The sequence below is a fragment of the Sphingosinicella sp. genome, assembly GCF_013911755.1.
GTDB lineage: Bacteria > Pseudomonadota > Alphaproteobacteria > Sphingomonadales > Sphingomonadaceae > Sphingosinicella.
Genome location: NZ_JACESP010000013.1, coordinates 57,672 through 106,021, shown reverse-complemented (window position 1 = coordinate 106,021; position 48,350 = coordinate 57,672). Strand labels below are relative to the sequence as shown.

Below are 48,350 nucleotides of genomic sequence, written 5' to 3'. Positions count from 1 at the left end.
GGATGTGCTGCGGACGGGGTGGGTAGCGGCTGTGACATCCGCGTTCACGCTCCTTTCCGCCGTGCCCTACGGTTTCTTCCCGGTTTTCGCGCTGCCGCAACCTGACGGACCGTTTCACGTCGGCGTCCGGACCGCCGATCTCCGCGATGATTCCCGACGCGGCGTGCTGTTTACGAAGCCCGATGCGCCGCGGGATATTCCGATCACCATCTGGTATCCCGCGTCCGCCGACGCGGCGGGGGATGTGCGGCCCTATCTGACACGGCGCGAAACGCTGGACGAGGCGGTGTCCCTGGCGAAGCTTTGGGGCTTTCCCGCCTACCGGTTTCTCTCCCTGCATTCGGTGGGAACGCACGCGATCGAGGATGCGCCCGTGGCCGAGGGGCAGGGGTTCCCTCTCGTGATTTTCAGTCACGGCTACTGGTCCATTCGCGCGCAGAACACGGCGCTGATGGAGCGGCTCGCGAGCCACGGCTACATCGTCGTCAGTGTGGCGCACCCGCGCGACAGCGCCGATGTGCGTTTGCAGGACGGGACGCTGATCCCGTTCGCGCCGCACATCGGTCCTGATGAAAGATGGGATGAAGCGACGGCCGCGTTCATGGGCGGGGAAAGCCACGAACGCCGCATCGCCGCCCTGCCGGAATACAAGGCGGCGGTTGCTGCTCATCGGCTTGGGCAGAGCCTTGCAGCATGGCGCGATGATGTTCTCTTCGTAAGCAAGGCGCTGCGCGACAATCCGGCAAACGTTGGCGGGATAATGGCTGCGGCCGATTTCTCGAGGATCGTCCATGCCGGCATGTCCTTCGGCGGGTCCACCGCCGTCAGCGCCTGCGATAGGGATCCGGACTGCGTGGCCGCCGTCGATCTCGACGGGGAGAATTTCGACGGCGACCAGTTCGACCGGCCGGTCCGTGCGCCGCTGCTCCTGATGCTGACCGATCAGCCGTTCAGCGCCCATCAGCGCGCGGACAGGGCCTTCAACCCCACCGACTATGCGTGGGAACGGTGGGACTGTATCGGCGATCGGGAGAACATCGTCCGGCTTCGCGCGCGCGGCATCCTGCATATGGGCCTCACCGATTTCGTGCTGAGCGCGCGGGGGCCATTCAAGTCGGAGCATTTCACCAGTCTCGATGGCGAGCGAGCGCTTGCCCTGGTCAACGATACGACGCTGTCCTTTCTGGACAAGCATGTTCGCGGCGCGCGCGCGGAAGCATTCGAGGCCACACTAGCGAGATATCCGGAACTCGCGCGGCTCGATACAAGCTCACTGCGCGCATACGCGCGGGGCCTGCCGGATCGCGCGGACTGCGTATCGGCCGGCGCCGGGTACAATCGGGGAAAGTGATGGAGGAAATATCATGAGGCATCTTTCTGCATTGGCGATTGCCATTGCCGCGTTCCACGTCGCTCCTGCCGCTGCGCAAGAAGATGCACCTAAGGCTGCCGCCGAGGCGGAAGCACCCTGGCCGGAAACATGGTTCGAGATTTTCAAGCTCGCACCGGGCAAGCAGGAAGCGTTCATTCGCTTCATCGCGCAGGGCGACGAGGTTCTGGCGGCGGGCGGCCAGCCGCCGGTTCAGCTGTTTTTTCACGAAAACGGCGCAGAATTCGACGTCATCCTGTTCAAGCCCGTAACGGCCCGCAAGCCGACCGCCGAGCAGGAGGCGGCCATGGCGAAGCGAAGCAGGGAACTTGGCCTGCCCACTGGACCCGCCTATTTCATACATATACGCGAGCTGATCGCGTCGCATAGCGACACCCGGACCACGGGTCCGGTTTCAGCAGCGCAGTGGCTGGCACGGCTCGATAAATGGCGTGCCGCGAATCCGTCGCGGCAGATTGGGCAAACTGATGCCGATGCGCGAAAGTGAAAAGAATGGGGAACTAGTGAAATGAATCATCAAATCACGCGACGCCAGCTGATCGCTTCCGGCGCCGCCGTCGCGCTCTGCGGCCCTGCATTCGCGGCGGAAGGCGCCGTCGATACGGCGCTTGTGAACGCCGTGGTCTGGACCGGCGACGGTGCCATGTCGGATGCGGTGGGCATCGCGGGAAACCGGATCGCGGCGCTCGGTGCCCGCGCGGTCCGCGCGGCGACCGGCAAGAAAACGCGCGTTGTCGATTGCGGCGGCGCATTCGTGATGCCCGCTTTCATCGATTGCCACACGCATTTCCTGCTGGGGTCGATCAACATCGCGCGCCCAGTGTTTATCGATGTGCGTTCGAAGGCGGAATTCATTGATCGGATCGGCGCGGCCGTGCGCGCGCTTCCGCCCGGCCAATGGCTGCTGGGCGGCCCGTGGGACGAACAGCGCTGGGGTGGCGAGCTGCCCCGAAAGGAATGGATCGATGCCGTGTCGGGCGACACGCCCATCGCCATTCCGCGAACCGATCTTCATTCGCTGTTCCTGAATTCGGCGGCGCTTCGCCTCGCCGGCATCGATCGGAATACGCCCGATGTGCCCGGCGGCGTGATCGAGCGCGATGAACGCGGCGAGCCCACGGGCGTCCTGAAAGACAATGCGACCCGCCGCGCGCAAGACGTCATCCCGCCGATGAGCGAGGCGTTCACGGATCAGATCGTTCGGCAAGGCATCGAATATGCGCTGAGCAAAGGTGTCGCGCAGGTGCACAATACCGAGGTGGACTGGAGCGTTCAGGACGCCGCGCGCCGCCTGCGTGCCAGCGGGGCGACCGGCATCCGCTTCAATTCCTTCGTTCCGCTGGCGGATTGGGAACGCATGGCGGCGCTCGTCAAAGCCGAAGGGCGTGGTGACGATTGGGTGCGTTGGGGAGGGCTCAAATGCGTGTCGGACGGTTCGCTCGGCGCCCGCACGGCACGCTTCCACGAACCCTATCTCGATGCGCCGGGGCAGCGCGGCGTGTGGACGACCGGGCTCGACGACATGCGCGAATGGATACCGGCGGCGGATGCCGCGGGCCTTGCGATCACCACCCATGCGATCGGGGACGAAGCCAACGACTTCGTGCTCGACATCTTCGCCGATGTCGAGCGGCGCAACGGCAAGCGGGACCGGCGCTTCCGCATCGAACATGCGCAGCACCTCAGCCCCGGTGCCTGGGAAAAAATGGCCCGGCAGAACGTCATTGCATCGGTTCAGCCCTATCATGCGGCCGATGACGGGCGCTGGGCGGTAAACCGGATCGGCGAGGAGCGCTTGAAGCGGACGTACGCGTTCCGCTCGCTCCTCGCTGCGGGCGTGCAGACCTGTTTCGGGTCGGATTGGCCCGTCGCCCCGCTCGATCCGATGACGGGCGCGGATGCAGCCGTCCGGCGGCAGACCATCGACGGTGCCAACCCCAATGGCTGGCACCCTGAGCAACGCGTGACGATCGCGGAAACGCTGACGGCCTACACGCGAACCGCTGCCTATGCGGGTTTCCAGGAGAACCGCCTCGGCCGGATCGCGCCCGGCTATCTCGCGGATATGACGGTTCTGGACCGCAATCTCCTCAGTGTCTCACCCGATCAATATCTGAAGACCGGCGTGCTGCGGACCTTCGTTGATGGGCAGGAGCGTTTCACGGCGTCATCGGCCTGAAGCCCGAGACTGAAATACGAAACAGGGGAAAATCGTGTCATCTGAAAACTCCGCACAGGATGAACCTGCGCCCCGGGACGTGCGCCGGGTCATCACGGCGTCGTCGCTCGGTACACTTTTCGAATGGTACGATTTTTTCATCTACGGCACGCTCGCCGCATCCGGCATCATCGGGCAGGTGTTTTTCCCCGCCGGTAACGGACAGTTGCAGACGCTTCTCGCCTGGGCTGGATTTGCTGTCGGCTTCTGCTTCCGGCCTTTGGGTGCGGTCGTCTTCGGCTATCTCGGCGATCGCTTCGGGCGCAAGCATACGTTCATCGTCACGATACTCCTGATGGGCGTAGCGACGGCGGGCGTGGGCCTGGTGCCGTCCCATGCGACGATCGGCTTCGGGGCCCCGGCGCTCATCATTCTGCTGCGCATCGTTCAGGGCCTTGCGCTCGGCGGCGAATACGGCGGCGCGGCGATCTATGTTGCGGAACATTCGCCGCCGGGGAAGCGCGGCTTCTTCACCAGTTTCATTCAGGCGAGCGTCGGCGCGGGCTTCTTTCTCAGCCTCGTCGTGGTGCTCGTTTGCAAATGGAGTATGCCGGCCGAAACCTGGGATGCGTGGGGTTGGCGCGTTCCGTTCCTGTTGTCGCTCGTGCTTCTGGCGATTTCGCTCTGGATGCGCGTCAAGCTTTCCGAAAGCCCTGTCTTCCAGGCGATGAAGGCGGCCGGAAAAACCGCTAAGAATCCGCTTCGCGAAAGCTTCACCTATCCGGGAAACGGCCGCCGTCTCGTCCTGGCGCTTTTCGGTATTGCTGCGGGCCTCACGGTGATCTGGTTCACGGCGATGTTCACGACGCTGGGCTTTCTACAGAACGCGATGCACGTCGAAGAGAGTGTCGCCCAGATCATTGTCGGGGCTGCGGCGGTGATGGGGCTCGGCTGGTTCGTGCTGTTCGGCTGGCTTTCGGATCGTGTGGGGCGAAAACGCCTGATCGTGACGGGCTATGCACTCACGCTGCTGCTGATATTCCCGCTCTACTGGGTCATGGGTTCTGCCGCGAATCCCGCGTTGACGCGCGCGTCGGAAGAGGCGCCCATTGTGGTCTCCGGGCCCGATTGTGGCTTCAATCCCTTCGTCAAAACGCAGGATGAAGCGTGCGGCCGCCTGCTCGATTATCTCTCCAAGCGCGGGCTTGCCTATGATCTCGATGCGGCGTCCTCCGTTGCCATCACGGTCGGCGGTAATGTCGTGAGCGGCCGCAGCGATGCGGAGCTTGATATTGCGCTGAAAGCGGCAGGCTATCCGCTCGGAACGGTGGTTCCCTCGGCACCGAGCATGGGGATCATCTTCCTCGTTGTGATGGCGCTCACGGCGCTGTCAGGGGCAACTTACGGTCCGGTCGCCGCGCTCCTCACCGAATTGTTTCCACCGCGCATCCGCTACAGCTCGATGTCGATTCCGTATCACTTCGGCACGGGCTATTTCGGCGGGGTTCTTCCTTTCATGGAGCAGTATATCGTGGCGCGTACCGGCGATCCTTATGCGGGTTTGTGGTACAGTTGGTGCGTCGTCGCCATGGCGTTGATCGTCACGATGCTGCTGCTGCGGGAGCGTGATCTCGTGAAGGATGAACGATATGCAGGTTGATGCGGATCGTCACGAAGCGATAACGCCCCGGCGCGACGGACCGCTCGCCGGCGTCGTCGTTCTCGATGTCACGCGCGTTGTTGCCGGGCCGTTTTGTGCGATGATGCTTGCGGATATGGGCGCGACCGTCATCAAGATCGAACATCCGCAGGATCCGGATTACACGCGCACCTTTCCGCCGATGGTGGGCAATGGCGATACGCAGGAGAGCGCCTTCTACGCGCAGTACAATCGCAACAAGCTTGGCGTCTCGCTCGATCTCAGAAGCGAGGAGGGAAAGGCGCTGTTCCGAAGGCTGGTGCGAAAAGCGGATATTCTTGTCGAAAATTTCCGCCCCGGCGTAATGGACAAGCTCGGCCTCGGCTACGACGCACTCAAGCTCGAAAATCCGCGTCTCGTCTATGCCGCGATCAGCGGTTTCGGCCGCTGCGGCCCGAATTCCCGGCGACCCGGCTATGACAATAGCGGGCAGGCGACTGGGGGGCTCTGGTCCATGAACGGCTATCCCGGTCAGCCGCCGGTGCGCGTAGGCACGATCATCGGCGATCTCTCGGCATCGCTCTATGCGGCGGTCGGCATTCTGGCGGCGCTGCGCGAAGCGGAGCGCAAGGGCGTCGGCCAGATCGTCGATGTCTCGCAGCAGGACGCCGTTTTCTCGCTCACCGAGAACGCGGTGGTTCGCTACACCGTGGACAAGGAAATCGCTACGCCGCTCGGCAATGACCATCCCTTCGTGCGCCCCTACGGTCAATATCCCTGTGCGGACGGCTACGTCTTCTTCGGTGGATATACGGACAAGTTCTGGGCGATCACGTGCGCGCTATTCGGGGAGCCGGAGTGGGCGACGGACCCGCGTATTGACACGATGGAGAAGCGGTTCGATCCGGAAACCGATGAAACCGTCGTCACGCCTCTGCTCAACCGCTGGTTCAGCCGCTACACCAAGGCGGAACTGGAGGCGATAGCGGGGGACGACGTGCCGCTCAGCGCGATCAAATCGATCGACGAGGTGATCGCCGACCCGCATATCCGGGCGCGGGGGATGATCGTCGATGTGCCCGTTGCGGGCCGCGATATCGAGATGCTTGGCCTTCCGATCAAACTCTCCGGTGCGACGGTCGGCGCGCACGACCCGGCGCCCGCGCTTGGCCAGCACAATGAACTGATCTTGAAACACATGCTCGGTCTCGATGATGCCGCGCTCGCGACGCTCCGCGGAAAAGGTGTGATCTAGTGGCGATCGAAGTGACCCGCGATGGCGCCGTCGCGACCGTGCGTTTCGCACGACCGGAAAAGCTGAACGCGTTGACGCTGGCCATGTACGACGATCTCGGGCGGGCCTTCGCGGAGATCGACCGCGACGATCGCATTCACTCCGTTGTGCTCGCCGGGGCCGGAGACCGCGCCTTCTGCGTCGGTGCCGATCTATCCGAATCCATTCCGGCGCTCGCGTCGGGCCGGTTCGATATCAGTGCTTGGGATCCCGCCCACCTGAAGACCGGCGGTTTCTACAAGCCCATCGTGTCGGCAGTTCGCGGTCTGTGCATGGGCGGCGGCTTCGAAATCATGCTCGCGACGGATATACGAATAGCATCCGAAGACGCGGTGTTTCAATTCCCCGAAGTGAACCACGGATTCGTCCCGGCGGGCGGCACACTCGTTCGACTGACGCGCCAGATCGCCTATGCGCACGCTATGGAGATTATGCTGACGGGCCGGCGCTTCACGGCGGCTGAACTGCTTTCGCGCGGGGTTCTCAATCAGGTTGTCCCCGATGATCGCGTGGAAACAACAGCCGCCGCACTTGCCGCTGAAATCGCGCAGAAAAGCCCACTTGCCGTCCAGACGATCAAGGAGGCCGCGCTGACACTCTACGATCTCTCGACCGCCGAAGCGTTCGCGCGCGAAGCCGCGCTCGGCCAGCGTACGTTCACCAGCGATCACGCCAAGCAGACGCTGAAGCGCTTTGCCGCGCCCAGTGAGAAAAAGGTCGCTGATTAGCGGTTTTCCAGCTTCTCGCGAAGCCAGGCGATGAAGGTCGGATCGGCACCGTAGGCGACGTTGACCCGCATAGCGGGCGCCGGATTTTCGCCAATCGAAAAATTGGCTGAAAGGGCGATGAAGATGCCCGCCTTTGCTGCGTCGTGAACGAGATGCTCGCCGTTCATGTGTTCGAGAAGCTCGACCCACAGGTAGAAGCCGCCGCCGATCGGGCGGCGGATGGTGAGGCCCAGGGCTTCCAGCGCATCCACGCTTGCCGTTGTCGCCGCGCTAGCGCGCGCGCGCAGACGCCGGAGGTGTTTCAGATAGTGGCCATGCTCCACAAGCTGGAAAATCAGGCGTTCGTCATGTGCCGACGTCGAAACGGCGGTCGCGATCTTGAGATCGTTGAGTTCGTTCGCCAGCCTTGGGGCAGCAGCCATGTAACCGGTACGGAAGCTGCCCGCGAGAGTCTTGGAAAACGTCCCAATGTAGATAACGCGCTCAAGCTGGTCGAGCGCCGCAAGGCGCGGCGCGGTATACGGCAGAATATCCGCGAAAGGATCGTCTTCGACTATGCGAATATCGAGATCGGTGGCGGTGCGCAGGACCGCATAGGCGGTGCCGATGGTAATGGATCCCCCGGTCGGATTGTGGGCAAGCGACTGGGTGAAGAAAAACTTCGCGCCGCTTCTCCTCGCCTTGTCCTCGAGGTCGGCAACGTCGGGGCCGTCATGCCGCCGCGACACGCCGATGGCGTTCGCACCGGCGAGGGCCAGCTTGGCGAGCAGCGGATAGTAACCGGGGTCATCGACAAGCACATTGTCGCCGGGCCTGATGTAGCGGCGGATCACAAGATCCATCGCATGGTTGGCGCCGTGCGTCATCAATAGTTGCCCCTCGCGGCACGCGATTCCCCGTTCGGCGAACGCGCCGCAAAGCCGTTCGCGCAGCGGGCCGTATCCCCAGCTTGAATTATACGAATCCGCTTCCTGAAAGCGCTGATACGACAGATAGCGGCGGAGTTCCGATGTCTCTAGCCACTCGCTCGGCGGGCGACCGTCACCGGGACGGATCGGCAGCCGCCGGTCCAGTTGCTCGGTGAGGAGGGACAGCCGATCGGTCGCCAACGCGGGGGGGCGCTCAGCTTTTGCGGCTGCTTGCGGGGTGCGCACAACATAATAGCCCGATCCCGGCTTCGCCTGCAAAACGCCCTGTCCAACAAGGCGAAGATACGCCTCTACCACGGTATTCTTGCCGATACCGAGCCGCTGGGCCTCGTCGCGGATCGACGGCAACCGCTGCCCCGGGCGCAGCGTTCCCGCGTCCAGCTGCATCAGGATGCTGTTGATGACGAAATCGATCTTCATTGGCGGCGACGGCATGCTGGTCGGCTCTCCGGTTGCACCACGTTCCTATCATATCGCCCTGAATTGTACCTGCCTCAAGTGGGGCGGACTCGTTATCGATGCGTCAGGCGTTCGGAGAAAGAACCGCGGTGACAGATCAAGCGATTTCACACACATCCCGAATACCGGGCTTTCACAAGCTGCCGGTTGCGCAGCGTATCGACCATGTCGCCGCGTTCGCGAACCTTGCCGATGAGCATCGCCGTCAACTCGCGCTGCCGTCGAATATCGATACAGTGCTTGCCGACCACATGATCGAGAACATGGTCACCACGATCGCCATTCCGGTTGGCATCGCGACCAACATGCGCGTCGACGGGCGCGATGTTCTGGTGCCCATGGCGACGGAAGAATCGTCGGTCGTTGCCGCCGTCGGCAATGCGGCCCGGCAGTGTTACGAAGCGGGCGGTTTCACGACCTCGATGTCGGGCACGGAAATGATCGCGCAGATCCAGTTGCTCGGGCTTCCCGATCCCGCCCGCGCGCGTCTCATCATCCTGGAACGCCGGCTGGAAATCGAGCGCATCTGCAACGCCTGCGATCCGACGCTGGTCAGCCTTGGCGGCGGCTTTCGGGATATCGAGGTCCGCCGCGTCGAAACGCCGTCAGGCGAAATGCTCATCACGCACATCATTGTCGATACGCGCGATGCGATGGGTGCGAACGCGGTCAACTCCATGGCGGAGCGGCTCGCGCCTGATCTCGCCGCGTGGACAGGCGGGCGGGCGCTTTTGCGAATCCTCTCCAACCTCGCAGATCGCCGTGTCGTGCGCGCGCGGGCCACGTGGCCTTCTGCGGCTATCGGCGGAGCGGAGGTTCGCGACGCGATGATCGCGGCATATCAATTTGCGGACAACGATCCGTACCGCGCCGCGACGCACAACAAAGGTATCATGAATGGCGTGTCCGCGGTCGTCCTCGCGACGGGCAACGACACGCGCGCGGTGGAATCGGGCGCCCATGCGTTCGCGGCCCGCACCGGTCGCTACCGGAGCCTGACGAGTTGGGAGATCACCGCCGCGGGCGATCTTGCGGGTACGATCGAACTGCCGCTCGCTGTCGGTCTGGTCGGCGGCGCGGTCAAAATTCATCCCACGGCGCGCGCGCTTCTCGCCATTCTGCAGGTGAAGACGGCGAGCGATCTGGCGCGGATCATCGCGGCCGTGGGGCTCGCACAGAATTTCGGTGCGATGAAGGCGCTTGCGACCGAGGGCATTCAGCGCGGGCACATGTCGCTTCACGCCCAGAATGTCGCATTTGCCGTCGGTGCTGTCGGTGATGAGGTCGCCGAAGTCGCAAGGTGCATCGTTGCGCGCAGCACCATCAACGAGGCGGCAGCAGCAGCGGCGCTCGCCGAATTACGCCGCGCTGCCCCGTGATCGTCGCCGGAACCACAACCACGTCCCTAGGATGATCGTAACGGTGAGCCAAACGCCCAGCGACATGGTCAGGATGCGGCCAAACGTGCCGAGGCTTTCCCCCGTGTGCAGCGGGTAGAAAGAAGCGATAATCGCGCGGGCGGGACCGGCCTGCGTCGCGGGCCAAGCGCCGCGAACGTCGCCTGTGTTGGCATCGACGATCACGAGACTGCCGCCGTATCCGCCGCGATAAAGCTCGCCGGGTGCACGCACCCACGCATAATAGCTGGCGTCTTGCGCTGACGGAAAGGTCGTTCCCACGAACCGGCTTCCGGGGATTGCCTCCACGGCGGCCTGCCGGGCGGCGGCGAAGCCGACGGTGGGGCCTGCGGGAGGGTTGGCGGGCAGGGTGATGTCGGGAACGCGGGCGAGATCGCGCAGTGGATGTTCGAACAGAATGAGCGTCCCCGTCCCCGCGATCACGATGGCGGGAACCGCCGCCCACAGCCCCACGGCGCGATGCCAGGAATAGAGGCCCGCCGTCTTCCCGGTCGAGCCGACCGGCTTCAGAACGCTGCGCCACTGCCCCCGCCGTGGCCAGGCCGCGACGATCCCGAAGATCAGGTTGGTGAAAAGCAGCAGGCCTGAAACGGCAAGAAGCCAGTGGCCGAGCGTCCCGGCCGCAAGCGTCAGATGGATCTCGCGCACGAGGGCGAGGAAGCTGTAGTCGTCGGCCGCTCGTTCGCGCAGGATGTCACCCGCACCGTCGATATAGGCTTTGCGCTGCGTTCCATCCGCGCCGGCAAACAGGATGATATAGCGATCCGGTAGGCCCGCGGTCGTCCATATCCAGGTGATCCCGGCCTCTGCGCCATCTGAAGCGAAACTGTCGATCCGTCGTTCGATCGCGGCTGGATCGGTCGGGCGGTGCCCCCCGCTGAGCGCCATGTCCTCCAGCTCGAAGTGAAAGCTGAGCAGCGTTCCGGTGATGGCCTGAACCAGCCAGAACAGCGCGGCGCCGAGGCCGAGCCAGCGGTGAAGCTTCACGATCCGGTTGCGAACGGATCGGCGGGGGGGCTGCGGGTTTGATGTCATAACGTTGCATGGTGCCGTTCCGAATCGCTGTCTGCAACGCGGCGAAAGGGTAAGCCTGATGTGCAACCGGGTAAGCAATCAAAGCCGAAAACGTGAGAACTGCGTCACTTGCATGGGCAAGAACCGCTACCCGGCAGATGTGCTTTTGGCTTACCCGTCTTTGCGTCTCATTACCCTCAAAAGCCGTTCGCCGTCTGCCGAGACTGTTGTTGAATGCGTGATGTAGGAGGCCGGGGATAACAGACAGCCGCACCCGGCAATACGCAGCCGCATGAAAAAGGGGGTAAGAATGAAGCTTGCAATCCAAAATTCCGGTCCGACGTCGAAGCTCTGGCTGACGCTACTTTCGACAAGCTGCGTGGCACTTCTGCCCACGGCCGCCTCAGCGCAGGCCGTCAGTGACGATGAAAGCATCATCGTAACGGCGGAGCGCGCAGTCGCCGCGACCAAAACCGATACGCCGCTCACCGAAGTGCCGCAGTCGATCAGCGTCGTCACCGCTCAGGAATTCCAGGACCGCACAGTCGTCGACTTCCAGGACGTCTACCGCTACAGCGCCGGTGTCGCCTCCAACAACAGCGTGGACTCGCGCGGCGACTTCGTGCTGACGCGCGGCTTCGATGCGGCGCAGTATCTCGACGGGCTGAAGCGTATGCCCGATTTCATCTACGGCGCTCGGCTCGAGCCGTTCACGCTCGAACGCGCCGAAGTGCTGCGCGGTCCGTCTTCGGTGCTTTACGGCGCGGGCGGCCCCGGCGGCGTTCTCAATGCGGTCAGCAAGCTGCCGCAGTTCGAATTCGGCGGCGAGGTCGGCATCATCGGCGGTACTGACGACCGCATCCAGGGCCAGATCGATGTGACAGGTCCGCTCACCGAGGGCGTTGCTGCGCGCTTCGTCGGCGTGCTGCGCGACGGCAAGACGCAGTGGGGTACGCCCGATGACCGCCTGCTCATCAACCCGTCGCTGCGTTTCCAGCCCGGCCCGAACACCGACATCACGTTGATCGGCCTCTATCAGAAGGACAAGCAGGGCTCGCTTGGCTACGCGCCGCTCTTCAAGTCGCTTCTCGCGCCGAGCAAGGCGGAGCGGGTGAAGTTCAACTTCTATCAGGGCGAACCCGGTTTCAACGGGATGGACACCGAATATGCGTCCGCCGCGCTGATCGTCTCGCACAGCTTCAGCGATGCGATCACCTTCCGCAGCGCCTCGCGCTACAGCCACATGGATACGGACTACAAGGAAGTCTACACAAACTACACGAGCGAACCTTGGGAAGACGAGGCGGAGACGATGCTTCGCCGCGAGTTCTACGTGAATTACGAGAAGAGCAAGGTCTTCAACAGCGACAACAATCTCTCGATCGATTTCGCGACCGGCCCGATCGAGCACAAGGTTCTGCTCGGCGTCGATTATACGTGGTTCAAGCAGAGCAAGGACGAGGGCTTCTCGTACCTCAACTTCTTCCCATTCCCGGCGCCACCGCCCATCAACATCTATAATCCGGAATATGGTGCGGATTTCGACTACGGCGCTTTCAACTTCCTCGATTACAAGAGCACGCAGCTCGGTTTCTATGTTCAGAACCAGATGAGCTACGCCGACCGCGTGCATGTCGTGCTCGGCCTGCGCCGCGACAAGGCGACTTCGAAGCGCAACGGCGTGTCTGAGCTTTCGCAGACGGCATGGTCGTTCCGCGGCGGTATCATCGCCGAGGTGGTGAAAGGCGTTTCGCCCTATTTCAACTACGCCGAATCCTTCCTGCCCGTGCCGGGCGGCGACTTCTTCGGAAATCCGTATGCGCCCCGCACCGCCCGCCAGTACGAGGGCGGCGTGAAGTGGGAGCCGATGCGCGGCGCCCTGCTCAGCGTGGCGTATTTCGACATCAAGGAATCGAACTATATTTCGCAGGATCCCGGCAACATCCAGAATTTCATTCAGGGTGGTTCCGTGGGCTCGACGGGCGTTGAGCTCGAAGCGATCATACGGATGCCTGAAAACTTCGAGTTCACCGCGTCCTATAGCTACATCGACGCGAAGGTGCTGACGTCAAGCTCGACGCTTACGGCCGGCGACCGTCTCTCGGCGCAGCCGCGGCAACTCGCTTCGATCTGGGGATCGAAGACGTTCATGGTGGGAGACGACTGGCAGGTCCGTGCCGGTGCCGGCGTGCGTCATATCGGTAACAAGATCGATGCGGGCCAGTCATTCCTGACGCCGTCGGTGACGCTGGTCGATGCGATGGTGTCGGCAACCCGGGGGCAGTGGGTCGCGTCCGTCAACGCGAGCAACCTGTTCAACAAGAAATACTACGACCTCTGTTCGCTGCTCGCGACGACACATGGCCTGTGTACGGCGGCGAAGGACCGCACGCTGCTTGCGTCGCTGACGCGCAAGTTCTGATTGTCCTCCAGGAGGAGCACGCCCAGGCGTGCTCCTCTTCAGGTTTTTCGCGTGAGAGTCCAATGATCCTGCCTTCCCGCAATTTTCTGCCGAAAGCCGCTGTCGCCCTCGGCGCAATGCTTCTCGCGTCCTGTGCGGGGCAGGCCGTGCAGTCGCCTGCGGAAACGGCCGATCTCATCCTCACCAACGCGCGCGTCTACACGGTGGAAACCGCGCAGCCGTGGGCGGAAGCCGTTGCGATCGACAACGGCAAGATCGTCGCCGTGGGTTCTGCGAAGGACATGCTGAGATATCGGGGAACCGATACCCGTACCGTCGATCTCGGCGGGCGCCTGCTCATGCCTGCGTTCGGCGACGCGCACGTGCATCCCGTGTTCGGTGGCATGGCCTATACGCGCTGCTCGCTCCACGACGGCAAGACCGTGGAGGATTACCAGAAGATCGTTGCCCGCTGCGTGGCTGCATCGCCTGGTGACGGGCCGATCTACGGCGTCGGCTGGCAGGACGCGCTGTTTCCGCCCAAGGGCGTGCCGCGCAAGGAACTGCTTGATGCCGTCACGACGAAGCGCGCGCTGATCTTCGAATCCGTCGGTGGCCACAGCTACTGGGTGAATTCGAAAGCGCTCCAGATCGCTGGGATCACCAAGGGCACACCCGATCCGGCCAACGGTCACATCGACCGTGATCCCGCGACAGGCGAGCCGGTGGGCGGCTTGCAGGAAGCCGCCATGACGCTGGTCGGCGATCTCATTCCAAAGCCCACGGCGGAAGAGGTGCAGAAGTCGATCGTTTATGTCGCGCACCACTTCAACAGCCTCGGCATCACGAACTGGCACGACGCCGGCATCGATCTCGCCGCCGACGGAACCAGTGAAACGCTTGCAGCCTATCACGCCGTCAAGGACCGCGGAGAGCTGAGCGCGCATGTTTCGCTCGCCTTCAAATGGGAGAATGAGCGGGGCCTGGAACAGATCCCGGCGATCCGGGTCGCTTCCGAACGTGCCGCCGCGTGGGGAATCAGCGCAAAATCGGTCAAATTCTATGCGGACGGTGTCATTCCGCAGCAGACGGCGGCCATGATCGCGCCCTACGAGCACGCGGGCGACCATCGCGGGCCTTTGCAGATCAAGCCCGAAACGCTGGCGCAGGCGATCACCACGCTTGGCAAGGATGGTTTTCAGCCGCACGTCCATGCGATCGGGGACCGTGCCGTGCGCGTCGCGCTCGATGCATTCGCTGCCGCAAAGAATAGCAACGGCACCGCGAACCGGCCGATGATCTCGCACCTCAACGTCGTCGATCCGGCCGATCAGCCGCGCTTCGGCGAGCTCGGCGTCATCGCGCAGTTCCAGCCGACGTGGTCGAGCAACTATCCGTATATGGACCTCACCAAACAGGCGATCGGTCCGGTGCGATCCGGCTACATCTATCCTTCGCATGGCATTCTCGCGCCGGGCGGCATGATCGCTTATGGTGCCGATTGGCCCGTGGCGACCGCGAACCCGCTGTTCGGCCTTCAGGTTGCAGTTACGCGCGTGAATTATGAAGAGCCTGCAACACCGCCGCTGCTTCCCAAGGAAGCGATTACGCTGGAGCAGGCGATCCGCGCGCATACGCTGAATGTCGCCTATGCGAACGGCATGGAAACGCTGACGGGATCGATAGCGCCCGGCAAGAGTGCGGATCTTGTCGTTCTCGACCGGAACATCTTCACGCTCGCCCCGCTCGAAATCGGCAAGGCGAAGGTGATGGTCACGCTGTTCGAAGGCAGGCCGGTGTTTGGAAACTGGTCGTCGTTGGGCGCGGCGAAGGCGCCTTAACGCGCGCGCGCCGCCGCGCGCAGGCTCGCGGTGACCGACCGGCTCGGTACAGAGATATGGGTTTCTTCATCCAGCATGATGAAGTCGCTGCGCAGACCCTGCGCGGAAAGCGTCGCCATGCGCTGCGCGAGCGCCTTCGTATCGCCCGGAATATTGCCTTCCTCTTCGCGTTCACCCGCCATCAGCAGCAAACTGGTCGCCTTGCCGGTATCGGGGGTCTTCAGGACCTGTGCCCTGAACGCAGCCTCTTCCGCCAGGATGGATTGGTTGTCCCACCAGATCGAAGGGCTGGTCGCGATGATCGTGCGGAACGCGCCGGGGCGGGAATAAAGCATATGGAGCGCGAACAGGCCGCCGAGCGAATGCCCGTAAAGCGATTGCCGGGTGGTGTTCAAGGAATAGCGCTTCTCGATTGCCGGGCGCAGCTCGTCGAGCAGGAACTTCGCGAACCGGTCGCGCCCGCCGCTTTGATATTGCGCGAAGGCCTGTTTCAGCGCCGGGGTTGCGATGGGCGCGGTGAAATCGAACATGCGCCGTGGATCGTAAATCTGTTCGCCCGGATGGCCGACGCCCACGACGATCATCTTGTCGATGCCGCTACTACCGAAGCCTTGGATGCGGCGCGCTTCGGCGAAGCCCGCGAACATTGCATTTCCGTCGAGCACGTAGAGGACCGGATAGCCGTCCGCCGGAGCCGGCGCCGAGGGACGCGAAACGAAGATGCGAAACACCTGCCCATCGGCCGAGGTCATGTCCCACGTCTCGGTTTCGGGCATCGCGTAGGGAACGGATACGGGTTCCGCCGCCGCCGCCGGAACGGCGAGTGCAAGGGCGACGGCAAGGCAAATGGGTCGCATCACATCAGGTCTCCTGTCGGCGGGCGACGGTCGGCCCAGGGCTGAGCCTCTTCCAGCGCGGCGCCGAGCGCGAGCAGCAGGTCGTCGCCGCCATGCCGCGTCCAGAACATGGCGCCCGCTGGAAGGCCGTCGGACGCCATGAACAGCGGCAGCGACAGGCCGGGATACCCCGCCATGTTCTGAACCTGCGTATAGTTCACATGCCGGAAGTGATCGCGCCACAGCGCTTCGAACTCCCGGTCGGGTGCCAGCACGCCGAGCGGTGGCGGTGTGCTGCTGGTGACTGGGCTCAGCACGACATCGTACTGCTGCCAGAACGCATCGAGGCTTCCGTCGATCTCCGCAATCGCGCCGAGCGCGGCGGCAAGATCGTCGGCCGTCATGCCGTCGCGCCGCCGCGCAAGCCCCAGCGTCCACGGTTCGAGCAGGGCATCCGCCTGCGCCGCCAGCCGCGCCCGGCAAAGATCAACGACATCCCCGCCGCCATAGCTCCACAGAACATCGAACGCACGGCTCAGCGCACCGCGATCGATCGGCGGCTCGCAGGGTTCCACACGCCACCCAAGTGTCTCGCACAGAGCCGCTGCCTTCCCGATCACTTCGGCAACGGCCGGATCAGGCTGCAACCCGTCCAGTCCTTTCAAACTCACTGCCACCCGCAGCGTATCGGTCGACTTCGTCTCACCCGACTGCGGCCGAAGAAACCGCGCGGCCCAGATCGTGTCGCGCATCGTGCGACCGTAAAGCCCGTCGGAGGTCAGCAGATCGTCTGCGAGGCTCGCCCCGCGCGCGCGGAGGTTCCATCCCCGGCTCGGCTTGAAACCGATGACGCCGCAATGCGAGGCTGGAATGCGGATCGAACCGCCGCCGTCGCTGCCCGTGGCGAAAGGCACCATGCCCGCCGCGACTGCCACCGCCGCACCGCTGCTCGAACCGCCGCTGCTGCGTGTCAGATCCCACGGGTTGCGAGTGGGGCCGTACAGCAGTGCCTCGCCCGTGCCGATCAGGCCGAACTCCGGCATGGTCGACATCCCGGCGGGAATGAGCCCCGCTGCATCCAACCGAGCGGTGAAGGGGTAACGGACCTTGCCCGTCGCGCCCGTCCGCGTCCGCGAGCCCGACAGCATCGGGAAACCGGGATATTCGAGCGAGGCCTTGAGCAGATACGGAACTCCCGCCATCGGCGCGGCTCTGTCCACCGAGCGTGCTGCTTCAAGCGCATGGTCGAAGGCGCGGTGGCTGACGGCGTTGACGACGGGATCGAGCTTTTCGATCCGCTCTATCGCGGCCTCGACGAGCATGGTCGGCGCAACCTCGCCGCTGCGGACGAGCGCGGCCTGCGCATGGGCGTCGAGCGTGGCGATCATCGCTGCCGCCACCACAGCAAAAGCCCGTAGCTGCCTGCGGCGAGCAGCGTGGCATCGAGCGCGGGAACGGTCGTGAGCGACAGACCCATGCGCATCGCGGGCAGGGTGATGGCGAGCGAACCCAGCCACACGCCGATCGCGTCCCAGCGGATTGCGGGCGGAGCCTCGCCGTCCGCTCCCCGAAAACGCGAGAAGCCGTCGATCACGTAGATGGCCGCGATCGGCGGAATGATTAGGCCAAGCGTCACCAGAAACGGAATGAAGGAATTGATGATGCCGAGCAGCGCGAAGATGCAGCCGATCGTCCCGCCGACGACGATGATGACCCATTGGCGGACACCGGGAAAGGTTGCGGCCATCGAGAGCCCGGCGGAATAGAGATTGAGCGCGTTGATCGTCCACACGGAGAGCAGCAGCATGGCGAGTGCCGGAATGCCGAAACCCATGGCGACGACGATCTGCATGATGTCCGTTTGCCCAGTCGCCAGCGCGATCAATGCCGAAATCAGCATGAGCACGGGCGCAGCGAGCGGAAAAGAAAGAAGCATCCCCCAGATCGCGCCGCGCTCGGTGCGGATGAAGCGCGACAGGTCCGGCATCGCGGCGACGGTAAGCATGTTGCCGCCGACGAGCGCGGAAAGAGCGATGCCGAAGCTCATCGGCGTCGGCGGGTTCGCGACGGGCGCGAGAGCGACCGGCTGGGCGCCGACGGCGGTGACGCACACGGCGACCAGAATGATGCCCGCCAGCGGCACGGCAACCATCGCCAGCCGGTCGAGTGTGCGAAAGCCGTAGATCGTCGAGGCCGTAATCAGCACGCTGCCCAGGATGACGAACGTGCCGAAATCGCCGGGTATCCCGTAACCCTGCTTCGACGCGGCAACCATTGCATCGCCGAAGAACGACACATTGACCCCGAACCAGCAGAAATGGACGATTGCGATCACGATGTTGACCAGCGCCGCGCCCTTCATGCCGAACGAGCGCTGGACGAGCAGATAGGTCGTCAGCCGTGTACGAACGCTGATGATCGCGGTGAGGCAGGCGGCAGCGCAAAGGATGAGCCCGGAGAGAAGGGCGGCGAGAACCGCCTTGTCGAGCCCGAGCGCGAGTCCGGTCTGTGCGCCGTTCAGGAAGCCCGGCAGCGAGAAGGTAAAGCTCGTGATGATGAGCGCCACGCGCCATCCCGCGACGGTCAGGTGTTCCGGCAGCGGTCCGCTGGCATGGGCATCGCTGTGCCCGCCGCTCATTTCGTCTCCGCGGTGTCGAGGTTTTCGAGCGCGATGAAATCGGTGCCGAGCCTGAAGGCGCGCGGCCCGACGAAACGCAGCGCCGACTCTTCGCGAAGCATCGCGGGCGCAGCGGCTGCGATCACCTTGACGCGCTGGCCGTATTTCAGACGCTCGGTGGTGATCGTGTCGGCGGTTTCCCGGTCCATGATGGTGATGAGATCGGGCACCATCGCGCGAATCCTGCCGTCCTGGCGGGCGATGAGGTTCTCGTTCTGAAATTCGATTTCCATGCGCCCTTGCCCCCCGAAACCGTCGATTATGACGTTTCCGACCGAAAAGCCACCGCGCGTCTCGCGCTCCAGATCGACGATCTTGCCATCGAAGAGCGTTTTGCAATGCGGGTAAAGGCCGGTTGCGCGGAGGGCATCCGCAAGGGCCTCAAACGGGTCCTGCCGGGCGGCACGCGCCTCGCGTATGGCGGCGCCCGTGGCGATTGCCGCGCTGACGCTGCCCGCAATCGCGTGCGCGCGCGCCTCGGCCCCGGTGAGAGGATATTCGACCATGTGCGCGATGCCGCCGAGCGCCACGGAAAGGCTTCGCGCGATGCGTTCGTGCGCGAGATTGTCGTCGGTCTCGATCACGGTCAGCGCGCCGCAGGAGGCGGTGACGACCGACGGGCAGGCGCTGAGGCCCCGGATGTTGAAGATCGCCATTTGCGATTCCGGGAAGGCGCGCCCCATGCCGTCGCAGTCGACGACCGGCACGCCCATGTCGGCTGCGGCTATGATCGGCGCGAGCCCGTTGCCGCCGCCGATCTCGATAGGCAGTACGGCATCGATGCGGCGGCCGAGGATCGTCTCCAGCCGCCGCAGTCCGGCGACCGCCTCGCTGCCGTTCGGCAGCTTTTCCACCGAAACGGTCGGTGCGCCGATCCAGCCGCAAGGAACCACGAGCGCGTCGTCGCCGAGTGACGCGAGCGTGATCAGTTCGACAGGACCACGCCGCTCGATCGCCGCTTCCGCGAGGAGCAGGCTGTAATAGGGATCGCCGCCGCCCCCGGAACCGAGAAAGGCCGCACCGCGCGCAAGATCGGCGAGCGTCTCGCGCTCAATGCGCATGGCGCGCGCCCGCGATTACGGTGCCGGCGGCCGGCGAAGACGGTTCCGCCAGATCGCCAACGGCTTTCATGCGCACCTGTGCGGAGCGCCCCGGCAAATAGCTCAGAAACACCTCTTCCATATCGACGATCTGGATACTCTCCCTCAGGCCCCCGTTCGCGGCGACGCGCGCGGAGACGGCCTCCCGCATACGCTCGAGGGCTGCGTGGCGCGGCACGGAATCGTAGTCCACGATCTGTTCGAGTTGCGCCCCGATCTGCGCGATGGCGGCCCCCACGGCGTTGGCGACCGAGGCATGGGCCGGCCTCAGCACCTGTGTTGCGCCCGGCAAGTCATCGTCGATCAGGAAATGCCCGCCGCCGACCGCGATGATCGGAACCTCGCCCTTCGCTGTCTTCATCCGATCGATGCCATCGGCGAACATGGCCTGTATACGGCGCCAGATGGCGGTTTGCACGGTGGCGCTGAGTGGCGGAATGCGGGCGGGGTCGCCAAAGCGGGTTCGTCCGGCCGCCACGGCGATATCGCTCGCCGTCAGCGTCCGGCCGCCAAACAGGAACGCATCCTGCAGGATGCGGTAGCCGACCGAATCCGGCCCGATCCGCAGATCGGTTTCAGCAAGCAGGTCCGCCATGTAGAGCTCGGGATCGAGGTGGATGCGCGTCCCGCCACCGAGGCCGAGGGCGAGAATGTCCGGCATTCGGAAGTTGGTGCGGACACCGCCGATGTCCACCGAAATCGAGGACTCGCGGGGGAAGCCCTTCGAAAGTACGCCGATGTCACAGGTGGTTCCGCCCACGTCCATGACGATCGCGTCGTTGATCCCGGTGAGGAAGGCGGCCCCGCGCATACTGTTCGTGGGGCCGGAGCCGATCGTCATCACCGGGTAGCGCGCGGCATCCTCCGCCGAGATCAGCGTCCCGTCGTTCTGCGAGATGAACAGGGGCGCTGCGAGCTTCAGGTCGCTGAGCGCGCGCTCGAGCGAAGCCACGACATGCCGGGCGAGGCTGGCGAGCGCTGCGTTGAGGATCACGCCGTTCTCGCGTTCGATCAGCCCCAGCCGTCCGATGGTATGCGAAAGGCTGATGCTGGCACCGGGATGTTCGGCACGGATTGCCTGCGCGGCGCGCTCTTCCATGGCCGAATTGATCGGGGCGAACGCGCTGCTGACGGCAATGCTGTCAATCCCGCTTTCCCGGCAACGCCGTGCTGCCTCGCGTACGCGCTCCTCGTCGAAGGCCGAGATCTCGCGGCCGTCGAATTCATAGCCGCCGGGCAGCAGAAAGATTTGGCCGCAAATCTGTTTCGCAAGGGGCGCGGGCCAGCCCGTGAACGGGGGCAGCGCCTCACCCGAAGGGCTCGCCAGCCGCATGATCGCAACCCGGTCCAGCCGGTTCGCCTCGACGAGCGCATTGGTGAAATGCGTCGTGCCGATCATCACCGCCGTGATCGCACCCGGCGCAACGTTTCCGTCCTCGAGCACGGCACGGATGGCGGCCGAAACGCCGCTGCTGACGTCCGGGGTCGTCGGCTGCTTGTTCGTTGCGATGATCCGGAGGCCATCGATCAGAACGGCGTCGGTGTTCGTTCCGCCGACATCGACACCAATACGCACCTGATCCTCCTCGAAGCGTCGCTCGCAAACTCTGGGGGATTTGAAGGGCCTGGCCCCTCGTACGCAACGCGAATTACGGGTGTGAGCGGGTGCGAACGGGTAATGCGCCTGCCCGATTCGGGTAAAACCCCGCGGCTACCGTGCACAAGCGTCCCGCCCGGTTGCCAGGCCCGCGCTCAACCCGTAACTTCGGCTCATTCGGTAGAATGAAATCACGCGCGCGAGGTCGGGGCCCCATGCTGGATGTGATTGCCGCCAAATTCGATCCGCCGATTTGGATGGGCGAGCAGATTCACCGCGGCCTTCTGCTGCGCCAGCTGAACCATGCGCTGTCCCATCGTCTCACGCTCGTCCACGCGCCCGCCGGTTATGGCAAGACCAGCCTGCTTGCGCAGTGGCGCGATAGTCTGCCGCCAGCTGCGGCGCAGGTGGCCTGGCTGACGCTGGAACGCGATGACCGGGATTTGAAGCGTCTGGTGCGCTACCTCTTGATCGCGATCCACGGCGACGCTCAGGACGGAGGCCAGAAAAGCTCCTCGCCGGATTTGCCGCCACGTGCCGCGCTCTCGGCGATCATCAACGGGCTCGCGGGTCGTTCGAACCCCTTCGTGCTGATCCTCGACGACCTTCACCACGCCGACAGCGAACCGGTGGCGGCGTTCCTGCAATCGCTGATCCGGCTTGCGCCCGCCAACTGTCACTTCGTTTTCGCATCGCGCGACTATCCCCGGCTCGGCCAGTCTGTGCTCGCGGCCGAAGAGCAGGTGCTCGAAATCACGGCGCACCAGCTGAAATTCTCGCTCGCCGAGACGGAAAGTCTGCTGGCGCGCACCGACGAGCCACTGAGATCTTCCGATATCGAAACCATTCTGGACCGGACCGAAGGCTGGCCGATCGCCGTGCAACTGGCATCGCTTTCGCTGAAGCGCGGCGCGGACGCAGGACGGGTGATCGATGAATATTGCGGGTCCAGCACCGATCTTGCGCGCTATCTTTCCGAGCAGGTGCTGATGACTCTGCCGCAGGACACGCGGGAGATCGTGATCCGCACCGCGCTGCTCGACCGTCTGACAGGCGGAATGGTCGATCTGCTGTGCGATCGCGAGGACGGCTGGCTGGTGCTGGAGCGGCTGGAGCAGCAGGGCGTCTTTCTGGCGCCGGTGACGTGGGAACGACGCGAGTATCGTTATCACCAGCTGTTCGCCGAATATCTGCGCGACCGCTTCGAGCGATCCGATCGCGCCGGCTATTCCGCCCTTCAGCGGCGGATCGCGCAGTGGTTCGCTGAGCGCGGCATGGTGGCCGACGCCGTGAACCACGCGATTCTCGCGTCGGATGATGTGCTGTTGGCCGGGATTATCGAGGAGGCCGGGGGATGGCGGTTGATACCGCAGGGCTTGCAGGGCGTCGTCGAGCGCGGCCTTTCGAAATTGCCGGCCGCGCTCATCCGCGCGCGTCCTGGCCTCGCGCTCGCGCAGGTGTATCTCCAGATCAAGCTGGGTGAACTGGGCGCGGCGCGCGCAGAGTATGACCGCCTCGCCGACGAAGCCGAAAAGGCCGAGCTTTCCGCCGCTATCCGCATCGAAATGCAGGTCGTGGGCGATACGCTCACCGACTACGAGAACCAGCCGATGGCGTTCGAGGATCTACTCGCGCGCGAGGCGCTTTTGCGCAAGTTCCCGGCGAACGATCATCTGGTCCTCGCCAACATCTCCGAAACACTGGGCGCCAAATATTTCGAGGGCGGCTGGTTGGAACGCGCGTTGCAGCCGACGCTCGCCGCGCGCGAACATTATCAGTCCTGCGGATCGCTCTACAGCGATCTCTTCACCCGCTTCCTCGAAGCGCGGATCAAGCGCGCGCAGGGACGATCGAAGGAGGCGGGAACGATCCTGCAGGCGGCTTGGCAGGCCATTGTAGAGAATTTCGGTAGCCGGTCCGACCTTGCCGCGAATTGCGCGGCGTTTCAGGCGGAACTGCTCTACGAGCAGGACCGCGTTGCCGAGGCGCGCGAACTGCTGTCGTGGGCGCTGCCGCACATGGAGCAGTCGGATGGCTGGGTCGATGTCTACGCGGTGGCCTATTTCACGGAAGCAGGCGCGCTGGCGGGCGAGGGCGCGTTCGACGAGGCATGCGATGTCGTGGCGCGGGCGCGGCGCGTGGCAGGGCGTCGGCGCCTGCTGCAACTCGAGCAGCTCGCGGACATTTGCGAAATCGATCTGAAGGTTTCTCAAGGGTTCCTGTCCGCGGCCGGGACGATCGATCTCGATCGCTATGCCGACATGATGACGGAGGAGTCTCCTCAGTACCGCCCCGTTGCCGTGGCGGCATCCCTCTGCAGGGTGCGGCTTCGCCTGCTCACCGGTGCGCACGAAGCTGCGCTGGAAGAACTCACGCGCTTGCGGGCTTGGGCGGATCAGCGCGGCGCGGGGCGGCTTCTGGTCGATGTCAACATCCTGGCCGCGGCGGCGATGCGCGGTCAGGGCGCGATCGATGATGCGCGCAACTGTTTCGACGAGGCGGTCAGTATTGCGATGTTTCAGGATATCGTCCGGCCGTTCGTGGACGCGCGGCAGTTTGTTGGGCCTTGCCTTGAAGATGCGATGCGCGCCGACACACAGGTGGATCGCTTCCGCGCCCAGTTCCTGAAAACGCTGGCAAAATCTCTCGCATCCTGCCGTAACACCGTGACGGGGCAGGGGCCGTTCACCGAGGCGGAGGCCGAGGTGCTGCTGTATCTGAGCCAGGGCCATTCGAACAAGGAGATCGCGCGGCTGATCGGCATGTCGCCCGATACCGTAAAATACCGGCTGAAATCGGTGTTTCGCAAAATCGGCGTTGCCAAGCGCCGTGATGCCGTTCGCATCGCCGCCGAGCGCGGCCTCGTTTCAGGGCAGCCTGCGCCCCCCAATTGAAGCCCTGCACTGCAGAGATTATTGGCTCCTCGCGAGCGGAAACGATGGAGCAATATTCAGTGTCGATATTCGAACAATTTGCTTGCGACGATGTGCGTGCGCTGATCGAGGCCTATCCGCTCGCGTGGGTCTGCAGCGGCGGGGCCGATATGGAGGCAAGTTTGTTGCCGCTTGTCGGTGTTTTCGGCGAGGATGGAAGCCTCGTTGAATTGATTGGTCACATGGGACGGGCCAATCCCCTTCATGCCGCATTGGCCGCTGATCCCCGCGCGACGATTTTGTTCAAGGGACCGGACGCTTATGTGAGCCCTGAACACGCTGGCCGCCGCAACTGGGGGCCGACGTGGAATTATGCACAGCTGAAAATCGGCGCTGAGATCACGTTCGACCCGACCTTCACGGCAGCCTCGCTGCAGATTCTGCTCGAAGCGGTGGAAACGGGTCGGCCGCAGCCGTGGAATGTCGATGCACTGGGGACGCGCTACGAGACCATGCTGGCCCAGATCATCGGCTTCCGGGCGCGCGTGACGTCGCTGTCGGGACGGTTCAAGCTCGGGCAGGACGAGGCGCCGGAAACGTTGCAATCCATTCTGGGGGCGCTTCCCGATGCAGCGACGACGGCGTGGATGCGCCGCTTCAATCCGGGACGCTATTGACGACGCCCATCGCGATCAGCGCATCGATGTCGCTTTCCCGCATTCCGGTTTCGCGTAGGATAGCCCGGCTATCTTCTCCAAGACCGTGCGGCGCCCTGTCGGGCTGGGGTTCGAAGCCGTGGAACAGCACGGCTTGTGGCAGGCTACGGACAATGCCTTCGGGATAACCATCAGGAACATCGAAAAAGCCGACCTGGGTGAGGTGCGGGTCGGTGAGCAGGTCTTCGAGGCTGTTCACTTCCGAGCACGGCACGTCGCACTCCGAAAGCGCGGCAATCCATTGGGCGGTCGTGCGCGCGGCCATGCTTTCGGCGACGAGCGCGTAGAGCTCGTCGATATGCGCGGGGCGCTGCTGGGGATCGCGGAACCAGCCTTCTTCCGCTACATCTCCGCGGCCGATCTCCGACAGGAACGCGCGCCACTGGCGGTCCGTGTAGGGCAGCACTGCGATCCAGCCGTCGGCGCTGCGGAACGGACGGCGATTGGGTGAGAGCACGCGGGGATAGCCCACGGCGCCCCCCGACTCAAACGTTGCAGCTGCCAGATGCTCGTTGAGAAGAAACGCGGCCAGCGCCTCGAACATTGGCACCTCGACCTTGATCGCCCCCTCGCGGCCGTTCGCGCGGGCGAGGAGCGCGGCAAGGATCCCATAGACCGCGTGAAGCGCGGCGATTTTGTCGGCGAGAATGGTGGGGACGAAGCGCGGGTCGCCGCCCGTTGCCGTGCCGAGGCCCGCGATGCCGCTTACCGCCTGTATGATGTCGTCGAAGGCCGGGCGATCACGATACGGGCCGCGCTGGCCGAAGCCGACGGCGGCGCAGTGGACGATGCGCGGATTGATCGCCGCCACGGCCTCGAAGCCAAGGCCGAGACGGTCGGCGGCGTCGATGCGCATGTTGTGGAAAAGAACGTCTGCGGTTTTCAGCAGCTCCGCGAAGGTCGCGCGGCCCTCGGCGGCCTTCAGGTCGATCGCTAGCATCCGCTTGTTGCGGTTGTTGTTCACGAAAAGCGCGCCGCCGCCTTCGCCGCGCGGATGGGCATGGCGGGCGATATCGCCTTCCATGGGCTCGACCTTGATGACGTCGGCGCCGAGGTCCGCGAGCAACTGACCCGCATAGGGGCCGAGCACCACGGCGCCCACCTCGATTACCCGTATTCCTTCCAGCAATGCCAGCATCGTTCGCGTCTCCGTCTTGACTTCTATTCCCAAAGAGAGACAAAAATGTCCACAAATAGAAATTATTTGAGGAGTCGCGATGTCGACCGGTTTCCGTTTCGATCGTCTTTTCATTGGCGGCGCGTGGGTCGCCCCGCTCGATGGGGGCGTGCGGCCGAGCATCGATCCGGCGACGGGCCAGCCGTGGGGTGACGTGGCTTACGGCGGCGCGCGCGACATCGATGCGGCGGTCGCGGCGGCGAAGGCGGCGTTCGAGGGGCCGTGGCGGAAGATGCCGCCGTGGGAGCGCGCGGCGCTCTTGCGCAAATTCGCGGACCTCTATGCAACGCGCGTCGGTGCGCTCGCCGAGGTCGAAACGCGCGACAACGGACGCGCCGTGCGCGAATCGCGCGGCGATATCGGGTTGCACGCGCAATATTATCATTGGTTCGCCTCGCTCGCCGACAAGCTCGGTGGGCGCACCATTCCGATGGACGACAGCGTTCACGCCTTCACCACGCGCCATCCCGTGGGCGTGGTCGGCGCGATCACGCCGTGGAACGTGCCGCTGATGGCGGCGGCGTGGAAACTCGGGCCAGCGCTCGCGGCGGGCTGCACGGTGGTGCTGAAGCCCGCCGAGCAAACTCCGGCCTCATCGCTGGCGCTGGCGCATCTGTTCGAAGAGGCAGGGTTTCCGCCCGGCGTCGTCAACGTTGTGCCGGGTGACGGCCCGGTCGCTGGTGCGCGTCTGGTGGAACATCCCGATGTCGCGAAGATCAGCTTCACGGGCGAGGGGACGACGGCGAAGACCATCCTGAAAGCGGGCGCGGACACGCTGACGCGCTGCACCTTCGAACTGGGCGGCAAGGCCCCCCATATCCTCTTTGCCGACGCTGATCTCGATCAGGCGCTAAACGCGGCGACCGGCTCGGCATGGGCGCTCTGCGGCCAGAGCTGCGCACTCGGCAGCCGCGTCCTCGTTGAGCGGCCTGTCTACGACAGGGTCGTCGAGGCGTTCCGCGAGCGCGCCGCGCGCGTGCGTGTCGGAATGCCGCTCGACCCCGCTACGCACATGGGCCCGCAGGCGCATCAGCAGCAGCTCGAAAAGACGCTCTCCTACGTCGCGATCGGCCGCGCGGAGGGCGCCGAACTGGTAACGGGCGGCGCGCGCATCGATCGCGACGGTCTCGCCGGCGGCTATTTCGTCGAGCCGAGCGTGTTCGCGGGGGTCTCGGCGGACATGCGGATCGCGCAGGAGGAAATCTTCGGGCCGGTGGCCGCGATCATCCCGTTCGACGGTGAGGAGGAGGCAGTCTCCATCGCCAATTCGACGCCCTACGGGCTCGCCGCAGGGCTGTGGACACGAGACACGGGCCGCGCGCACCGTGTCGCCGCGCGGATCGAGGCGGGCATGGTGTGGGTGAACACCTACCGCTACATCCGCTGGTCGACGCCCTACGGCGGCGTCAAGGCGAGCGGCTGGGGCCGCGAGAACGGTATCGAGGGACTCGATCCGTTCCTTGAAACCAAGACCACGATCGTTTCGACCACCGGCACCTTCGCCGATCCCTTCGCAAACTGAGGACAAGACCATGCGCCTTTCGGGCAAGCTCGCCATCGTCACCGCCGCAGCATCGGGCATGGGCCGCGCCGGCGTGGAGCGTTTCGTGCGCGAAGGCGCGCGCGTTGCCGCCATCGATATCAACCCGGATGCGCTTGCGGCGCTCGTTCACGAGTTCGGGGAGAGCCGGGTGACACCGGTCGCCGCCGATCTCTCCACGCCCGAAGGTGCGACCGACAGCATCGACCGCGCCGTCGCGGCGCTGGGCGGCGCGGATATTCTGTGGGCACATGCCGGAATGCCCGGGCCGGCATCGGTCGAAAACCTCGATCTTGCCGCCTATGACAAGGCGATCGCGCTCAACGTCACCGCAGCGGCCTTGGGTGCCGGACAAGTGGCGCCGCACATGCGCGCGCGCGGCGGCGGTGCGATCGTGTTCACATCCTCGATCTCCGGCCTCGTCGGATCGATGATGAGCCCGATCTATTCCGCCGCGAAGTGGGGCGTCGTCGGGCTCGGCAAAAGCCTCGCGCTCGCCTTCGCGCCCGACAATATCCGCGTCAACGTCGTTTGCCCCGGCCTTGCCGATACGCCGATGAAGGTCGGCTTCACGGGCCGCAGCGGCGATCCGGCGGAAGCTGCGGCGAATGAGGCGAAGATCGTCTCGGCGGTGCCGATGGGCAGGCTCGTTAAGCCGGGCGAGGTGGCAGACGCGGTGCTCTGGATGGTCTCCGACGAGGCGAGCTTCGTCACCGGCGTCGCCTTGCCGGTCGACGGCGGCTTCACGGCACGGTGACGCGAGGTGCTTGCAGCTTTTCCGGGCGCGCCGCTTCGGCCATACGGGAGGCTGCAATACCCTTCAGGCGAAAACCAACATGATCGTGCGGCAAGCAGCCAATGTGCTGGAAATCCTCGAATATTTCGCGAAGCGGCTGAAGCCGGCGACCCCCGCCGAGATGGCCGTGGATCTCGGCTGGCCGCGTTCGAGCACGTTCAAGCTGGTGGGTACGCTCGCCGCCAAAGGCTATCTCTACGAACCGCGCGGTCGCGGCAGCTATTATCCCAGTCCCCGCTGGCTGGTGCTCGCGGAAGCGGTGACGCGGGCAGAGCCGCTGCCCGAACGCTTCCAGCGGCTGGCCCGCGATCTGATGGAAGCCACCGGAGAGACGGCGGCGATCTCGGCGCCAGCAGGCATCTTCGCAACCTTCGTGGATGTCGCGGAGTCGCGTCAGCCGGTGCGCTATTTCGCAAGCGTCGGCGACCGGGTGCCGATCCATGCCAGTTCGGCGGGGCGTGCACTTCTCGCGCAGCTGAGCCCGGACGAACGCGAGCGCCTGTATCGCAAGATCGATTTTACCGCGTATTCGCCCGCCACGCCCACCACGCCGCAGGCGGTGGAAGCGAAGCTGGCACGCGCCGCCGAACGCGGCTGGCACCAGAGCAACGCCGAATACACGCCCGATCTTGCGGGTGTGGCCCTGCCTTTGCCGGGCAGCGACCGGCGCTTGTCCGTGGTGGTGGTCGGGCCGGTGTCGCGCTGCCTGGAGCGGCGTCCCGAAATGGCGGCGATCGTCGCAAGGCATCTGGCGACGCTGTAGCCTGCGTATCCAGATTCAATGAAGAGTCCGGGCGGCCCATCCGGCGCGCGTTCGGCGGGGGAGGGGCAGCATGAACAATGACCCAAGGGCGGTGCTTGCAGCCTCGCCAATGCGTCCGGCGCAGATTGTTGTCGTGGCGCTGTGCATCGCGCTCAACGCGCTCGACGGGTTCGACGTGCTCGCGATCAGTTTCGCGGCGCCCGGCATCGCGGCTGAGTGGGGTGTGGATAGAGCGACGCTGGGCGTGGTCCTGTCGATGGAACTGTTCGGCATGGCGGCAGGCTCCGTGCTCATCGGCAACATCGCCGACAGGATCGGGCGGCGGCCGACGATACTTTCCTGCCTGATCGTGATGACGCTCGGCATGGCCGCGGCGCTCTACGCGAACGACGTGATGACGCTTTCTGCGGTGCGATTTCTAACGGGCATCGGCATCGGTGGCATGCTCTCGTCGACGAGCGCAATGGTCGCCGAGTTCTCCAATGATCGCCGGCGCGGTCTCAGCATGGTGCTGAACATCGCGGGCTATTCGGTCGGCGCCATTTCGGGCGGACTGGTGGCTTCCGGATTGCTGGCGACGACGGGCGACTGGCGATCCGTCTTCATGCTCGGTACGGCGGCAACGGCCGCGTTAATTCCACTGGTGGTTTTCTTTTTGCCGGAATCGATCGAATCGCTGATTGCGCGGCGACCGGCAGGTGCGCTTGAAAGCGTCAATCAAATGCTCCGGAAACTTGGCCACGCGCCGGTCGATGCGCTGCCCGCGCCGCCGGAACAGGTCGTGAAGCCGTCCATCGCTTCGCTCTTTTCTCAGAACTATGCGCGCGTGACGATCCTGCTCACCACGGCCTATTTCGCGCAGATCCTGTTTTTCTATTACATCCAGAAATGGATTCCGAAGATCGTCGTCGATCTCGGCTTCGATGCGGCGGAGGCGGGCCGCGTGCTCGTCGCGGCCAATGTCGGAAATCTGGCGGGTGCCCTGGTCATCGGTCTCGCGAGCCAGCGTTTCAACCTGCGCCCCCTCGTTGCCGGTGCGATGCTGGCCGGGTTTCTCGCGATCGGGGCTTTCGGCCTCGTCGGCGCTGATCTCACGCGGCTTTCGATCACGGCTGCCGTGGCGGCATTCTTCGTCAATGCCGGGGTTGTCGGCATGTACCCGATCTTCGCCCAGACCTATCCGGCGGCGCTGCGCGCCAGCGGAACCGGGTTCGTGATCGGCGTCGGGCGCGGCGGCTCTGCACTGGGGCCGGTCGTCGCGGGTGCGTTGTTTGCCGGTGGGAATAGTCTGCTGATCGTTTCGCTGCTGATGGGCGTCGGCGGGTTGATCGCGGCGGCGATGATATGCCTGCTGCCGCGCGCGCGCTGAAAACAACACGCAGCCGACACCCTGACCGCGCTCAGCGGATTTCGAACGCGAATCTCAGCACATCGGTTACGGACCGTGCGGGCACGCTCATGTGGCCTTCCTTCTCGTAGCGCGTGAAGCGAACACGCAGGCCGTGACCTGAAAGACGGTCAAGCCGGTCGGCGAGCGCGCGGGCGGGTTCGGGATCATCATCGACATCGCGGTCGCCCACGACGATCATCAGGCGACTCGTCTTGCCGATCTTGCCGCTGGTGAGCCGCGCAGTGAATTCCCGTTCCTCGGCCAGCACGCCCTGATCGTTCCATTCGATGGAAGGGCTCGCCGCGATGATCGAATGGAAGGCATCGGGTCGGGAATAGAGCGAATAGAGGCCGAACAGCCCGCCGAGCGAATGGCCGAACAGCGACTGCCGCTCGGGATCGATCTTGTAGCGCTTCCCGATTTCGGTGCGCAGCTTGCCGGTCAGGAAATCCAGGAATTCCTTGCGGCCTCCGCTTTTGTACGTCGCCAGCCATCGCCATTGCGTCGGCGGCGGATCGAGGAGTGGCGGCGTCAGGTCGCTGAGCCGTCTTACGTCATACGTCTTTTCGGTCGGGTAGCCGACGCCGACCACGATCGATTTCCCGACAGGGTAGAACTCTTGCAGGCGCCGCGCTTCGGCAAAGGAGGCGAAGCTCGCGTTGCCGTCCAGCACATAAAGCACGGGATAGCCGTCCGCCGGTGGTTCGCCTTCAATCGGGAAGGAGACGAATATCCGGTAAATCTCGCCCGTGTCGGCTTTCATGTCCCACATATGCGTGGACGGCATCGTATAGCCTGGGGGAGATGGCGTCGCCGCGGGGGCCGCGCTTGCGACCATGGCAGGGAACAAGAGCAGCGCTGCGACAGGGACAAGTTTGATCATTCGCATTCCCCTTCAGCCATGCGGCCGGTGTGCGCTCAAGGCAAGGTCCGGTTCGGTCTTGCCTTCCCCTAGCACATGCTCAGCCACATAGCGCCCGACGGCAGGCCCATGTTTGAAGCCGTGTCCGCTGCCGCCGCCCACGATCCATGTGTTTGCCCAAAGCGGGTGCCGGTCGATCAGCAGATGGCCGTTGTCGCTGTTTTCGTACTGGCAGACCCGTGTTTCCGCGAGCGGACGGTCGGCAAGATCGGGAAAGCGCCGCCGAAGGTAGTTCCGAACGTCGTGAATGCCCTGATCGGTCACCCGGCGGTCGTTGCGGTCCGGATCTGTCTTCGGGCCATGCTTGTCGAGCGCGATCTTGAAGCCGCGCGCTTCGATGTCTGGAAAGCCGTAATGAAGGTCCGCGCTGCTGACATCGACCCACGCCGGAAGGTTCGCATGTCCGAAGCGCGCGTCGCCGGCCTCAGGCGCGAAAAAGAACACCTCCTGGCGGGTCGGAACGATACGGTTGCCGATCACGTCCGGAAACATTGTGGGAAGCCATGGGCCGCAGGCGAAGACGTAGGAGTCTGCGCGCAGCGTCTCGACGCTGCCCGAGATCGAATTGAGCGCCGATCCCGTCGAACGTGGCGGATCGATGGCCAACGTCCGATAGGTTCCGCCCGCTTTCACGAACTCGGAAACGAGATTTTGAATACTCCTGCGCGCCATCAGCGCGCCCATCGTCGGTTGCATTACGCCCACCGCGATGCCGCTGAAATTGATCTGCGGCCAGCGCTTCGCCATTTCGGGCGCTGTCATTTTCTCGATCGGTATGCCGAGCCCGCGCTGGAGCGCAATGCTCTCGTCGATCTTCGCGCTATCCTGCGGGTACATGTAAAGCGCGCCCGTTTCGAGGAAGATCGGGCTTTCGTGGCGACGCGACAGGCCATGCCACTCTGCGAGCGATTCCCACGCCCAGCGCGTGTACAGCGCGTTGCCTGCGTACTCCGTGCGGATAAGGCGCGTCTCACCGCCGGACGATGACCGGCTATGCGCCGCGCCCCAGGCATCGACGAGCAGGACCTTCTGCCCCCTGCGCTGCAAATTCCAGGCTGTCCATGCCCCAAACACACCTGCGCCGATCACGATGACGTTCCATCGGTCGGAGTCCTGGGCGAGGGCACGGTCCGAAAACGCACCGGCGAAAACGCCTGTCAACGCCATTCCGCCGAGCATGTTGCGACGGGATACCGGAGCGTTCGCCAAACCGGTTCCGCATGTCGTCGGGCGGCGAGTCGTCATCTCTTCTCCCTCACTCCGGACAAGCCGTTGCCAAGGCGCCTGCGTTACAGTCTCCGCTGAGATCAAGGTGCTGTTTCGCAAAAGACCCACGTCTTTTGGAGCGCTTTTCATCAGCTTTTTCTAGTGCGCCAAGGGGTAAGAGCGATCACATTTAGGGTAAGGCAAGGCCTCGGGCTTTTTTGGGATCGAATCGGCGGCTCTCGTCAATCGTCGAGATTGCGGTTGAGTGTGCGCAGCGTTCGGTTAAGGCGCATCACGTCGTCGGCCGGCATCTTGCCGAAAGTGCGGGTGTAGAGGCTGTCCGCCACGGCCCACGCCTGCTGGCCGGCACGTTTTCCCGCGTCCGTAAGCTCGACTTCGGTGACCCGCCGGTCCGATGCGCTCTGCCGGCAGCGGACGAGGCCGTCGGTCTGCATTCGCTGGACGATCCGGGTCATCGTCGGCAGCTTGACGATGGCATTGTCGGCGATTTCACTGACGCTGAGCACCTTGTCGCCGCGCAGGCTCATCAGCACGCGCCAGCGCGGGATGTCGAGCCCGAGCGTCTTCAGGGCGATTTCCATCTCGTGGAGATAGCGGCCGGTGAACCGTGTCAGCCAGTAGAACGGCCACTGCTCGATATCGAATTCGCCGGAGGCGGAGATCGCGCTGGGCACCTGTTCTGTCATCGACCTGCCGGCTAGAGGTACAGGTTGATATCTCCGCGCGCGGCATCGCAGTCAAGCAGTTCCACCCGTTTCATCGCGATGCGAAAGGAATCGCCTTCCGTCACGAGACGATGGGTCACGAAGGCTTCGAAGCGTGTGGTACGGTCGCGTTGATATTCGGCGGCCATCAGCCGGGAGCTGACCGTGATCGTATTCGCCTCCGCATCGTGCGCATCGATCCGGGCGTTGGCGACGATGCGCCAGCCGCGTGGACCGCCTTGCAGCGAAAAGGCGCTGCTGTCGGCGAAGCGGCGGATACGGATTTCGCGGAGCAGCGCATTCTCATAGATGAGAGAGACGTGCTGCAGCGGATCGGTCTGCCCGGGCGCCGCCGGCATCCAGTAAATGCCGTCGGGGGTGAACAGCGCATCCCATGCGGCCCAGTCGCGCGCATCGAGCAGGCGTGCCTCATGGACGAGGAAATCCTCAACCTTCTGCAGATCGGCGTTCATGCGGCCTTCTCCATATAAGCGGCCCACGTCCGGTATTGGTTTCGAAACACGAGATCGCTCGTGCCCATTGCTGACCAGCCGCCATCCTCGTTCGGCTGTTCCTTGCCCATGTGGCGCTGCATGTTCACCCATTCCACTTTGTCCGTCATCAGGCCGGCCTGTATTCGCTGGTACGCCTCGTGATCGTCGGGTCCCACCAGATTGGCCGAGGAGTTGATCAGGTTGCAGTAGAGGATCGAGCGTTCCAGGAGTTCGTCCGGCGCGCCCTTCATGCGGAAGGTCCAGGATTCGACAAGCGTGCGGTCGACCGCGATCGGCTTGATCACGCGGATCGTCTGTATGGGGCCTTTCAGCGTCAGGCTGGGATAGACGATCGTGTTGTGGCGGTTCATCGAGAAGATTTCACGCGCGCGCGCTTCGCCGTAAGCGGCGTTCATCGCTTCGTTGTAGGCATCGATTTCCGAATAACGCGAATGGATGCTCACCGTGCCGCCCGAATAGCTGTGGCCGCCCGGGAAAGCGTGGATGCCCATGTCCTCGAAGAATTCGTAATTGCTCGTGAAGGGCCCCAGAATCTCGATCGCGGGTGGAAGCTTCTCACCCTTGCCGAAGTGCCGGTTGGCGACGCTGCGCGCGGTGCCGGAGGATGACATGTGCGTCACCATCGGGTGCATCAGGTCATTGAGGTTCTCGAGGAAAATCTTCCAGTTGCAGCGGTGCATGTAGCGCAGCACGCCGCCCGTTACCTCCAGTTCACCCTCGGGCGAGCGGTCCGCCATATTGTCGATGGAGGAATCGACACCCCTCAGCCATTCGCGGAACGGCGGGGCCTCGTCGGCAAGACAGGCGAAGACGAAACCGCGGTAGGAGGCGACGTTCGCCACGCGCGTCATGCTCGCATCCGGGCTGTTCTTGCTCATGCACGTGCCCTCGTATCCGTCGTCGAGCGGAATCGTCCGCACCGCGCCGTCGCGCTGGAAGATCCAGCCGTGGTAGGCGCAGCGGAACATGCGGGCATTGCCTTGCCCTTCGGGGACGACCTGCGCGCCCTTGTGCGGGCAGCGGTTGTAAAGCAGGTGCACTTCGCCCTTGTCGCGCACCATCAGCAGCGGCTGACGGGCGATCGAGGCGGTTATGAAATCGCCGTCGTTCGGCACCTGGCTTTCGTGGCCGACATAGATCCAGGTCGCGCCGAAGATGTTCTGCATCTCCAGCTCGAAGATCGCGGGATCAGTATAGACGCTGCGATGGACGCGGTCGTCTTCGACAAGGCCTGCTGTGATGGACATGGATGGTCCTCCCAATCAAAAAAATCAAAGCGTGATCGAACCGATGCTCGTGCCGCCGCAGACGAAGAGATTCTGGCCGGTGATGAAACCGGTATCGTCTCCCAGAAAGAACCGGACGGCGGCCGCGACATCTTCCGGGGTTCCCACCCGCCCCACGGGAATCGAAGCGGCGACATTGCGCTTGCGCTCCGATCCTTCGGGGATCAGTTCGTGGAACATGTCGGTTTCGATGGGGCCGGGCGACACGACGTTCACGGTGATGCCGTGACCGGCGAGTTCGAGCGCCCACGTGCGCGCCATGCCGATCATGCCGGCCTTGGTCGCGGCGTACGCCGTGCGGCCCTGAAGACCAAGCGCGCCGCGCGAAGAAATCATGACGATGCGGCCCGTACCGGCGGCTTTCATTCCGGGCAGCAGCGCCTGGCCGATGTGGATCGCCGCGCGAAGATGAAGATCCACGAGATGATCGAGATCATCATCCTTTACAGCGCCGAGCAGCGCGGGCCGGATCACCCCGGCATTGTGGACGAAACTGGTGATGCCCAACCCGGCGGCCTCCGCGCAGATGCGCGCAAGGTCGGCGGAGTCGGTGAGGTCGCCAACGAGCGTTTGAAATCGTTCGTGCGTGAAATCCGGCATCCGGCGCGATACGTTGATCACCCGAACGCCCTCTTCCAGAAGGCTTCGACTGATCGCGGCGCCGATCCCGGCATTGCCGCCCGTCACCAGGACCGTGTGCATCTGATCAGGCATCGGCTGGGTCTTTCTCTGCGGTGAAAACCTGGTGCTGTTCCGCATCGGCGGCAGCATGGAGTACGACGCGATCACCCGGCTGAACGCCGCGTCCGAGGAACGCGATCACGCGCACACCGGCATCGAGCGCGACCGCGCCAATACGAAGCGGGAGCGCGGTATCGGGCTCAAGCGACCGATGCAGCGTCGTCGCGGCGATCAAACGTCCCTGACCGTCATTTTCGGTGCGGACGAGCTCATCGCGCAGGCATGCGCGGCACAGATCGCGCTCGGGATATTGGTGCGTGCCGCACGCCGCGCAGGTCTGGAGGCGGATGCTCATGCCGCGCCCTCCAGGATCGCCGCGCCGCTCGCGAGGCAGCGGTCGTAGGTGACCATGCCGTAGCCGCTCGCGAGCGCGATGCGCGCGTCGGGCACCTGCCGCCCGATCGGCTGCCGCGTCACCTGGCGCAGCGCCTCCACGACCGGCAGGAAGCCGCCCGCCGCACCCGCCTGTCCGCAGGACAGTTGCCCGCCGCAGCTGTTGTGCGGAAAGTCGCCTTCCACGGTCAGGTCGCGCGCGCGCAGAAACGCCGGCGCCTCGCCCTTGCCGCAAAAGCCCAGATCCTCGATCTGCATGGCGACGATCACGGGATAATCGTCATAGGTTTGCAGGCAATCCACCGCGTTGGCGCCGAGGTCCGCCTGCGCGTACAGCGCATCGCGGTCCATCGCCCAGCCGCCCCGTTCGGCGACGGGGTCTTCAAAGAAAGCGTTGTGCCGTTCGATCGCCCCGCGAATATGCGCACGGCGCAGCCCAAGCGTGCGTGCGCGCGCGTCGCTCATCACCAGAAACGCCTCGGCGCCTGCGCAGGGCAGAACGCAGTCGAACAGATGGAGCGGTTCGGCGATCGGCGGCGCGGCGAGATAGTCGTCGAGGCTGAGCGGCTTCGCGCCGAGCAGCGCATTGGGATTGCCGCGCGCATTGGCGCGCTGGCTGACGGCAATCCGTCCGAAATCTGCACGCTCCGCCCCGAAACGGCGCATGTAATTGTCGGTGATGAGCGCGAACACGCCGTTGGGCCCGGCTGTGCCATAAGGATAAACGGCGGTGCTCGAAAAGCGGCTGAAGTCCCTCACGAGGTTTGAGAAACTGGCGCTCCCCGCCGTATCACCCGCTATGCAGGCGACGATATTCGCGTCGCCGTCCTGCACGGCGCGCGCAGCGCGGCGCAGCGCCATCACACCGCTCGCACCGCCCGTGGGCAGCCATTCGATCCAGCGCGGCGACATGTCGAAATGCTCGGTGAGCGCGATCGTCGTGTCGCTCCCCAGCGAAAAGGAGGAAACTGCAAGCCCGTCGATCGCGTCCTTGTCGAGCCCGCTCGCATCGAGAAGCGCGCGCAGCGCCGAACCGATGAACCAATGCGCGGGCCTGTCGCTGCGCCGAACGTAAGGGACCGTCACCGGAGAGGTGACGGCAACGCCCTGATAGTCGCGCGCGCCGCTCATGCCGCCTTTGGCCCGCGCTTCCGCGCGCGCATGTCGAAGGCCTTGCCCTTGGCGTGGAGTTCGCGGCCGAGCGACCGGATTTCGCCGCGTTGCAATTTCTGCGATGCCGTTGTCGGCAAATGATCGACGAATGCGATGTAGCCGGGCGCCTTGAAATAAGCGAGGCGTTCGAGGCAGTGGTTCACGAGATCGATCGCCAGCGCTTCGCCTGCCGCGCTTTCATCCGTCTGCACCAGTGCCATCACCTCTTCGCCGCGCAGTTCGTCCTCAATCGGAAGCACGGCGCAGGCGGCGACGGACGCGTGCTGCATCAACACGCCCTCCACCTCGACCGCCGCGATATTTTCGCCGCTGCGGCGCACGATGTTCTTGCTGCGATCGACGAAGAAGAAATTGCCCTCGGCATCGCGTTTCACGATGTCGCCGGTGTGGAACCAGCCGCCTTCCCACGCCACCTCGGTGGCCGCAGGATCGCGATAATAGCCGGAAAAGAAGTGGCGGCGCGGATCGTCGCCGCGCGCGCGGACGAGAAGCTCGCCCGGCACACCGTCCGGCACATCAGCGCCCGCGTCGTCGACAATGCGCACGTCGAGATGATCAGGCGCGCGACCGAAACAGCGCGTGCCGATGTGGCGCGGTTCGCGATTGGCGGTGATCCACGCGGCGGCGCCGGTTTCGGTCATCGCCCATGCCTCGATCAGCGGGAAGCCGAAGCGTTCCTCGAAGCGGGCATGGTGACGCGGATCGACGCCCGCGCCGAAACCGAACCGGACGTCGAGGCCGGCCGTTTCGTCGTCCCGCTGCAGCAGGATCGCGGGCATGACGCCCAGATAGTGAATCACGCTTGCACGCGTCTCGCGCACCGTGTCCCACCAGCGCGAGGCGTGGAAACGGTCGAGCTGGATCAGGCAACTTCCCGTCATCATCGCGGCCATGAAGCTGCACGCGAGCGCATTCATATGGTTGACCGGCAGCGGCGTCAGAATGCGGTCTTCGCCTTCGCGAAAAGCGCAATGTCCGCCGAGTGTCGCGTAAAAATGGCCCACCCATGTGAAATAGGCGTTGGAGAGGATGCACCCCTTGGGTTTCCCGGTCGTACCCGAGGTGAACAGCATCGCTGCCTCGCGGTCGGCGTCCGGCGTGTCGTCTTCGCGCGCGTCACGCACTGCGCTGGGGAGGTCGGCAAGCGATGGCTCCGCCACGGGCACATTTGTGCCGCTCAGCGTTTGTGTGTTTTCCAGCATGGCGCGATGCTTCGGCCAGGCCACGATGGCATCGAGATCGGCCGCCGCGACGATCGGCGCCATTTCTTCCGGGCGCATCGCGGTGTTGAGCGGCACGACGCTCGCGCCCAGCGCGTTCAGCGACAGAAAGTGCAGGAAAAAGGCAGGGTGGTTGTCGAGCGCGAGGCCGATGCGGTGGCCATTGCCGTATCCCTGTTTGCCGTAGGCAGCGCGGAGGGTTTCAACGGCTCCGGCGGCTTCCGCGAAGCTCTGCTCGAAGGGCAGGGGTTCGCAGATGGCATCTGCGGGGGCGTGAAGGAAGGGGCGCGCCGCCCAGCGCTGCGCCGCCGCCGCGAAGGTCAGATAGACCGAGGATCGCGCTTCGATCGCCACGGTATGAACTCCTCTCCCAAGTGCAACAAGGTTACCCCGAAAACTTGAATAATCAAGTATTATATCGTGACGCTGCACGTGCAGCCCGAGATTTCAGGCGGCTTTCAGTGCTTCGTCGAGCGCTTTGCCGCCTTCATCTGCGAGCGCGGCCGCGCACAAGCGACTCACCTCTTCGGCCGAACGCGGCAGCGCCGCCATGATCCGCTCGAAATTGTTGAGCCCGCGGTCGAACGTGTCGCCGTAGCCTTTGACCAGCCGCTGGCAGCGCACGAGTTCGATCGCAAGCGCGACATCGCTTGCTGCCGCGGTCCCCACCCGCTCGAGCCATGTTTCGATCCGGGCTTGTTCGTGGGCAAAGCGCAGCGATTTCGGTCGCCATCTGCGCAGCCCGGCAAGTGTCCTCAGCAGGAAAAACCAGTGCAGGCTTGTCGTTTCCACGTGCCTGCCGCTCGTGAAAAAGCCGGAGATGCGACGGGTAAGGAATTCACTTTCAAGAATGGCGCGGCCGAGACGGGCGGGCAGAATCTCGCAAATTTCGCGAAGCCGGGGGTGCATGAATTCGGTGATCGTCAGAAGCTGTGCGTCCGAAGCCTTCACCTCGCCCCGCACGCGCGCGATTCGCGTGTCGCGTGTCTTCAGGTCAGCCACGCGGATCGAATCCTCGTAGCTCATCCAGAGCGCGAGGTGGCGCGCGGTTTCGGCGGTGAGCGTGAAGGGGCTCTGGTCGCGCACGGCAACGCTTTCCAGGCGATCGAGGAAAAGCCCGGCGTAGGCGGCGTCCTGATAATCCATCAGCCGCTGAATGCCGTGCAGTGCATTTGGAATTGCGGCTTCGGGCAGGCCCGCGCGTGCGCGCGCTTCCAGCGCCCTGCCGGCAGGCGTGGTTGCCTGCGGAACCGGGTGGCTTTCCTCCGCAGGCATCGCGACAACGCCCTCAGCGGCTTGCCATCCAGCATCGAATCCGGCGAGATTGGTCGCAACGGCGATGCCGCTGTCACGAATGGCCTTCTCGAACAGATCGCGCGCGAAAGGCAGCGCCCCGCTTGCCGCAAGGGCGCCGAACATCACGGCGCTGATCACGCTGTTCGTGCCGTCGGCCGCGGCTTCCATATCGAAGCCGATGAAACGTTTCGAACGCTGGCCGGCGGCTGCGATGATCGCCTCGCCGTTGCCGCGCCCGTCGCTCATCGCCGCCTTTTCTGAAATGGCGTAGATACGGTGCGTCGATCCGATCAGCGTGGTGCGGCCTGCCGTGGAAAAGCCGCGCAGCAGCGCCCGGCCGGTTTCCATGAGTTCGGATGCGATCACGATGTCCACGTCGCCCGGCATCGGCATTTGCGCCATGATCGGCGTGCGCCCACCCGCATCGGGCTTCGCAAGTTCGACGTAATAGACCGTCGATCCGGTCCGCTGCGCGACGCCCGGAACCGAGGTCCCCTGCGCCAGCCAGCCGCTTTCACGCGCGATGTGCTGTATCCAGTCGGCAAGCACGCCGCCGCCCTGTCCGCCGAGCGCGAGGATCGCGATGCTGAAACGGTTCTGCTGCATGGTCAGAACGCCCGGGCCAGGCGTGCGCGGTTGTCGCGCTGCTGAAGGCGCCTGATAATGGCTTGGCGGACCTTCATCCACGCGCGCTCAACGCGGCCCGGATTGGAAACGATGCTGGCGCGGTAGAAGCTCGGGCACAGCACCGCCGCGTGGCTCACCTCGCCGCACAGGCCGCAGCCGACGCAGCTGTTTTCCACGTGCGCCACCGGGTCTCGCCGCAGCGGATCGGGATTGGGCTTGATCGAAAGCGAAGGGCAACCCGAAAGCCGGATGCAGCTATGGTCGCCGGTGCACGTATCACTATCGACGCCGAAGCGCTCGCGCACGACGCGCTTGCCGTCCTTCTCCGCCTTGCGCATCAGCGGCTTCTCGCGCCGCTGTCGGTTCAGCATACATTCCGACTGCGCGATGATGACCTTGGGGCCTTTGTCGGGCGCGGTCAGCGCCTCGCGCAGCGTGTCGCGCACCTGCTTGATGTCGTAGGTGCGTTCGATCGTGCGCACCCACGCGCCGCCGACGCCGCGAATGGCACGCTCGATCGGATTGCGCGTCACCCGCCGTTTGTTGTCGGCGCGGGAGGAGGGAATATCCTGGCCGCCGGTTGCCGCCGAATAGCCGTTGTCGATCACGATGGTGACGGTGTCGTCCTTGTTGAACACCGCGTTGCCGATGCCGGAGGTGAGGCCGTTGTGCCAGAAGCCGCCGTCGCCCATCACCGCGATCGCGCGTTTCCCCTTCGGCTTGAATGCGGACGCGCCCGCCGTGCCGAGGCCGTAGCCCATCGTCGTGTTGCCGATGTTGAAGGGCGGCAGGATCGAAAACAGGTGGCAGCCGATGTCGGCCGAAACGTGCGCCGGGCCAAGCTCGCGTTCGAGCAGCTTCATCGCCGTGAACACCGGCCGTTCCGGGCAGCCCGTGCAGAAGCCCGCCGGGCGCGGCGGGATCTGCCGCGCGACCGGCGCGGGCAGGGGGTCTTCCGTCGCTTTCGCCGGCGCGATTTCGGGCGCCCATGCGTGCAGGAAGTCGGAAAGCCCCTTGCGGATCACCTGCGCGCTATATTCCCCGGCGCGCGGCAGTATGTCCTTGCCGATGATGCGGCAATCGAGACCGGCGCGGCGCACAAGCGTGTTCAGTTCATGCTCGATGAATTCGGGCTGGCCTTCCTCCACCACCAGCACCGCGCGCTTGTTCGCACAAAACGCGCTCACCTCGTCGGGGATCAGCGGATAGGTGACGTTCAGGCAATATATCGGTAGCGCGCTGTCGCCGAATTCATTCGAAAGGCCGGAGAGTTCCATCGCGCGGTTCAAATTGTTGTAGAGCCCACCCTGCACGATGATGCCGATGCCGTGTGCCTCGTCCGGACCGAACCGTTCGTTCAGATTGTGGTCGCGCACATAGGCGATGCCCGCCGGCCAGCGCTTCTCGATCTTCTCCACCTCGTGCAGGAAGTTCGCAGGCGGCAGGACGATGCGGGTGGTATCGCGCTGCGGCGCGGCGGCGGCCTGGGCGACCGTCAGTGTCGGCCGCACGTTGTCCTTCGCTATGAATGACCCCGTCATGTGGCACGATCGCACGCGCAGCTGCAGCATCACCGGCGTATTGGAAGCTTCGGAAAGCGCGAAGCCTTGTTCCACGGCCGCCACGATGCTCGGCAGGTTGGGACGCGGATCGAGCAGCCAGATCTGCGACTTCATCGCGAAGGCGTGCGTGCGTTCCTGCATGATCGAGGAACCCTCGCCATAGTCTTCGCCGACGATGACGAGTGCGCCGCCCGTCACGCCGCCCGACGCGACGTTTGAAAGCGCGTCCGACGCGACGTTCGTGCCGACCACCGACTTCCAGACGACCGCACCGCGCAGCGGATAATTGACCGAGGCCGCGAGCATGGCGGCGGCGCTCGCTTCAGAGGCGCTCGCCTCGAAGTGCACGTCGAGACTTTCGAGGAGATCGCTCGCATCCGCGAACACGTCCATCAGGTGGCTGATCGGCGATCCCTGATAGCCGCCTACGTAAGCCACGCCTGATTGCAGCAGCGCCTTCGTCACGGCGAGAATGCCTTCGCCGGTGAATGTCTCACCGGCTCCGGCTGTCAGCTTCCGGGCTTCGGCAACGAACGAACGCTCGGCCACCGGTTACGCCTCGACGAGGGCGAGAACGCGCAGCGGGCTTCCCGATCCGCCGCGAATCTTCAGCGGCGGGCAGATCAGCACCGCGCCCGTCGCGGGGAGCTGATCGAGATTCTGCAGGCACTGCAGGCCATAGCGTCCGGCGCCGTGCAGCAGCGTGTGCGCCGGGTAGGCGGGCGTCAGCAGATGGGCCTGCCCGGCATCGGTGCCGATCGTCTCCACGCCGAAGCCGAGGATGTCGCGCGCGATCAGATATTCGATCGCGTCCGTCGCCGGGCCGGGCGTGTGCGCGCCGTCTTCGCGGCGATTGGTGTAGGCATCGACGTCGCGCTTGGACCAGTCGGTGCGGAACAGAACCCAGCTTCCCGCGGGGATCGGGCCGTTCGCGGCTTCCCAGTCCTTCACGTGCGCGGCGGTCAGCAGGAAATCCGGGTCGGCCGCACATTCGCGGGAGAAATCCAGAACCACCACGGGCGCTACGAAATTCGCGGCCGGAACGGCATCCACCGTATTGTCCGGCAGATCGCGGCCACTCACCCAGTGGACGGGCGCATCGAAATGCGTGCCGGTGTGCTCGCCCACGGTGAAATTGTTCCAGTGCCATGCGACGCCGCGCTCGTCATAACGCGAGATTTCCTGCCGCGAGAACGCCGCCGTCTGTCCGAACGGCTCCGGCAGAACCAGCAGCGGCGTATCTTCCGACAGCGTCTGGGTCAGATCGACGACCCGCACGTCTCCGCGCGACAACGCGTGTGCAAGCCCAGTAAGAATCGGCGCGCTGGACATAATCCCTCCTCCAGATCATGAAGCCCGAACTATGCTTCGATAAACTTGCATATGCAAGTAAATTCGATGGCGTGTCGAAGGAGCTTGAAGTGGCCGAGGATTTGCGTGCCCTGGGGGATCCGGGATCGGATGACTTCTGCGTGGATAACTATCCGTTCTACCTGCTGAATCGCACGGTCAGCCGTTACAACGTCATCATCGAAGCGGAACTGCGCACCATCGGTATCGACATCCCGACATGGCGCGTCCTCATGATTCTGGGGGAGGCGGAACCCCAGTCGATCGGCCAGGTCGCGAAGCTTGCCGTCATCAACGTCTCCACGCTGATGCGCGTCGCAGAGCGGATGGAGAAGGCCGGGCTTATCGAGACGCGGCCGTCCCCCACGGACGGCCGCGTGACGACGCTGGCGATGAAGCCCTTGGGCCGCGAAAAGCTGAAGGCGGCGCGCGCCGTGACGGCACCGCTCTACCGGCGCCTGATTCGCGGTTTCTCGGCTCCGGATTTCAGGCGTCTGATCGGGCTTCTGAACCGTCTGCAGCAAAATCTGGAATGAGATTCCTTCCGTCACCGACACGAGACGATTGTATTCCGTGACGGTTTGATTATATACCGCTCGTTATGGAAACGGTCACTGCTCCGGTGAAAGGACGTCCGCGCGAGTTTTGCGTGGATACGGCGCTTGCCGCCGCGCTTCGCGTGTTTTGGAGCAAGGGCTACGAAGGCGCGTCGCTGAGCGACCTCACCGAGGCGATGGGGATCACGCGCCCCAGCCTCTATGCGGCATTTGGCAACAAGGAGGCGCTGTTTCGCAAGGCGCTCGACCTCTACGAGACCGAGAAGCTTGCCTATGTCGGCAAGTCGCTAGCGCAGCCGACCGCCCGCGGGGTCGCCGAACATTTGCTGCACGGCAGCATGGAGAATCAGACAAGCAACTGCGAGCCGCACGGCTGCCTCGGCGTGATCAGCGCGGTTGCGTGCGGGGCGGAGGCAGAGTGCATCCGGCTCGAGGTGGTTGAACGCGGCAAGGTCGCGCGGCGCGCGCTCGTCGAACGCTTCGAGCGCGCGAAGACGGAAGGCGATCTCCCCGAAAGCGTGGATGTGGAGGGGCTGACCAGTTTTCTCTACGCGCTTCTACAGGGCATGGCCGTGCAGGCCGGGGCGGGCGCGACGCGCGCCGATCTCGAACGCATGATCGAAACCAGCATGATGATGTGGCCTTCGAAATAGCAGCTTTCGCATACCGGAAATAAATCTTTATCGACCGGTACAAAAAGCTGTTGACGCACCGCAGCGCGGTTTATATACCTCTAGGTACAGAAATTGAGCGGCCATCCCGGCGGCTCACGGCATCGAAAGGCAACCCGATGCGACACTGCGGTATTCACAAGGGCTGATTCCGGACCCCGGCGTCCATTTCAGTCCGCAATCCTTAGCTGACGATCGTCTGGCAGAGCGTCGCTTTGCTGTGTGGTCGCGATTCAAACCCAGCGCTGTGGTCAAGACGCCCGGCGAACGACGGCGCTTGCGCCTTGATCAAGGAGACTTGCACCATGGCCTATCTCGCCTTCACGGATGTTCTGGGCGCCGCCATTCCCACTTTATCCTCGTCCCCCGCTGCCGACCGTCCGAGCGCCCGTTTTTCGGCTCTCGAATGGTCTGTGGTGGCCCTCGCCGAGCGCGATTCCCTCTCGACGCTGCAATCCCCCGGCCGCGTCGCCGTCGCGCTCGGCACCCTCTTTGGAAGCCGGCCCAATCCGCAGCTCGCGGATTCCAAACTCGAAGCCCTGCGCAGGATCGCCGTGCTGACGTGGCATCAGGGCTATCACATTGCTGAATCCGCGATCCGCGGCTTCCTCAGCGCCGGTTTCACCCACGATCACTATGCGCTGCTTGCGAGCAGCATCACGAGCGCCCGTGCGCGCCGCGACCGAAGGATTTCCCGATGAACATGATGACCAAGATCGAAGCCGACGCCGCGACGGCTTCGCCCGTGCGGCGGCGGTTTACCGATCGCCCGCTTTGGCAGCACCTTTCCGCGGCGGCGCTGCCGGTGATTGCGGTGGTGGCAGTGGGTATTCTCAACCGTGAATCCCCCGCGATCGCGGCTGCTGCGCCGCCCATCGTCACCGTTGCCGCGCCGCTCGTGCGCGATGTGACGGAGTGGGACGATCATGTCGGCCGGTTTGAACCGTCGAGTAGCGTCGAGGTGCGGCCGCGCGTCTCGGGTGCTGTCACCGCGGTACATTTCGCCGATGGCGCGATCGTGAAGAAGGGAGACCTTCTCTTCACGATCGATCCGCGCCCCTTCAACGCCGCGCTTGCCGAAGCCCGCGCGGGCGCCGCGCAGGCCCGCAGCGATGTTGCGCTGGCAGAGGCCGATCTCGAACGTGCCAACCGCTTGCGTGCGGATGATGCGGTATCCCAGAGCGATCTCGATCGTCTCGCCGCCCGTGTCCGCGCCGCCCGCGCCTCGCTCGCGGCAGCCGAGGCCCGCGTCGGTGCCCGTGCGCTCGACGTTCAGTTCACCAAGGTTCGCGCGCCGGTCACGGGACGCATTTCGGATCGCCGCGTCGATGCGGGCAATATCGTGTCCACCGCCGATACCGGCGGCGGCACGCTGCTCACCACGATCAACGCGCTCGATCCGATCTACTTCACCTTCGACAGTTCGGAGGCGCTGTTTCTGAAAGCGCAGCGTGAGCGGCAGAAGGCGGGCGGGGCGCAGCAGGTCCAGATCCGGCTGCAGGACGAAACCGGCTACGCCTGGAAAGGGCATGTCGATTTCACCGACAACGGGATCAGCGCCCAGTCCGGCACGATCCGCGCCCGCGCCGTCGTCGCCAATCCGGACTATTTCCTCACCCCCGGCATGTTCGGCAACATGCGGCTGACGGACGGTTCACCTGCGCAGGCACTGCTCGTTCCCGATGCTGCCGTCCGCACCGATCAGGCACGCAAGGTGGTGTACGTCGTCGCCAAGGATGGCACCGTCGCCGCACGCGAGGTCACGCCCGGTCCGCGGATCGGCAGCCTGCGCAGCATCCGCGCGGGTCTGTCGGCGGACGACAAGGTCGTGATCCAGGGCCTCCAGATGATGCAGCCCGGCGCGAAGGTCACCGAGCGCGTCGCCAAAATCGATCCGCCGGGACCGGTGCCGACAGCAGTGGTCCCCGTAAACGAACCGGCGGCCTCGCAGGCGACAATCGCCGCGCTCTGACCGCCGCACCAGCGAACGAATACCCACGCCTCCCGCGCACCGCGGGAGGCGGCAGGAAAGGCATTGTCCGATGCGCTTCAGTCATTTCTTCATCCGCCGGCCGATCTTCGCTGGCGTGATCGCGATCGTCATCACGATCGTCGGTGCCTTTGCCTATTTCGGCCTGCCGATTTCGCAATTCCCCGACATCGTTCCGCCGACCGTAACGGTGAGCGCCAATTACCCCGGCGCATCCGCAGAGACGGTCGCGGATACGGTCGCGGCGCCGATCGAGCAGCAGATCAACGGCGTCGACAACATGCTGTACCAATCGTCGCAATCGACCGGGGACGGGCGGCTGACGATCACCGTCACCTTCAAGCTCGGCACGGATCTCGATACCGCGCAGGTGCTCGTGCAGAACCGCGTCGCGCTCGCCGAGCCAAGCCTGCCTGAAGAGGTGCGCCGTCAGGGCGTCGTCGTGCGCAAGACCTCGCCGTCGTGGTTGATGGCGGTGAACGTGCTGTCGCCCGATGGATCGCTCGATCGCAGCTACGTCTCCAATTACGCGCTAACGCAGATCAAGGACCGGCTGACACGCGTCGACGGCATCGGCGACGTGCAGGTGTTCGGCGCGCGCGATTATGCGATGCGCGTCTGGATCGATCCCGGCCGCGCGGCTGCGCTCGGGCTCACCGCAGGCGAAATCGTTTCCGCGCTGCGTTCGCAGAACGTCCAGGTCGCGGCAGGAACGATCGGCCAGCCGCCGTTCGATACGGGCGCGGCGCAGCAACTCAGCGTCGAAACGCAGGGCCGCTTCAAGACCGCCGAGGAATTCGCCGACATCATCGTGCGGACGGATGCCTCCGGCGCGATCACCCGCGTGCGCGACATCGCGCGCGTCGAACTCGGCGCGGAGGATTACGGCGTCAACGCCTACCTCTCGGGCCAGGATTCGATCATCATGGGGATCACCCAGCGCCCGGGCACGAACGCGCTCGCGGCTGCCGAAGGCGTGAAGGCGGAACTCGCCGAAGCCGCGAAGAGTTTCCCTGAGGGTCTCGAATACCGGATCATCTGGAATCCCACCGAATTCATCAGCGAATCGATGGGCGCGGTGCAGGCGACATTGTTCGAGGCGGCGCTGCTCGTCGTCGTCGTCATCCTCATCTTCCTGCAAAGCTGGCGCGCGGCGATCATTCCGATCATCGCGATTCCGGTTTCATTGATCGGCACGTTCGCGGTGCTTGCAGGGCTCGGCTATTCGCTGAACACGCTGTCGATGTTCGGGCTCGTGCTCGCGATCGGCATCGTCGTCGACGACGCGATCGTCGTGGTCGAAAACGTCGAACGCAATCTCGAACTCGGGCTCTCGCCGCGCGAGGCATCGCACCGCTCCATGGACGAGGTTTCCGCCGCGCTGGTCGCGATCGTTCTGGTGCTCTGCGCCGTGTTCGTGCCGACGACGTTCCTCACCGG

The 48,350-nt window shown here is 64.5% G+C and carries 39 protein-coding genes and 1 pseudogene (1 of these 40 only partly in view); 20 read left to right on the top strand and 20 right to left on the bottom strand.

Features of this window, described 5'->3' with window-relative positions:
• The 6 genes and pseudogenes from H2052_RS10765 to H2052_RS10740 all read left to right on the top strand — a co-directional run.
• Positions 1 to 1,351, top strand: a pseudogene (locus H2052_RS10765) (hypothetical protein); the annotation flags it as partial.
• A gap of 31 nt (positions 1,352 to 1,382) precedes the next feature.
• Positions 1,383 to 1,877 (top strand): hypothetical protein, encoded by a 495-nt coding sequence (locus H2052_RS10760; protein ID WP_293781456.1) that lies wholly within the window; start codon positions 1,383 to 1,385, stop codon positions 1,875 to 1,877.
• Between the two features lie 21 nt (positions 1,878 to 1,898).
• Positions 1,899 to 3,569, top strand: a complete 1,671-nt coding sequence (locus H2052_RS10755) for an amidohydrolase (RefSeq protein WP_293781454.1) — start codon at positions 1,899 to 1,901, stop codon at positions 3,567 to 3,569.
• Between the two features lie 34 nt (positions 3,570 to 3,603).
• Positions 3,604 to 5,208, top strand: coding sequence for an MFS transporter (locus H2052_RS10750; RefSeq protein ID WP_293781452.1), 1,605 nt, complete (start codon positions 3,604 to 3,606; stop codon positions 5,206 to 5,208).
• Complete coding sequence (locus H2052_RS10745) at positions 5,198 to 6,442, top strand: CaiB/BaiF CoA-transferase family protein (RefSeq protein ID WP_293781450.1); 1,245 nt, start codon at positions 5,198 to 5,200, stop codon at positions 6,440 to 6,442. The genes H2052_RS10750 and H2052_RS10745 overlap by 11 nt, the downstream gene beginning before the upstream one ends.
• 11 nt (positions 6,443 to 6,453) lie before the next feature.
• Positions 6,454 to 7,209 carry an enoyl-CoA hydratase/isomerase family protein gene (locus H2052_RS10740; RefSeq protein ID WP_293781448.1) on the top strand — a complete coding sequence of 252 codons (756 nt, stop codon included), beginning with the start codon at positions 6,454 to 6,456 and terminating at the stop codon, positions 7,207 to 7,209.
• Here H2052_RS10740 and H2052_RS10735 read toward each other — a convergent pair.
• A complete protein-coding gene (locus H2052_RS10735; RefSeq protein WP_293781446.1) occupies positions 7,206 to 8,573 on the bottom strand; it encodes a PLP-dependent aminotransferase family protein in 1,368 nt (455 codons plus the stop codon). The genes H2052_RS10740 and H2052_RS10735 overlap by 4 nt on opposite strands.
• Positions 8,574 to 8,686: 113 nt before the next feature.
• Between H2052_RS10735 and H2052_RS10730 the strand changes: the two genes are divergently transcribed.
• Entirely contained in the window at positions 8,687 to 9,976 is a 1,290-nt protein-coding gene (locus H2052_RS10730) for a hydroxymethylglutaryl-CoA reductase, degradative (RefSeq protein WP_293781444.1), read from the top strand.
• Here H2052_RS10730 and H2052_RS10725 read toward each other — a convergent pair.
• Positions 9,956 to 11,002, bottom strand: coding sequence for a PepSY-associated TM helix domain-containing protein (locus H2052_RS10725; RefSeq protein ID WP_293781442.1), 1,047 nt, complete (start codon positions 11,000 to 11,002; stop codon positions 9,956 to 9,958). The two genes, H2052_RS10730 and H2052_RS10725, sit on opposite strands and share 21 nt — an antisense overlap.
• A 337-nt stretch (positions 11,003 to 11,339) precedes the next feature.
• Between H2052_RS10725 and H2052_RS10720 the strand changes: the two genes are divergently transcribed.
• Together H2052_RS10720 and H2052_RS10715 are read left to right on the top strand one after the other, a co-directional pair.
• Complete coding sequence (locus H2052_RS10720) at positions 11,340 to 13,451, top strand: TonB-dependent siderophore receptor (RefSeq protein WP_293781440.1); 2,112 nt, start codon at positions 11,340 to 11,342, stop codon at positions 13,449 to 13,451.
• Between the two features lie 62 nt (positions 13,452 to 13,513).
• Positions 13,514 to 15,271 carry an amidohydrolase gene (locus tag H2052_RS10715; RefSeq protein WP_293781438.1) on the top strand — a complete coding sequence of 586 codons (1,758 nt, stop codon included), beginning with the start codon at positions 13,514 to 13,516 and terminating at the stop codon, positions 15,269 to 15,271.
• Here H2052_RS10715 and H2052_RS10710 read toward each other — a convergent pair.
• Genes H2052_RS10710 through H2052_RS10690 form a run of 5 tightly spaced genes read right to left on the bottom strand, consistent with a single transcriptional unit; the run spans position 15,268 to position 21,460 of the window.
• Positions 15,268 to 16,128 carry an alpha/beta hydrolase-fold protein gene (locus tag H2052_RS10710; RefSeq protein WP_293781462.1) on the bottom strand — a complete coding sequence of 287 codons (861 nt, stop codon included), beginning with the start codon at positions 16,126 to 16,128 and terminating at the stop codon, positions 15,268 to 15,270. The genes H2052_RS10715 and H2052_RS10710 overlap by 4 nt on opposite strands.
• Complete coding sequence (locus H2052_RS10705) at positions 16,128 to 17,495, bottom strand: amidase family protein (RefSeq protein WP_293781436.1); 1,368 nt, start codon at positions 17,493 to 17,495, stop codon at positions 16,128 to 16,130. The genes H2052_RS10710 and H2052_RS10705 overlap by 1 nt, the downstream gene beginning before the upstream one ends.
• Positions 17,492 to 18,745 carry a cytosine permease gene (locus tag H2052_RS10700; RefSeq protein WP_293781434.1) on the bottom strand — a complete coding sequence of 418 codons (1,254 nt, stop codon included), beginning with the start codon at positions 18,743 to 18,745 and terminating at the stop codon, positions 17,492 to 17,494. The genes H2052_RS10705 and H2052_RS10700 overlap by 4 nt, the downstream gene beginning before the upstream one ends.
• Positions 18,742 to 19,845: a DUF917 domain-containing protein gene (locus tag H2052_RS10695; protein ID WP_293781432.1), complete on the bottom strand. Its 1,104-nt coding sequence runs from the start codon at positions 19,843 to 19,845 to the stop codon at positions 18,742 to 18,744. The genes H2052_RS10700 and H2052_RS10695 overlap by 4 nt, the downstream gene beginning before the upstream one ends.
• Positions 19,835 to 21,460: a hydantoinase/oxoprolinase family protein gene (locus tag H2052_RS10690; protein WP_293781430.1), complete on the bottom strand. Its 1,626-nt coding sequence runs from the start codon at positions 21,458 to 21,460 to the stop codon at positions 19,835 to 19,837. The genes H2052_RS10695 and H2052_RS10690 overlap by 11 nt, the downstream gene beginning before the upstream one ends.
• A 236-nt stretch (positions 21,461 to 21,696) precedes the next feature.
• Here H2052_RS10690 and H2052_RS10685 point away from each other — a divergent pair, with 236 nt between their 5' ends.
• Together H2052_RS10685 and H2052_RS10680 are read left to right on the top strand one after the other, a co-directional pair.
• Entirely contained in the window at positions 21,697 to 24,375 is a 2,679-nt protein-coding gene (locus H2052_RS10685; protein ID WP_293781428.1) for a LuxR C-terminal-related transcriptional regulator, read from the top strand.
• Between the two features lie 59 nt (positions 24,376 to 24,434).
• Positions 24,435 to 25,031: an FMN-binding negative transcriptional regulator gene (locus H2052_RS10680; protein WP_293781426.1), complete on the top strand. Its 597-nt coding sequence runs from the start codon at positions 24,435 to 24,437 to the stop codon at positions 25,029 to 25,031.
• On the opposite strand, the gene H2052_RS10675 is transcribed toward H2052_RS10680, so the two are convergent.
• Positions 25,012 to 26,208, bottom strand: a complete 1,197-nt coding sequence (locus H2052_RS10675) for a CoA transferase (protein ID WP_293781424.1) — start codon at positions 26,206 to 26,208, stop codon at positions 25,012 to 25,014. The genes H2052_RS10680 and H2052_RS10675 overlap by 20 nt on opposite strands.
• Before the next feature lie 79 nt (positions 26,209 to 26,287).
• Here H2052_RS10675 and H2052_RS10670 point away from each other — a divergent pair, with 79 nt between their 5' ends.
• From H2052_RS10670 to H2052_RS10655, 4 genes are all read left to right on the top strand, one after another.
• Positions 26,288 to 27,769, top strand: coding sequence for an aldehyde dehydrogenase (locus H2052_RS10670; RefSeq protein ID WP_293781421.1), 1,482 nt, complete (start codon positions 26,288 to 26,290; stop codon positions 27,767 to 27,769).
• Between the two features lie 10 nt (positions 27,770 to 27,779).
• Positions 27,780 to 28,544 (top strand): SDR family oxidoreductase, encoded by a 765-nt coding sequence (locus H2052_RS10665; protein WP_293781418.1) that lies wholly within the window; start codon positions 27,780 to 27,782, stop codon positions 28,542 to 28,544.
• Positions 28,545 to 28,623: 79 nt separating this feature from the next.
• Positions 28,624 to 29,346, top strand: coding sequence for an IclR family transcriptional regulator (locus H2052_RS10660; RefSeq protein ID WP_293781415.1), 723 nt, complete (start codon positions 28,624 to 28,626; stop codon positions 29,344 to 29,346).
• A gap of 70 nt (positions 29,347 to 29,416) precedes the next feature.
• Positions 29,417 to 30,715 (top strand): MFS transporter, encoded by a 1,299-nt coding sequence (locus H2052_RS10655; protein ID WP_293781412.1) that lies wholly within the window; start codon positions 29,417 to 29,419, stop codon positions 30,713 to 30,715.
• A 31-nt stretch (positions 30,716 to 30,746) separates the two neighbouring features.
• Here the strand turns inward: H2052_RS10655 and H2052_RS10650 are convergent, their stop codons facing one another.
• From H2052_RS10650 to H2052_RS10595, 12 genes are all read right to left on the bottom strand, one after another.
• The gene (locus H2052_RS10650; RefSeq protein ID WP_293781409.1) at positions 30,747 to 31,619 is read right to left on the bottom strand and encodes an alpha/beta hydrolase-fold protein; all 873 of its coding nucleotides are present in this window, start codon (positions 31,617 to 31,619) and stop codon (positions 30,747 to 30,749) included.
• 12 nt (positions 31,620 to 31,631) lie between these two features.
• Positions 31,632 to 32,819, bottom strand: a complete 1,188-nt coding sequence (locus H2052_RS10645) for an FAD-dependent oxidoreductase (RefSeq protein WP_293781406.1) — start codon at positions 32,817 to 32,819, stop codon at positions 31,632 to 31,634.
• A 287-nt stretch (positions 32,820 to 33,106) separates the two neighbouring features.
• Positions 33,107 to 33,571 (bottom strand): MarR family transcriptional regulator, encoded by a 465-nt coding sequence (locus H2052_RS10640; protein WP_293781403.1) that lies wholly within the window; start codon positions 33,569 to 33,571, stop codon positions 33,107 to 33,109.
• Between the two features lie 11 nt (positions 33,572 to 33,582).
• Positions 33,583 to 34,062, bottom strand: a complete 480-nt coding sequence (locus H2052_RS10635) for an aromatic-ring-hydroxylating dioxygenase subunit beta (protein ID WP_293781400.1) — start codon at positions 34,060 to 34,062, stop codon at positions 33,583 to 33,585.
• Entirely contained in the window at positions 34,059 to 35,351 is a 1,293-nt protein-coding gene (locus H2052_RS10630; protein WP_293781397.1) for an aromatic ring-hydroxylating dioxygenase subunit alpha, read from the bottom strand. The genes H2052_RS10635 and H2052_RS10630 overlap by 4 nt, the downstream gene beginning before the upstream one ends.
• A gap of 24 nt (positions 35,352 to 35,375) precedes the next feature.
• Positions 35,376 to 36,104, bottom strand: coding sequence for an SDR family oxidoreductase (locus H2052_RS10625; protein ID WP_293781394.1), 729 nt, complete (start codon positions 36,102 to 36,104; stop codon positions 35,376 to 35,378).
• The gene (locus H2052_RS10620) at positions 36,097 to 36,426 is read right to left on the bottom strand and encodes a zinc ribbon domain-containing protein (RefSeq protein ID WP_293781391.1); all 330 of its coding nucleotides are present in this window, start codon (positions 36,424 to 36,426) and stop codon (positions 36,097 to 36,099) included. The genes H2052_RS10625 and H2052_RS10620 overlap by 8 nt, the downstream gene beginning before the upstream one ends.
• Positions 36,423 to 37,595 (bottom strand): thiolase family protein, encoded by a 1,173-nt coding sequence (locus H2052_RS10615; protein ID WP_293781388.1) that lies wholly within the window; start codon positions 37,593 to 37,595, stop codon positions 36,423 to 36,425. Before H2052_RS10615 ends, H2052_RS10620 begins: the two co-directional genes overlap by 4 nt.
• Positions 37,592 to 39,211 carry an AMP-binding protein gene (locus H2052_RS10610; protein WP_293781385.1) on the bottom strand — a complete coding sequence of 540 codons (1,620 nt, stop codon included), beginning with the start codon at positions 39,209 to 39,211 and terminating at the stop codon, positions 37,592 to 37,594. Before H2052_RS10610 ends, H2052_RS10615 begins: the two co-directional genes overlap by 4 nt.
• A gap of 93 nt (positions 39,212 to 39,304) precedes the next feature.
• Complete coding sequence (locus tag H2052_RS10605) at positions 39,305 to 40,759, bottom strand: indolepyruvate oxidoreductase subunit beta family protein (RefSeq protein ID WP_293781382.1); 1,455 nt, start codon at positions 40,757 to 40,759, stop codon at positions 39,305 to 39,307.
• 2 nt (positions 40,760 to 40,761) lie between these two features.
• The gene (locus H2052_RS10600; protein WP_293781379.1) at positions 40,762 to 42,891 is read right to left on the bottom strand and encodes an indolepyruvate ferredoxin oxidoreductase subunit alpha; all 2,130 of its coding nucleotides are present in this window, start codon (positions 42,889 to 42,891) and stop codon (positions 40,762 to 40,764) included.
• Positions 42,892 to 42,894: 3 nt separating this feature from the next.
• Positions 42,895 to 43,674, bottom strand: a complete 780-nt coding sequence (locus tag H2052_RS10595) for a cyclase family protein (RefSeq protein ID WP_293781376.1) — start codon at positions 43,672 to 43,674, stop codon at positions 42,895 to 42,897.
• Positions 43,675 to 43,763: 89 nt separating this feature from the next.
• Here H2052_RS10595 and H2052_RS10590 point away from each other — a divergent pair, with 89 nt between their 5' ends.
• The 5 genes from H2052_RS10590 to H2052_RS10570 all read left to right on the top strand — a co-directional run.
• Entirely contained in the window at positions 43,764 to 44,228 is a 465-nt protein-coding gene (locus H2052_RS10590; protein WP_293781373.1) for a MarR family transcriptional regulator, read from the top strand.
• Between the two features lie 65 nt (positions 44,229 to 44,293).
• Complete coding sequence (locus H2052_RS10585) at positions 44,294 to 44,902, top strand: TetR/AcrR family transcriptional regulator (RefSeq protein WP_293781370.1); 609 nt, start codon at positions 44,294 to 44,296, stop codon at positions 44,900 to 44,902.
• A 323-nt stretch (positions 44,903 to 45,225) separates the two neighbouring features.
• Positions 45,226 to 45,621 carry a hypothetical protein gene (locus H2052_RS10580; protein WP_293781367.1) on the top strand — a complete coding sequence of 132 codons (396 nt, stop codon included), beginning with the start codon at positions 45,226 to 45,228 and terminating at the stop codon, positions 45,619 to 45,621.
• On the top strand, positions 45,618 to 46,892 hold the full coding sequence (locus H2052_RS10575) for an efflux RND transporter periplasmic adaptor subunit (RefSeq protein WP_293781364.1): 1,275 nt from the start codon (positions 45,618 to 45,620) through the stop codon (positions 46,890 to 46,892). Before H2052_RS10580 ends, H2052_RS10575 begins: the two co-directional genes overlap by 4 nt.
• Positions 46,893 to 46,962: 70 nt before the next feature.
• Positions 46,963 to 48,350 carry the 5' portion of a multidrug efflux RND transporter permease subunit gene (locus tag H2052_RS10570; protein WP_293781361.1) on the top strand. It continues 1,771 nt past the right edge of the window, so only the first 1,388 of its 3,159 coding nucleotides appear in the window; it begins with the start codon at positions 46,963 to 46,965; its stop codon lies off the right edge, out of view.

Coding starts and splice junctions, on each gene's coding strand:
- H2052_RS10755 (WP_293781454.1), top strand. CDS start 1,899: ATGAATCATCAAATCACGCGACGCCAGCTGATCGCTTCCGGCGCCGCC.
- H2052_RS10745 (WP_293781450.1), top strand. CDS start 5,198: ATGCAGGTTGATGCGGATCGTCACGAAGCGATAACGCCCCGGCGCGAC.
- H2052_RS10735 (WP_293781446.1), bottom strand. CDS start 8,573: ATGCCGTCGCCGCCAATGAAGATCGATTTCGTCATCAACAGCATCCTG.
- H2052_RS10720 (WP_293781440.1), top strand. CDS start 11,340: ATGAAGCTTGCAATCCAAAATTCCGGTCCGACGTCGAAGCTCTGGCTG.
- H2052_RS10715 (WP_293781438.1), top strand. CDS start 13,514: ATGATCCTGCCTTCCCGCAATTTTCTGCCGAAAGCCGCTGTCGCCCTC.
- H2052_RS10710 (WP_293781462.1), bottom strand. CDS start 16,128: ATGCGACCCATTTGCCTTGCCGTCGCCCTTGCACTCGCCGTTCCGGCG.
- H2052_RS10705 (WP_293781436.1), bottom strand. CDS start 17,495: ATGATCGCCACGCTCGACGCCCATGCGCAGGCCGCGCTCGTCCGCAGC.
- H2052_RS10700 (WP_293781434.1), bottom strand. CDS start 18,745: ATGAGCGGCGGGCACAGCGATGCCCATGCCAGCGGACCGCTGCCGGAA.
- H2052_RS10695 (WP_293781432.1), bottom strand. CDS start 19,845: ATGCGCATTGAGCGCGAGACGCTCGCCGATCTTGCGCGCGGTGCGGCC.
- H2052_RS10685 (WP_293781428.1), top strand. CDS start 21,697: ATGCTGGATGTGATTGCCGCCAAATTCGATCCGCCGATTTGGATGGGC.
- H2052_RS10675 (WP_293781424.1), bottom strand. CDS start 26,208: ATGCTGGCATTGCTGGAAGGAATACGGGTAATCGAGGTGGGCGCCGTG.
- H2052_RS10670 (WP_293781421.1), top strand. CDS start 26,288: ATGTCGACCGGTTTCCGTTTCGATCGTCTTTTCATTGGCGGCGCGTGG.
- H2052_RS10665 (WP_293781418.1), top strand. CDS start 27,780: ATGCGCCTTTCGGGCAAGCTCGCCATCGTCACCGCCGCAGCATCGGGC.
- H2052_RS10660 (WP_293781415.1), top strand. CDS start 28,624: ATGATCGTGCGGCAAGCAGCCAATGTGCTGGAAATCCTCGAATATTTC.
- H2052_RS10655 (WP_293781412.1), top strand. CDS start 29,417: ATGAACAATGACCCAAGGGCGGTGCTTGCAGCCTCGCCAATGCGTCCG.
- H2052_RS10650 (WP_293781409.1), bottom strand. CDS start 31,619: ATGATCAAACTTGTCCCTGTCGCAGCGCTGCTCTTGTTCCCTGCCATG.
- H2052_RS10640 (WP_293781403.1), bottom strand. CDS start 33,571: ATGACAGAACAGGTGCCCAGCGCGATCTCCGCCTCCGGCGAATTCGAT.
- H2052_RS10635 (WP_293781400.1), bottom strand. CDS start 34,062: ATGAACGCCGATCTGCAGAAGGTTGAGGATTTCCTCGTCCATGAGGCA.
- H2052_RS10630 (WP_293781397.1), bottom strand. CDS start 35,351: ATGTCCATCACAGCAGGCCTTGTCGAAGACGACCGCGTCCATCGCAGC.
- H2052_RS10625 (WP_293781394.1), bottom strand. CDS start 36,104: ATGCCTGATCAGATGCACACGGTCCTGGTGACGGGCGGCAATGCCGGG.
- H2052_RS10620 (WP_293781391.1), bottom strand. CDS start 36,426: ATGAGCATCCGCCTCCAGACCTGCGCGGCGTGCGGCACGCACCAATAT.
- H2052_RS10615 (WP_293781388.1), bottom strand. CDS start 37,595: ATGAGCGGCGCGCGCGACTATCAGGGCGTTGCCGTCACCTCTCCGGTG.
- H2052_RS10605 (WP_293781382.1), bottom strand. CDS start 40,759: ATGCAGCAGAACCGTTTCAGCATCGCGATCCTCGCGCTCGGCGGACAG.
- H2052_RS10595 (WP_293781376.1), bottom strand. CDS start 43,674: ATGTCCAGCGCGCCGATTCTTACTGGGCTTGCACACGCGTTGTCGCGC.
- H2052_RS10585 (WP_293781370.1), top strand. CDS start 44,294: ATGGAAACGGTCACTGCTCCGGTGAAAGGACGTCCGCGCGAGTTTTGC.
- H2052_RS10580 (WP_293781367.1), top strand. CDS start 45,226: ATGGCCTATCTCGCCTTCACGGATGTTCTGGGCGCCGCCATTCCCACT.
- H2052_RS10575 (WP_293781364.1), top strand. CDS start 45,618: ATGAACATGATGACCAAGATCGAAGCCGACGCCGCGACGGCTTCGCCC.